At 50.3% G+C, this 57,671-nt stretch carries 53 protein-coding genes, 1 tRNA gene and 2 pseudogenes (1 of these 56 cut by a window edge); 24 read left to right on the top strand and 32 right to left on the bottom strand.

Annotated features, from left to right (window positions below; genetic code table 11):
* On the top strand, positions 1-256 hold the end of the coding sequence (uvrD, locus tag HMPREF2696_RS04700; RefSeq protein WP_004518981.1) for a DNA helicase II. The gene continues 1,952 nt to the left of window position 1, outside the view; the window shows 256 of its 2,208 coding nt (coding positions 1,953-2,208); the start codon falls outside the window, past its left edge; the stop codon is at positions 254-256.
* A gap of 255 nt (positions 257-511) precedes the next feature.
* Here the strand turns inward: uvrD and HMPREF2696_RS11765 are convergent, their stop codons facing one another.
* The 3 genes from HMPREF2696_RS11765 to HMPREF2696_RS04685 are packed head-to-tail and all read right to left on the bottom strand — an operon-like array spanning position 512 to position 1,236.
* Positions 512-769: a hypothetical protein gene (locus HMPREF2696_RS11765; protein WP_004518982.1), complete on the bottom strand. Its 258-nt coding sequence runs from the start codon at positions 767-769 to the stop codon at positions 512-514.
* A 12-nt stretch (positions 770-781) separates the two neighbouring features.
* The gene (locus HMPREF2696_RS11760) at positions 782-988 is read right to left on the bottom strand and encodes a hypothetical protein (RefSeq protein ID WP_004518983.1); all 207 of its coding nucleotides are present in this window, start codon (positions 986-988) and stop codon (positions 782-784) included.
* A complete protein-coding gene (locus HMPREF2696_RS04685; protein WP_049331660.1) occupies positions 985-1,236 on the bottom strand; it encodes a helix-turn-helix domain-containing protein in 252 nt (83 codons plus the stop codon). Before HMPREF2696_RS04685 ends, HMPREF2696_RS11760 begins: the two co-directional genes overlap by 4 nt.
* 67 nt (positions 1,237-1,303) lie before the next feature.
* On the opposite strand from HMPREF2696_RS04685, the gene dndC reads away from it, so the two are divergent.
* The 4 genes from dndC to HMPREF2696_RS04665 are packed head-to-tail and all read left to right on the top strand — an operon-like array spanning position 1,304 to position 6,306.
* Complete coding sequence (dndC, locus tag HMPREF2696_RS04680; RefSeq protein WP_070587970.1) at positions 1,304-2,416, top strand: DNA phosphorothioation system sulfurtransferase DndC; 1,113 nt, start codon at positions 1,304-1,306, stop codon at positions 2,414-2,416.
* Entirely contained in the window at positions 2,413-2,637 is a 225-nt protein-coding gene (locus HMPREF2696_RS04675; protein WP_070587968.1) for a DNA modification system-associated small protein, read from the top strand. Before dndC ends, HMPREF2696_RS04675 begins: the two co-directional genes overlap by 4 nt.
* A 1-nt stretch (position 2,638) precedes the next feature.
* Entirely contained in the window at positions 2,639-4,693 is a 2,055-nt protein-coding gene (locus HMPREF2696_RS04670; RefSeq protein ID WP_070587967.1) for an AAA family ATPase, read from the top strand.
* 11 nt (positions 4,694-4,704) lie between these two features.
* Positions 4,705-6,306 carry an FtsK/SpoIIIE domain-containing protein gene (locus HMPREF2696_RS04665; RefSeq protein ID WP_070587965.1) on the top strand — a complete coding sequence of 534 codons (1,602 nt, stop codon included), beginning with the start codon at positions 4,705-4,707 and terminating at the stop codon, positions 6,304-6,306.
* Between the two features lie 86 nt (positions 6,307-6,392).
* On the opposite strand, the gene HMPREF2696_RS04660 is transcribed toward HMPREF2696_RS04665, so the two are convergent.
* From HMPREF2696_RS04660 to polA, 4 genes are all read right to left on the bottom strand, one after another.
* Complete coding sequence (locus tag HMPREF2696_RS04660) at positions 6,393-9,680, bottom strand: DUF2339 domain-containing protein (protein ID WP_141746350.1); 3,288 nt, start codon at positions 9,678-9,680, stop codon at positions 6,393-6,395.
* Positions 9,681-9,916: 236 nt separating this feature from the next.
* Positions 9,917-10,411, bottom strand: a complete 495-nt coding sequence (locus HMPREF2696_RS04655) for a GlcG/HbpS family heme-binding protein (protein WP_004518991.1) — start codon at positions 10,409-10,411, stop codon at positions 9,917-9,919.
* Positions 10,412-10,806: 395 nt separating this feature from the next.
* Positions 10,807-11,487 carry a hypothetical protein gene (locus tag HMPREF2696_RS04650; RefSeq protein WP_049344993.1) on the bottom strand — a complete coding sequence of 227 codons (681 nt, stop codon included), beginning with the start codon at positions 11,485-11,487 and terminating at the stop codon, positions 10,807-10,809.
* A gap of 12 nt (positions 11,488-11,499) precedes the next feature.
* Complete coding sequence (gene polA, locus HMPREF2696_RS04645) at positions 11,500-14,316, bottom strand: DNA polymerase I (protein WP_070504202.1); 2,817 nt, start codon at positions 14,314-14,316, stop codon at positions 11,500-11,502.
* A gap of 181 nt (positions 14,317-14,497) precedes the next feature.
* Here polA and HMPREF2696_RS04640 point away from each other — a divergent pair, with 181 nt between their 5' ends.
* From HMPREF2696_RS04640 to HMPREF2696_RS04625, 4 genes are all read left to right on the top strand, one after another.
* The gene (locus tag HMPREF2696_RS04640; protein WP_004518995.1) at positions 14,498-14,998 is read left to right on the top strand and encodes a hypothetical protein; all 501 of its coding nucleotides are present in this window, start codon (positions 14,498-14,500) and stop codon (positions 14,996-14,998) included.
* A 53-nt stretch (positions 14,999-15,051) separates the two neighbouring features.
* Complete coding sequence (locus HMPREF2696_RS04635; protein ID WP_039861870.1) at positions 15,052-15,720, top strand: PspA/IM30 family protein; 669 nt, start codon at positions 15,052-15,054, stop codon at positions 15,718-15,720.
* 212 nt (positions 15,721-15,932) lie between these two features.
* Complete coding sequence (locus tag HMPREF2696_RS04630) at positions 15,933-16,598, top strand: YqiJ family protein (protein ID WP_004518999.1); 666 nt, start codon at positions 15,933-15,935, stop codon at positions 16,596-16,598.
* 206 nt (positions 16,599-16,804) lie between these two features.
* Positions 16,805-18,517, top strand: a complete 1,713-nt coding sequence (locus HMPREF2696_RS04625) for a flotillin family protein (protein ID WP_004519001.1) — start codon at positions 16,805-16,807, stop codon at positions 18,515-18,517.
* A gap of 372 nt (positions 18,518-18,889) precedes the next feature.
* Here the strand turns inward: HMPREF2696_RS04625 and HMPREF2696_RS04620 are convergent, their stop codons facing one another.
* From HMPREF2696_RS04620 to HMPREF2696_RS04575, 11 genes are all read right to left on the bottom strand, one after another.
* Positions 18,890-19,315, bottom strand: a complete 426-nt coding sequence (locus HMPREF2696_RS04620; RefSeq protein ID WP_004519002.1) for a F0F1 ATP synthase subunit epsilon — start codon at positions 19,313-19,315, stop codon at positions 18,890-18,892.
* A gap of 10 nt (positions 19,316-19,325) precedes the next feature.
* A complete protein-coding gene (gene atpD / locus HMPREF2696_RS04615; protein ID WP_003748111.1) occupies positions 19,326-20,723 on the bottom strand; it encodes a F0F1 ATP synthase subunit beta in 1,398 nt (465 codons plus the stop codon).
* Positions 20,724-20,761: 38 nt separating this feature from the next.
* Entirely contained in the window at positions 20,762-21,637 is an 876-nt protein-coding gene (gene atpG / locus HMPREF2696_RS04610) for a F0F1 ATP synthase subunit gamma (RefSeq protein ID WP_004519003.1), read from the bottom strand.
* A 24-nt stretch (positions 21,638-21,661) separates the two neighbouring features.
* Positions 21,662-23,209, bottom strand: a complete 1,548-nt coding sequence (atpA, locus tag HMPREF2696_RS04605; RefSeq protein ID WP_003676111.1) for a F0F1 ATP synthase subunit alpha — start codon at positions 23,207-23,209, stop codon at positions 21,662-21,664.
* A 10-nt stretch (positions 23,210-23,219) separates the two neighbouring features.
* Positions 23,220-23,753, bottom strand: coding sequence for a F0F1 ATP synthase subunit delta (locus tag HMPREF2696_RS04600; protein ID WP_004519004.1), 534 nt, complete (start codon positions 23,751-23,753; stop codon positions 23,220-23,222).
* 4 nt (positions 23,754-23,757) lie between these two features.
* The gene (locus HMPREF2696_RS04595; protein WP_003708446.1) at positions 23,758-24,228 is read right to left on the bottom strand and encodes a F0F1 ATP synthase subunit B; all 471 of its coding nucleotides are present in this window, start codon (positions 24,226-24,228) and stop codon (positions 23,758-23,760) included.
* Positions 24,229-24,301: 73 nt separating this feature from the next.
* Complete coding sequence (atpE, locus tag HMPREF2696_RS04590) at positions 24,302-24,538, bottom strand: F0F1 ATP synthase subunit C (protein ID WP_003748101.1); 237 nt, start codon at positions 24,536-24,538, stop codon at positions 24,302-24,304.
* Between the two features lie 63 nt (positions 24,539-24,601).
* Positions 24,602-25,468 carry a F0F1 ATP synthase subunit A gene (gene atpB / locus HMPREF2696_RS04585; protein ID WP_003748099.1) on the bottom strand — a complete coding sequence of 289 codons (867 nt, stop codon included), beginning with the start codon at positions 25,466-25,468 and terminating at the stop codon, positions 24,602-24,604.
* A complete protein-coding gene (locus HMPREF2696_RS11220; protein WP_083300558.1) occupies positions 25,458-25,811 on the bottom strand; it encodes an ATP synthase subunit I in 354 nt (117 codons plus the stop codon). The genes atpB and HMPREF2696_RS11220 overlap by 11 nt, the downstream gene beginning before the upstream one ends.
* A gap of 280 nt (positions 25,812-26,091) precedes the next feature.
* A complete protein-coding gene (locus tag HMPREF2696_RS04580; RefSeq protein ID WP_039861871.1) occupies positions 26,092-26,952 on the bottom strand; it encodes a ParB/RepB/Spo0J family partition protein in 861 nt (286 codons plus the stop codon).
* A gap of 101 nt (positions 26,953-27,053) precedes the next feature.
* Positions 27,054-28,838 carry a bifunctional chorismate-binding protein/class IV aminotransferase gene (locus tag HMPREF2696_RS04575; RefSeq protein WP_070587962.1) on the bottom strand — a complete coding sequence of 595 codons (1,785 nt, stop codon included), beginning with the start codon at positions 28,836-28,838 and terminating at the stop codon, positions 27,054-27,056.
* Between the two features lie 167 nt (positions 28,839-29,005).
* Here HMPREF2696_RS04575 and ppk2 point away from each other — a divergent pair, with 167 nt between their 5' ends.
* Entirely contained in the window at positions 29,006-29,935 is a 930-nt protein-coding gene (gene ppk2 / locus HMPREF2696_RS04570) for a polyphosphate kinase 2 (protein ID WP_004519010.1), read from the top strand.
* 53 nt (positions 29,936-29,988) lie between these two features.
* On the opposite strand, the gene HMPREF2696_RS04565 is transcribed toward ppk2, so the two are convergent.
* The 5 genes from HMPREF2696_RS04565 to tpiA form a co-directional block, all read right to left on the bottom strand.
* Positions 29,989-30,423, bottom strand: coding sequence for a PNPOx family protein (locus HMPREF2696_RS04565; protein WP_004519011.1), 435 nt, complete (start codon positions 30,421-30,423; stop codon positions 29,989-29,991).
* A 53-nt stretch (positions 30,424-30,476) separates the two neighbouring features.
* The gene (locus HMPREF2696_RS04560; RefSeq protein ID WP_070587961.1) at positions 30,477-31,034 is read right to left on the bottom strand and encodes a UbiX family flavin prenyltransferase; all 558 of its coding nucleotides are present in this window, start codon (positions 31,032-31,034) and stop codon (positions 30,477-30,479) included.
* 90 nt (positions 31,035-31,124) lie between these two features.
* Positions 31,125-31,210: transfer RNA gene (locus HMPREF2696_RS04555), tRNA-Leu, on the bottom strand.
* Positions 31,211-31,225: 15 nt separating this feature from the next.
* Positions 31,226-31,585, bottom strand: a complete 360-nt coding sequence (gene secG, locus HMPREF2696_RS04550) for a preprotein translocase subunit SecG (protein WP_036492092.1) — start codon at positions 31,583-31,585, stop codon at positions 31,226-31,228.
* A gap of 7 nt (positions 31,586-31,592) precedes the next feature.
* Complete coding sequence (gene tpiA, locus HMPREF2696_RS04545) at positions 31,593-32,366, bottom strand: triose-phosphate isomerase (RefSeq protein WP_003748082.1); 774 nt, start codon at positions 32,364-32,366, stop codon at positions 31,593-31,595.
* Between the two features lie 183 nt (positions 32,367-32,549).
* Here tpiA and HMPREF2696_RS04540 point away from each other — a divergent pair, with 183 nt between their 5' ends.
* Both HMPREF2696_RS04540 and HMPREF2696_RS04535 read left to right on the top strand, forming a co-directional pair.
* Positions 32,550-33,206, top strand: a complete 657-nt coding sequence (locus tag HMPREF2696_RS04540) for a protein-L-isoaspartate O-methyltransferase family protein (RefSeq protein ID WP_070587959.1) — start codon at positions 32,550-32,552, stop codon at positions 33,204-33,206.
* 50 nt (positions 33,207-33,256) lie between these two features.
* Positions 33,257-33,586 (top strand): rhodanese-like domain-containing protein, encoded by a 330-nt coding sequence (locus tag HMPREF2696_RS04535; protein ID WP_003679997.1) that lies wholly within the window; start codon positions 33,257-33,259, stop codon positions 33,584-33,586.
* 66 nt (positions 33,587-33,652) lie between these two features.
* On the opposite strand, the gene HMPREF2696_RS04530 is transcribed toward HMPREF2696_RS04535, so the two are convergent.
* The 5 genes from HMPREF2696_RS04530 to acpP form a co-directional block, all read right to left on the bottom strand.
* Positions 33,653-35,083, bottom strand: coding sequence for a basic amino acid/polyamine antiporter (locus HMPREF2696_RS04530; RefSeq protein ID WP_004519017.1), 1,431 nt, complete (start codon positions 35,081-35,083; stop codon positions 33,653-33,655).
* A gap of 98 nt (positions 35,084-35,181) precedes the next feature.
* On the bottom strand, positions 35,182-36,069 hold the full coding sequence (locus HMPREF2696_RS04525; RefSeq protein ID WP_039861922.1) for a homocysteine S-methyltransferase family protein: 888 nt from the start codon (positions 36,067-36,069) through the stop codon (positions 35,182-35,184).
* Between the two features lie 141 nt (positions 36,070-36,210).
* The gene (locus tag HMPREF2696_RS04520; RefSeq protein WP_039861873.1) at positions 36,211-36,903 is read right to left on the bottom strand and encodes a hypothetical protein; all 693 of its coding nucleotides are present in this window, start codon (positions 36,901-36,903) and stop codon (positions 36,211-36,213) included.
* A 178-nt stretch (positions 36,904-37,081) separates the two neighbouring features.
* Positions 37,082-38,329 (bottom strand): beta-ketoacyl-ACP synthase II, encoded by a 1,248-nt coding sequence (fabF, locus tag HMPREF2696_RS04515; protein ID WP_039861923.1) that lies wholly within the window; start codon positions 38,327-38,329, stop codon positions 37,082-37,084.
* A gap of 162 nt (positions 38,330-38,491) precedes the next feature.
* Positions 38,492-38,728, bottom strand: a complete 237-nt coding sequence (acpP, locus tag HMPREF2696_RS04510) for an acyl carrier protein (RefSeq protein WP_003679644.1) — start codon at positions 38,726-38,728, stop codon at positions 38,492-38,494.
* Positions 38,729-38,982: 254 nt separating this feature from the next.
* Between acpP and HMPREF2696_RS04505 the strand changes: the two are divergent.
* Positions 38,983-39,637: pseudogene (locus HMPREF2696_RS04505) on the top strand (IS1595 family transposase).
* Between the two features lie 274 nt (positions 39,638-39,911).
* Entirely contained in the window at positions 39,912-41,369 is a 1,458-nt protein-coding gene (locus tag HMPREF2696_RS04500; protein ID WP_039861874.1) for a DUF389 domain-containing protein, read from the top strand.
* Between the two features lie 44 nt (positions 41,370-41,413).
* Here HMPREF2696_RS04500 and HMPREF2696_RS04495 read toward each other — a convergent pair.
* A pseudogene (locus HMPREF2696_RS04495) lies at positions 41,414-41,605 on the bottom strand (aminotransferase class IV); the annotation flags it as partial.
* A gap of 22 nt (positions 41,606-41,627) precedes the next feature.
* Between HMPREF2696_RS04495 and HMPREF2696_RS04490 the strand changes: the two are divergent.
* Positions 41,628-41,801 carry a DNA topoisomerase gene (locus HMPREF2696_RS04490; RefSeq protein WP_198400575.1) on the top strand — a complete coding sequence of 58 codons (174 nt, stop codon included), beginning with the start codon at positions 41,628-41,630 and terminating at the stop codon, positions 41,799-41,801.
* 248 nt (positions 41,802-42,049) lie between these two features.
* Here HMPREF2696_RS04490 and HMPREF2696_RS04485 read toward each other — a convergent pair whose 3' ends face one another.
* Complete coding sequence (locus HMPREF2696_RS04485) at positions 42,050-44,065, bottom strand: prolyl oligopeptidase family serine peptidase (RefSeq protein ID WP_004519025.1); 2,016 nt, start codon at positions 44,063-44,065, stop codon at positions 42,050-42,052.
* Positions 44,066-44,167: 102 nt separating this feature from the next.
* A complete protein-coding gene (gene ppk1 / locus HMPREF2696_RS04480) occupies positions 44,168-46,225 on the bottom strand; it encodes a polyphosphate kinase 1 (RefSeq protein WP_070587957.1) in 2,058 nt (685 codons plus the stop codon).
* A gap of 208 nt (positions 46,226-46,433) precedes the next feature.
* Here ppk1 and fabI point away from each other — a divergent pair, with 208 nt between their 5' ends.
* Positions 46,434-47,222: an enoyl-ACP reductase FabI gene (gene fabI / locus HMPREF2696_RS04475; RefSeq protein ID WP_003748060.1), complete on the top strand. Its 789-nt coding sequence runs from the start codon at positions 46,434-46,436 to the stop codon at positions 47,220-47,222.
* 448 nt (positions 47,223-47,670) lie between these two features.
* Positions 47,671-48,114 (top strand): large conductance mechanosensitive channel protein MscL, encoded by a 444-nt coding sequence (mscL, locus tag HMPREF2696_RS04470; protein WP_036492108.1) that lies wholly within the window; start codon positions 47,671-47,673, stop codon positions 48,112-48,114.
* Between the two features lie 252 nt (positions 48,115-48,366).
* On the opposite strand, the gene HMPREF2696_RS04465 is transcribed toward mscL, so the two are convergent.
* Entirely contained in the window at positions 48,367-51,249 is a 2,883-nt protein-coding gene (locus HMPREF2696_RS04465; protein WP_070587955.1) for an Rne/Rng family ribonuclease, read from the bottom strand.
* 515 nt (positions 51,250-51,764) lie between these two features.
* Between HMPREF2696_RS04465 and HMPREF2696_RS04460 the strand changes: the two genes are divergently transcribed.
* The 7 genes from HMPREF2696_RS04460 to HMPREF2696_RS04430 all read left to right on the top strand — a co-directional run bounded on the left by HMPREF2696_RS04460 (position 51,765) and on the right by HMPREF2696_RS04430 (position 57,620).
* Positions 51,765-52,751: an RluA family pseudouridine synthase gene (locus tag HMPREF2696_RS04460; RefSeq protein WP_039861877.1), complete on the top strand. Its 987-nt coding sequence runs from the start codon at positions 51,765-51,767 to the stop codon at positions 52,749-52,751.
* A 10-nt stretch (positions 52,752-52,761) separates the two neighbouring features.
* Complete coding sequence (locus HMPREF2696_RS04455) at positions 52,762-53,412, top strand: HAD-IA family hydrolase (protein WP_004519035.1); 651 nt, start codon at positions 52,762-52,764, stop codon at positions 53,410-53,412.
* Positions 53,413-53,467: 55 nt separating this feature from the next.
* Positions 53,468-53,989, top strand: coding sequence for a DUF4189 domain-containing protein (locus tag HMPREF2696_RS04450; protein ID WP_004519036.1), 522 nt, complete (start codon positions 53,468-53,470; stop codon positions 53,987-53,989).
* A 61-nt stretch (positions 53,990-54,050) separates the two neighbouring features.
* Positions 54,051-54,689 (top strand): MBL fold metallo-hydrolase, encoded by a 639-nt coding sequence (locus HMPREF2696_RS04445; protein ID WP_004519037.1) that lies wholly within the window; start codon positions 54,051-54,053, stop codon positions 54,687-54,689.
* 459 nt (positions 54,690-55,148) lie between these two features.
* Positions 55,149-55,664: an outer membrane protein assembly factor BamE gene (locus HMPREF2696_RS04440; RefSeq protein WP_070587953.1), complete on the top strand. Its 516-nt coding sequence runs from the start codon at positions 55,149-55,151 to the stop codon at positions 55,662-55,664.
* An 8-nt stretch (positions 55,665-55,672) separates the two neighbouring features.
* Positions 55,673-56,101, top strand: a complete 429-nt coding sequence (locus HMPREF2696_RS04435; protein ID WP_049332858.1) for a hypothetical protein — start codon at positions 55,673-55,675, stop codon at positions 56,099-56,101.
* A 301-nt stretch (positions 56,102-56,402) separates the two neighbouring features.
* Entirely contained in the window at positions 56,403-57,620 is a 1,218-nt protein-coding gene (locus HMPREF2696_RS04430) for an MFS transporter (protein ID WP_004519041.1), read from the top strand.
* Positions 57,621-57,671 lie beyond the last annotated feature (51 nt).

Here is a 57,671-nt window from a genome sequence, read left to right as displayed (position 1 = left end):
CAAAAAACCCGTCTACGACAGCTACGGCAACACACGCCAAACCGCCACGTTCAAAGACAAAATCCTCGACGACTTCAAACAGCCGCAAACCTACGCAGGCTTCCGCATCGGCCAAAACGTCCGCCACGCCAAATTCGGCACCGGCGTCATCATCGATGCCGTGGACAAAGGCGAATCCGCCCGACTGACCATCAACTTCGGCAAACAGGGCGTAAAAGAGCTAGATACCAAGTTTGCGAAATTGGAAGAGATGTAGAAGGGAGATGGCAGAGGCCGTCTGAAAACGGGAGGAGCAATTTTGCCGAAACCTCCGCCGTCATTCCCTCGCAGGCGGGAATCCAGAAGTAGAAATGTAGGTTGAATACTCGTATCCAACAAAAACATTGACGCGTCTATCGTTTCCGAAAAAAACGCTGTTGGAAAATGTCGGATTCGAGAATCCGACCTACGGCTGCTGCTTTTGGGGTGATGAAAAAGCAGCCTGCACTTTAAATTTCACTCGTTTCCCTGCTCATAAGATTTCAAACAATTGTGCCAACAGCACATCCTGCAGCACCACCCGCGTTTCGGCCTGCCGAAGCAGCCGTGCGAGTAGTGCATCGATTTCTACGCCCGAAACAGTTTGACGCAGGCTGGATAAAGCCTTCATGCGGTTTTTTTGTTCGAATGCATCTTCCATACCAGGTTTGACACAAAAATACCAAAACGGCTCGGTCCTCATGTGGTAGAGCGGCATGCCGAAATTTTCTTGGTGGTATGCGTTTGCCACCCACCGCTGCCATTACTGTCTGAATATTGCCTGCCATTCTTCCAAAAGCGTATCCGAAAAATCAATTTTTTCTGTGTGCAGGCTGCCTGATTCATACAGCAGGCATAAACTGTATAGAAGGATGAATTTATGCGGGGCACGGTTGTTTGCTTGTGTAAAACTTGTATGCAGGCTGCGGAATTGTTCCGCATATTTTAATAATGCTGCCAAATCTTTCATACCGCTTCCTCCTGCAAACTTTGCAATACCTCCTCCGGTTGCCAATTCAATGCGCGGCAATAATCAATAAACTCAAAGATATCCAGCCGCCTGTCACCTGTTTCCACTTTTCCTACGAACGAATGCACCACATTCATCCGTTCCGCCAATGCACGCTGCGACAACCCCAAATCCAATCTTCTGCGGATAAGGAGTTGTCGCAAATAGGTGTGTTCGGCAGAGTGTACCGACAAACGAATATTTCTCATGCGCTCCGATTTTAGGTACAATCACGCATGCACCTGTTTTAGGTGCAAATAAGAAATATGTATAAAAATGACCGTAATACCCATACACCCTGCCAACCCGTTCGACGCTATACGCCAAAACATCACTGAAGAATATTTAAGCGAAACGCAGCACTACCCTTGGATTGTTACCTTTTCAGGCGGCAAGGACAGCACCCTTGTCGCCCATTTGGTGTTTGACATGCTGCTTTCGCTGCCGCCGATGCTGCGGACGCGGCAGGTGTTCTTCATTTCCAACGACACGCTGGTGGAAAGCCCGCTGGTAGTGAAACACATGCGCCAATCTTTGGCAGAAATTCTGCGTGCCGCTGAAATTTTCAGGCTGCCCGTCAGCGGCGAAATCACCGTGCCGAAATTGCAGGACACCTTTTGGACGCTACTCATCGGCAAAGGCTACCCCACGCCCAACCGCTCAATGCGCTGGTGCACCGACCGCCTGAAAATCCAGCCTACTAGCGGCTACATCCTGCAAAAAGTAAACGAAAACGGCAAAGCCATCATCGTACTGGGCGTGCGCAAAGACGAATCTGCCACCCGCAAAGCAAGTATCGAAAGCCACCAAAACTTGGAAAACAGCAATCTGACCCCGCACAGTGATTTGAAAAACGCGTTGGTGTACCGACCGATTGTCGATTTGAGTACCGACGACGTGTGGGAATTCCTTGCTGCCAACGACCCGCCCTGGGGAGGCGCACACAGCGATTTAATCAAGCTCTACCGCGAAGCCGCCGGCGGCGAATGTCCGATTGTGCTGTCGCAGGAAGAAGCCCCCGGTTGCGGCACCAATTCCAGCCGCTTCGGCTGCTGGACGTGCACGGTGGTCAATAAGGACAGAAGCCTGCAGGGCTTTGTGGACGCGGGGAAAACCGAATTCACACCGTTAATCGAATACCGCGACTGGCTGGTGGACATCCGCAACAAACCCGAATACCGCCAGGCCGAACGGCGCAACGGAAAACTCACGTTCAAAGGCGGCAAACACATCCCCGGCCCGTTCACCATAACGGCGCGGCAGGAAATGCTGGCGAAGCTGCTAAAAGTGCAGGCTGCTTTCGGCGAAGAACTGATTTCGCAGGACGAAATCGACCTAATCAAACAGATTTGGACGGAAGATATTTTGAAACAAGGAGACAGACGATGAACCCGGAAACCGAAGCACAAATTGCCGACCTACTGCTGTGGCGCGACCACGACGCGCGCCATTTGCTGGAAGTGGCCGCAAAAAAACACAATGTCAAAATGGAAGCGGCGGCGGAGCTTCTTGCTTGGGCGCGCCAGGTGCGGCGCAAGGGTGACAAATACGGCGGCATGAAGCAGAAGCTGGACAAAATCTTCGAACAACAGGATTTATGGGGGAAATAAGGTGTATATCAAGCGAATAAAACTGAAGAATTTCAAGTCCTACGCCGAAGCTGAATTTGAATTTCCCCCGCCTGAAAAAGGGCGAAACCTGATTTTGGTCGGGGCGGAAAACGGGCACGGCAAAACTACGCTGCTGGAAGCGATATATCTGTGCCTGTATGACAAAGACGCGATTGACAATTTCCAGCGTGCCGGTTTGGTCGACAGCAGATTCAAATACCGCGATTTCATCAGTCAGTCCTTATATAAGGAAGCCACTGCCGCCTTTGCGCGCTCTTATGAAATAGTGCTGGAAATGGATTTGATGGAAAGCTATGCCTTTGGCGAACAGGGTATCCGTATTGTTCGTAAATGGTATTTCGACCATTTGGGCCTCTATCAGGAAGAAAGCAACCAGCTGCTTTTGTATTACATAGGCAAAGACGGCCTGAAAAAACCTATAGACGGTGAAGAAATCCAAGAATATTTGGAAGATTACGGCCTGCCGTCAGAATATTCTGCTTTTTTCTTTTTTGATGGCGAACAATTGGTCAATATCGCCAAGCAGTTTGGTGCGGGCGGCTGGATGAGCGGCGCACTGAACAAACTTTTGGGCATCGACCTGCTTAAAGCCTTGCAGGCAGAGGTGAGAGAATACGGGCAGAAGCTATACAGCGAAAAGGCGGGTGGCAAGCAAAAAGAGCAGCTTTCTGAAACCGAACGCCATTTTCAGGCTGCCTCTGAAGAGTTGGCGCGTCATACCGAAACCCTGCAACAGTGGCAGCGGCAGAAGCAGGAAACCGAAGCTCGGCAGGACGACTTGCAGATGCGGTTGCGGGGCGCGGGCAGCACTCAGCATTCCAAAGAGCTGATTGCCCAAATCGAACAATGTGAAGCCGAAACCGCCCAACTGAACCAAAACATTCAGGCAGCCTTGTTAGCCTTGCCGCTTGCCCTACTGCCTGAAAGCGATATCACCGCCCTGAAAACGCAGCTTCACGGTGATTACCGCCGCCTGCTGCACGAGCAGGGCAAAGAGCAGAACGCGCACCGGTTGGAAGAATTCTGGCAAGCGTTTTCCAACAATCCCAACACGCTGGAACTACTGACGCCGAAAATCCTGAAAGACGAACTGCTCAAACGTGCTCTGAACGAATCATGGAACGTTCTGTTCGATAAACTGCCGCCAGATGCATCTGACCCCATGCAGCACAATTACTTGGACGATTCATGCTTTCAGGCTGCCTTCGAAAACATCGCCCGCATCACATCGCCTGACAACGACCTCGGCAGCCTAAACAAAGAGAAAAATCGCCAGGAAACCACACTGGCCGAACTGAAACGCTGCTACGAACAGCAGAAAGACAGGCTTGTCGATTCCGACCGCCTGCGCGAAGAATTGGAGCGTGTTCAGAAAGAGCTGGCCGAAGCCAACCAAAAACTCGGCGGCGTGCAAAACAGCATCGAGCGCAGCCAAACCGAAGTCAACCGCCTGAAAACCGAATGGGAAACCCTGCAACAGGCACTGATAGACAGCCTGCCCAAACAGCAAAAGGCCGAGCGTGCCGAGGCCGTGTGCCGCCTGATAGACGACTTGGCCGTGCAACTACGCCGCAGTAAACTGGATGCATTCCGCAAAACCGTAAACAGCCTGCACAAGAAAATCGCCCATGACAAACAAATCGACGACATCGAAATCGACGAAAATGGCAACCTGTCGCTGTACAGTCAAAACGGCATGGCTATCGACTTCCAGCCGCTTTCCCACGGTGAAAAGAAAATACTGGTTCTGACCCTGATTGCCGCATTGGCTGAAATTACCGATTACCAAGTTCCCTTCGTGGTCGATACCCCGCTCACATCTTTGGACACGCGCCATTGCGACAACCTAGTGCAATACTGGATGAATTTAAACCGCCAAGTGATTATTCTGGTGCAGAGTGCCGAAATCGATTCCGAAACCTATCAAAAGCTCAACGCACAAGGATGCATCGGCAAGAGCTACCTTATCCGTTCTCAAATCCTGCAAGGCGGTGGAAAATGCGCCACCGTTACTCCGCACGCCTATTTTGAATAAAGGGAAACGCTATGTACGAATTGGACGACGACAAAATCTGCAATGACAAATACTGGGTAACGCTGACTGAAAACACCCACATCAAATCCAGCGGTGAAGCGGCCAAAATCCTAAAACGGCTCGAAAGCGACGGCGTGCTGCCTAAAATGCAGAACCATGAATGGGCGCGGCTGTGCATCGCCTTCTGCTTTGCCAAAACCAAAAATATAAATATCAAAGATTGGGAAAAGAAACCCGGCATGGACGGTGGTTTGGAAATCGCATCGTTCAACACTTGCTTTAATCAAAACGGCAAAAAAGGCGAAGAAAAATTTTGGCTAGCCTACATCAGCCAGCGCATGTTTGATGAAGTGCCGGAACAGAAATTCACCAAAAAAGACCTGTTTACCTACATCCAACTGGCATGGCACAACGGCGCGAAACTGCTGGAGGAACGTTACCGGAAAGCCTTGGACTACTGTGACGGCAGCATCGTGGAAGCCAAAAAAATATTCTTTGACGAACTGGCCGGCTTGGCGGCGCAACACAGAGACGGTGGTTCGGACGGTGCTACACAGGCCGTTTCAGGCAGCCTGCACCCGGCCGCTTCCGCTATGGAAGAACAAACCTGCATCAAACTCAAAACCGCACTGGACAAAACAGTCGGCAAGGGCGGCACGATACAACCAGAATACGGCGGCGTACGCTACGACTGCCTGCGCGTGCAGTTCGACCGCTATGTGGATTTGGAAAAATACCACAGCCAGATTTGCTCCGAATTAGGCATCGGCGATGACGAAATGCGCTGCGGACGCATACGCGGCGAAGCCAATACATGGCACATCAATATCCTGCGCCCGCAAGACACTTGGCGGCAATACGGGCAAAGTGAGTTTCAGACGGCCTTACAGCAATACCGCGCATCGGCACAGCAATTCAGATTGCCAGTGTGTATCGGTTTGGACGAACGCGGCGAACCCGTGTTTCAAGATTTTGCCACCGCGCCGCATGTGATGGTAGGCGGGGAAACGGGGGCTGGGAAATCGGTACTGGTGCGCTCAATGCTGGCTTCCCTGTTCGAACTCGCTCCTCAGAATGAAACGGAAATCGTCGTGTGTTATTGCAAAGTTTCTGCGGATTTCGCCGCCTTCAAAGACCGTCCGAATTTATGGCAGGGGCGCATAGTCAGCGATGCGGAAGAAGCTGCTGAAATATTGTCGTCTTTTGCTGACGAGATGGATAAACGATACCGCCTGATGGACGAATACGCTGCAAAGGATATTGCAGAAGTCCCACAGCACGCCCGTCCAAAATATGTTGTTATCGTGATTGACGAACTGGCCGACCTTATCGATGTCAGCAGTGACGCAGAAGGGCATTTGGTACGGCTGGCACAAAAAGCGCGCTCCGCAGGAATGTATCTGTTATTGGCAACGCAACGCCCCGATGCGAAAACACTCAGCGGCCGCCTACGTGACAACCTGCCGACCAAAGTTGCGTTGAAAACAGGCAAACGCCAGTCTTCCGAGATTATCTTGGGCGAGCGCGGTGCTGAAAACCTGACGGCCAAAGGCGATCATTTGGTCAAATGGAACAATGAAGCAGCACGTTTTCTGCACGGGTATAATGTATAATTTGTTCAACCATCCTTTGCAAAGGTCTCAGGCCGTCTGAAACTTAAATGGGGTTTCAGACGGCCTTTTCCTTTGGGGATTAGTGATTAGGCTTTAGGTTCACCATCATTCTCTGCTTTGGGCGGAACGGGGGCAAACCAGCCGACCAGAAGCAGCAGCAGGCCGACGATGATGAAGGAGGCAATGCGCTCGATACCGCCGCTGTTGGAAAGCTCGATCAGGAAGAGTTTGACGACCACGATGCCCATCAGCGTCGCGCCTGTCATCCAGTAGGAACGCTGTGTGCGGCGGTTGCCGAGTACCATCAAGATGATGGCGGTTACTGCCCAAACGACGGAGAGGCTGGCTTGCAGGCCGAAGGATTGCAGCATGATGTCGAGACGCCAAGTGATGCCATCGTAGAAATGCCATACGCGCATCACGCCTGCGCTGATCAGCATAAATGCCAAGGCGGCGACTGCGGTTGCCGTGGTACGGCGAAGCTCGGGCGGTAAGGCTTCAGGCAGGGATTTCAGGGCAAACCAAAGCATACCGGCGCAGGCGAGTTCCAATGGGTTAAGCACGGGAATATACGGCAACGGCGAAGGTTGGAACGGCGTGGAGAAGTTGGTCCACAGCATCCAACAGGCAGCGGCAAGGGCGCACAACGGCATAGCAAAATGCTGATAAATGGCTTGATGCCGTCTGAAAAATTCGCGGTGGCGTTGCGTATGGAAAACAATCCACATCGCCAAAGGCACGACAAGCCACGAAAGCTGCGCCCAAACGCCGTAAAAACGCTCGCCGACATACAGCGCCGTCCAAAGCGTCCACAGCACGCCGAGTATCGTGATATTGAGTTTATGCAACCAAGCCAGATCATGGCGCGGATAGTTGTTCAGAATGATGAAGTTCAATACGGTAGCGGCCACAAGCGGCAAGGCTGCGGCGGCTGTCACCGCATGCTCGGTATGGTAGGAGAGGAAATGCAGGCCAAACAATGGCAAGAATGCCAAATTGGTTTGCAGAAGCTCTTCCCATTTCAAACGTTTGGCAAACAACAGCAGGCCGGCAAATATCGGCCACAACCACAACTGGGTAAACAGGGTTTCCTCGCCTGTCCATTGCATATAGAGGGCATAGCTGCCTGTTGCCAACGCAGTAAGCAGGATGATCCAGCCTGTAACCTGCGCAAAGTAAACCTCGTTTCCTTCCGGCTTTTCGGTTGCAACCGACACGCGCGGATATTGCAGCGCGTAGGCAGCCGCAAACAGCAAAGGCGTAGCGGCAATAAGGTACAGATGGCTCAGGAAACCTTGGGATTCATAAATAATACCGGCTTGCAGCAACAGGGCGAACAATACATTGCCCAAGGTAAATGTGATAAACACATTCGGCTCGTGTTTGCGCCGACAGAATGCCCACGCCGCCGCCAAAGCGGAAAGAGCGACAATGCTGCCGCGCTCGGCCAAGAAGAGCAAAGGCAAAATAGAGATGTACAGCAAGGCGGCAGACAACACGGCCGTCTGAACGGATTTTTCCCATTGCGCCGAACCTTCGCGACGCGAGAAATACCACAGCAAATAAATCGCCGCTCCGCCAAGCAACACCACAACCGTTGTAAACCACTGCCCTTCCAGAACGGTATCCGTGCCGAAGCCCTGATAATTGCCCAACTGAATCAGTGCCGCCAAGAGATAAACCATCAGCGCACCCAAACGGATATGCGGACGCTGTTGGCGCAGACCGAAGAAATAAACCAGTGCGGATTCGGCACTCCACAAAATGACCGTATTGCTCGGTTCAAAATAAAGCGGAACGGCAATCGTGAGGAACAATACCGCCAACGCAAAAAATGCCTGACGCAAAATATACAAACCCTGCTGACGTTTCAGCATCAGCGCCGCCAATCCGTACACAGCGGCAAAACCCAATGCGGAAAGTGCATCCGCAGACGGCCAATGCTCCACCATGCGGTATTGCAGGCCGAATGCTGCCGCCATCGTGCCAAACAATAAAGTATGGTCGAGGACATGCACGCGCAGGCCGTGTGTATAAATACTCTTGCCGATTTCTTCCAAAGTCGCATTGTCGGCAATCGGCGTAACGCAGTCTTCGCTGTTTTCCGTCAGCTTACGGCGTGCGAACAGATACGCGATAAAGGTATAGAGCAGCCAGTGGTAAATCAGAAAAGGCTCGGTAGTGGCGAAATGTTGCGGCGTATAACTTCGCATGCCCCACAACGCAGCAATGGCAAAAGTAGCGACAAAACCCGTCAGATTCAGCGGACGCCATGCTTTAAACCACGCAATCGCGCCCACACCGCCATTGAGCAGGGCAAGATAAGAGAATAGCACCAAATAATTGCCGCTGCCGTCTGAAGTCAGCAAAGGCGCGGCCATACCGCCGATTAAAGCAACCTGCGCCATAATCTGCGCATTCTGCCTTACCGCCAGCCACGCCATCAGCACAACCATCGCCACCATCAACCCGAACACGACCGACACAGGCAACAGCGGATGCAGTTTCAACGCCGCCAACGCCGTCAAATACATCACCGCCACGCCGAAACCCTGCAACACCAAGCCATATTCACGCTTACGGCTTTGCAGCTTCCAGCCGCCGACCACCGCCGCCAAACCCGCGCCAGCCACAGTCAGATAACGCAGCTCCACCGGCACATGAACCCGCTCGGAGGCATAGCGCAACAAAAACGCCAAGCCGAGGAACAGCACCACAATACCGGTTTTCAACAACGGATTGCCGCGCAAGAACCAAGCAACAATCGGATTGTCGGAAAACTTATATTCTCCGCCTTCCACCTTATCTTTATGGATAACGAATTGACGCGATGGAGCCTCTTCGTTTTCAGACGGCATCGAAGCAACAACAACCTCTTCTTTAGGCAGCTCTTCTTGTTCAGCAGCAACCGGAGCAACCGCCTCGACAACTTCTTCCACAACAGGCTCAGACGAAGCAGAAGCCTTGGTAGGTACAGGATCAATAGGTATAGAAAAAGAAGGAGCAAATGCCTCTTCAATTTTCTGCTTAACAGGCGCAGCTTCCGCCTCAGGCTCAACCCGAACATGAAGCGGCTCAGAGGCCGTCTGAACATCGGCAACAGCCCGAGCCTCAAGCCCCTGCCCTACCTTCGCCTCATCACGGACAGCCTCATGTTCCAACACCAACAAACGCTGTTTCAGCAGCTCGATTTCCTGCTCCAGCTTCTGCATCCTGTCGCCTGCCGTAGCAGATTCAGCCAAACGCTCTTCTTGACGCTGTTTCGAGATTGACCAAGCAACCAGCCAAAACAACGACCCAACAATGACGCCGGTGAACATCTCATCAGCAAAATAGCCGATAATAATAGGAATAAGCAGGCCGAAAAACTGCATGAAACACCTGTTTGATAACAATAAGAATATGCCGATTGTAACACCGACAACATTATTCATGAAAAAAAGAGATAAAAGGCCGAGAATAAAAGCATACGGCAAATAGAATATAGAGAATCGGAATAGAAAAAGACCGTCTGAAAATATTTAGGGATTTTCAGACGGCCTCTACCTATTTCAACAACCCAACGCAAATCATGAAAAGAAACGCATTGGGTCTTGTTTCAAACTACGGCTTAACTTCCCGACAATACTGCCGCACCTGCTTTCGCGACGCTTTCGTCTTCATCGACCGAGCCGCCGCTCACACCGACACTGCCGACGATAACACCGTTTTTATCCACCAACAGCACACCGCCGGGAAAAATCACCAAACCGTCGTTGGTCACCTCAATACCGTAAAGCTCGCCGCCCGGCTGCGAAGCCTTGCCCAAATCGCGGGTGGACATATTGAAATAGCGCGCCGTTTTCGCCTTTTTCTGCGCAATATCAATACTGCCGATAAACGCATCGTCCATACGCGCGAACGCCTTCAAATTACCGCCCGCGTCCATAACCGCGATATTCATCGGCACCTTGATTTCACGCGCCTTTTTCATCGAAGCCTGCACCACCGCCTGCGCCTGAGCCGTCGTCAAATCGCCTGGCAGCGTTTTGGTCAAACCCTCAGAAAACGCCGGCGCACCCAATGCCAAAGTACACAACAATGCAACTGATTTTATGCCGCGCATAACTGGTCTCCTTGTATTGAATCAATGAAAGGTACTGCACTTTTGATTGTATGCCTATCGGCGGGAAGAATAAAGGCCGTCTGAAAACCATAAGATAGGTTTTCAGACGGCCTCGGATGGGTTTTAGGTTTCAAACATCGCGTGCCTGCGTACCGCACACACCCTACACCCGATACCCAGTTTCGCGTGATGTTCAGGTAGGGTGAGCGGCTTAAGGCATGCACGTAGTTTCGGTTGGGAGAGGTCAGATTCTTGGATCCAACGACTTTTGAGATGGTTGCTGATTTTATCAGATCCAAGTATTCGACCTACAACTGGCTTTTGAAATAGCACCAACTTTTGCTGAATAGTTTTTGCTAAATATTAAGTTACTGACCTATAACTACTACAGTTTATTAGGGCTTCGCGATTCCATAAATTTTCCTTAGCCCATTTATAATATATTTTAAATAATATAAATATCCTATTATTGCATTTTTACCTTCCAAAGTCTGTAAATGCTTTGCCTCTAATTTAGCATAAACTTTTGCTGATTTTTTACTTGATATATAAGAGCTTCCAAATAAATAAATTTGAATGAAAAGTTTAAATACCCTACGAATATCGGATTTATTAAATTCCCTACTGTTTCTCCATGCCGAAACAACATACGCGTTACGACTGGAGTGAGACCAATCTGTTTCTTGAGGATAGATAAAAGCAGCAACGGAGCCATTAAACGCACAAGAAAAAACTAATGATGGCCCTTTTTCTACTAATACTTCCATACTGACTCCTGGTTTTAAAATAGTTGGTCTACATGGAAGGGGACGTTGCCCAAAATAAATAGTTATACTATCTCCATAAATTGTTTTATCTGTTTTTATTCTTCCATTTCCTTGTTCCTTTAATATATTATGAAATACTCTATCTTTAAGTTTTTCTTTAATTTCATATTCAAACTCTTCGATTACTTCTAAGATTATTGGTTTTGCATGAAAATTCCAATTCAAATTAGCATAATAAGTTTCTATTTTTTCCCTTTTTGACCTTCTAACATCACTAATACTTACAAAATCTTTATTTTTAAAAAACATATTTTCTCCGTCTCAATGCGCCTCTTCCCAATTCATCCCCACACCCACTTCCGCCACCAGTGGCACGTTCAACATCCCTTCATCCACTTTCGCCATAATCTGCGGCAGTTTTTCTTTGACCAAATCCAGTTCGGCTTCGGGTACTTCCAGCACCAGTTCGTCATGCACCTGCATGATCAGTTTGCTTTGCAAGAGGTCGTCCCACGGGGAGGCTTCGCACTCTGAAAGCCAGCAGGATACGTCTATCATGGCGCGTTTGATGAGGTCGGAGGCGGTACCTTGCATGGGGGCGTTGATGGCGGCGCGTTCGGCTCCGGCGCGGGCGTTGGCGTTTTTGTTGTGGATGTCGGGCAGGTAGAGGCGACGGCCGAACAGGGTTTCGACAAAGCCTTGTGCGGCGGCTTGTTCTTTGGTGCGCTGCATGTATTCGGCGACGCCGGGATAGCGGGCGAAGTAGCGGTCGATAAAGTTTTTGGCGGAGATGTTGTCGATGCTCAATGATTTGGCAAGGCCGTATTGGCCCATGCCGTAAATCAGGCCGAAGTTGATGGTTTTGGCGTAGCGGCGTTGTTCGGACGAGACGTTTTCGGGGGCAGTGCCGAATACTTCGGCGGCGGTGCGGCGGTGTACGTCTTCGCCGTTTTGGAACGCGGCGATGAGGGTTTTGTCGCCGGAGAGGTGCGCCATGATGCGCAGCTCGATTTGGGAATAGTCGGCGGAAACGATGACGCTGCCTTGCGGTGCGGTGAAGGCGCGGCGCACGCGGCGGCCTTCGGCGGTGCGGATGGGGATGTTTTGCAGGTTGGGGTTGTTGCTGGCGAGGCGGCCGGTAATGGCGACGGCTTGGGCGTAGGTGGTATGCACGCGGCCGTCTTTGGGGGAAATCATTTCGGGCAGTTTGTCGGTGTAGGTGGATTTGAGCTTCGCCAGGCTGCGGTTTTGCAGGATGATTTTGGGCAGGGGGTAGTCGGGCGCGAGCTGTTCGAGCACGGCTTCGTTGGTGGAAATGCCGCCTTTGGCGGTTTTTTTCAGGCCTTTGGTGGGGATGCCCATTTTGTCGAACAGGATTTCTTGCAGCTGTTTGGGCGAGTTGAGGTTGAACGGCTGGCCTGCGGCGGCGTAGGCTTCTTGTTCAAGCTTCATCAGCTCGGCGCCGAGTTCTGCACTTTGGCGGGCGAGTTCGGCACGGTCGATTTGCACGCCGTTGCGTTCCATTTCAAACAATACTTGCGCGACGGGCAGCTCCATTTTTTCATACATTTCAAGCTGTTTGTCGTCCATTTGCGCGCGCAGGTGCGCTTCGAGACGCAGGGCAAAATCGGCGTCTTGGGCGGCGTATTCAGTCGCCTGCACGATGGCGACATCGGCAAAACTGATTTGCTTTGCGCCTTTGCCGCACAACGATTCGTAGGTAATGGTTTCCAAGCCGAGCCAGCGTTCGGACAACTCGTCCAAGCCATGTCCGAGATGGCTCTCGATGATATAGGAAGCGAGCATGGAATCGCCGGCAATGCCGTTCAGGGCGATGTCATAGTTGGCGAAAACATGTTGGTCGTATTTGAGGTTTTGCCCGATTTTTTTCAGGGCGGGATTTTCCAAATGCGGTTTCAGACGGCCTAATACGTCTTGTAAATCGAGCTGTTCGGGTGCGGCAGTCAGGCTGTGTCCTACGGGGATGTAAACCGCTTCGCCTGCCTGGAACGCGATGCTGATGCCAACCAGCGCGGCGTTCATCGCGTCTAATGACGTGGTTTCCGTATCGATGCCGATTTTGTCCGCCTGAGCCAGTTTGTCCAACAAGGCGGCAAACTGCGCTTCGGTGGTAACGGCTTGATAATCCAGCTTTTCAGGGACTGGGGCGAGTTCGGGTTGTTTTTCAGGCTGTGTTTCCATCGCCAATGCGGCTTGTTCGCCGATATGCTCACTGCCGAACAAATCTGTGTTTTGCGCTTCGTGCATACGGCTTTCCGCCTCTTTCAGCCAAGTGCGGAAACCCCAGCGTTTGAAATCGACAACCAGCTGCGCCCATTTAGGCGTAGTACGGCGCAGGCTTTCAAGGCCGTCTGAAAGCTCGGTGTGCAAGTCCACATCGGTTTTAATCGTTACCAAATCATACGACAGCGGCAGTTGTTCCAAAGCGGCTTGCAGGTTTTCGCCGACCTTGCCTTTGACTTCGCCAGCGTGTTCCATCACGCCGGCCAGCGAGCCGTAGGCTTCCAGCCACTTCACCGCCGTTTTCGGGCCGCATTTTTCCACACCCGGCACGTTGTCCACCTTGTCGCCCATCAGCGCGAGATAATCGCGGATTTGGTCGGGACGCACGCCGAATTTTTCTTTCACGCCTTCAATGTCCAGCGTTTCGCCGCTCATCGTGTTCACCAGCGTCACGCGCTCGTTCACCAACTGCGCCATGTCCTTATCGCCGGTAGATACCACCACGTTCCACCCTGCTTCGCTAGCCATCTTAGCCAAAGTGCCGATAACGTCATCCGCTTCCACCTGCGGAATCACCAATACCGGCCAGCCCATCAGGCGCACCAAATCCGGCAAGGCTTCCGCCTGCGGGCGCAAATCGTCCGGCATCGGCGGGCGCGTCGCCTTATAGTCGGGGAACATCTCGTGGCGGAAATTCTTACCCTTAGCATCAAACACCACCGCGCAATAGTCGTGCACATAATCCGCACGCAGCCGGCGCAGCATATTCAACACGCCATACATCGCCCCAGTCGGCGCACCGTCGGGCGCAGACAAATTCTGCCCCATAGCATGATAGGCGCGGTAAAGATAAGAAGAGCCGTCAACGAGAAGGAGTGTGGGTTTGTTGGACATGGAGAACCTGCTGTGTGTATGAAAATAATGTACGGATTATAAAGGAAAAGGCCGTCTGAAAACCGAAAATCAAGTTTCAGACGGCCTGATGTTTACATAAATATACGGTTTCAGGTATTGCGCCTCAGAATCCCATCTTGTATATTTGTATTCAAATGAATACAAACCAAAGCAGACGAATATGAATGCAACGAACCGTATCCCAATTAGTGTGCGCATCACTCAGGAAGATGCTGATTTTATTGCCGAACTTAAAATCGAAGGAGCAAATACGCCGTCTGAAAAAATCCGCGAATTGCTCAAGCTGGCGCGCTTGGCGCATACGCAGACACGCGATTACAGCTCCGCACTGACGGCGCAGGAGCAATTTTTCCAAGCGGCAAAACACGAAATCTTGCACGCTGAAAAACAGGCCGGAGTGCATTCGCATATCGTGGCGAGGTTGTTTGAACAACTGCCTGACTTAGGCGCAACACTCGCCGCCGACCTGCCCGAAGAAGCTGACCTCGACGATTTGAAAAAATACGAGCGCGAACTGATGTGGCGCATCGTCCGCCTGACTGACAGCATCCTACAACTCGCCGTAACCGGCAAAGGCGCGGCATACGACGACAGCGTATTGCAACAGCTTGAAAACACATTGAAACTGGCAAAGATTGTACAACAGGCAAATGAAGTTTAAGACTGCCTCCATACCAAATGAAACAAACACATTTTAGTGAAAGGAAAATCCAAATGAGCGAAACCCTATCCCGCCGAGTAGGCCGTCTGGTAAGCGGCGGTTTTCATGCCCTGATTGATGCGGCGGAAAACCTCGCACCTGAAGCGGTCATGAACGAAAGCATCCGCGAAATCGAGCGCGCAGTAGATGAAGTGCGTGCTGAATTGGGCAAAGTGTTGGCTCAGAAACACCTTGCCGCCAAGAAAATGGCCGATGAAAGCAACCGCCACGAAGCCATCGATGCCAATCTACAAGCCGCCGTAGATGCCGGTCGCGATGATCTTGCCGAAGCAGGTATCGCCGAACAGATGGACATCGAAGCGCGTCTGCCCATCTTGGAAAACACCATTGCCGATTGTGCCGCACAAGAAAAAGAGCTCGAAGGCTTTATCGCCGCCCTGCAGGCGAAAAAACGCGAGATGCAGCAGCAGTTGCAAGACTGGCGTGCCGCACAGCAAAGCATGAGCACAGGCAAAACAGCCGGCGGCAACGGCAGCGACCTCAATCGCATTGCCCGTGATGCCGAAAAAAGCGGCAACGCTTTCGACCGCGTGATGGGTCGTCAAAACTCGGTACACAGCAGCACCGATGCGGCGCAGTTGGCAAAATTGAAGGAATTGGAAGACTTGAGCCGCAACAACCGTATTGCCGAACGATTGGCGGCATTGAAAGCGAAATCATAAGCCATATTGAGAAAATCGCGGTTTCAGACGGCCTCTATCTCTACGGGCCGTCTGAAAAAAGAAAACCATACACACCTTAATAACAAAAAGATGACGGATTGGGAAAAATCCTGTCAGTTACGACAAATTAATAAAAAACCCATATCCAATCTGCTTAACTTTAAAATAAAATATATGCTGTCTGAAAATTAAAAAGAATAAGGAAATGCAATATGTGGAATTTAATCAACGCCCCCGAAACTGAAATCTTCGGCATTGCCATTGCGCTGATGGTTTTGCTCGGTGTGTTGGAAGTCATTTCCATGCTGGCAGGCGGTATCAGCGACTGGTTGGACAACCTGTTGCCCGACAGCCTGACCGAAACTGCGCACGCCGAGGTCGGATTGGATGTGGCGGATGCAGGCATATTCGTGCGTTTCCTGAGCTGGCTGTATGTCGGACGTATCCCGGTGTTGATGTTGATGGTGGTGTTTCTTGCCGTATACGGACTGACGGGTTATCTGTTTCAGACGGCCTTTGCCACTGTATTCGGCAGTTATCTGAATGGCACGCTGGCAGCAGTCATTGTTTGGTTTATTTCCCTACCCTTGGTGCGCGTGACGGCTAGCGGTTTGTACAAAATTATGCCGAAAGATGAAACCACTGCCGTTTTGCAGGAAAGTTTAATCGGCCGCGTCGGCACGGTGGTATTGGGCGAAGCTCGGGTAGGCAATGCGGCGCAGGTGCGCGTGAAAGATGCTTACGGCCAACAGCATTATGTGATGGTAGAGCCTGACTCTGAAGATGTATTAAAACAAGGTGATGCAGTATTGCTGGTGTCGTTGAACGGAAATACATTTAAAGCGATTTTGAATCCGAGCGGCAACTTGGTTGATTAAGGCCGTCTGAAACCGCTGATTTATCGATACGGGAAAAATAGATACTTCACCGTCCTATTCTCACTATCTAGAAATTTGAGATAAAAATTAGAAAAAACACCCCCTATTATTTCACATATTTTTAACCCTTTCAGACGGCCTCTTTCTCTCAAAGCCTTCTGAATCCACCGCCCCAAAGGCATATTAACAAGAAGAAAGGAAAAACCATGAATTTGGTCTCCATCGGCACTATCGCCGGCGTCATACTCGTCGCGCTGTTTGTACTCGGCCTCATCCTGACCCGTCTGTATCGCCGTGCCAGCAAAGAAGTCTCATTTGTCCGCACCGGTTTTGGTGGCGAAAAAGTCATCATGAACGGCGGTGCGATGGTGCTGCCTGTATTGCACGAAATCATCCCCGTCAACATGAATACACTGCGCCTTGAAGTGCGCCGCGCAGCCCAACAAGCGCTGATTACCCGCGACCGGATGCGCGTTGACGTGATGGCGGAATTTTACGTCCGCGTTAAACCCAGCGCCGAGAGCATTGCGACCGCCGCACAAACACTGGGTATGAAAACCATGTCTCCCGATGAGTTGAAAGACCTCGTCGAAGGTAAATTTGTTGACGCCCTACGCGCCGTTGCCGCCGAAATGGCGATGGAAGAACTGCATGAAAAACGTGTTGATTTCGTTCAGAAAGTACAACAAGTCGTGAGTGAAGACTTGTTCAAAAACGGTCTCGAACTCGAAACCGTTTCCCTGACCGGCCTCGACCAAACCAGCTTCGAATTTTTCAACCCGCAAAACGCCTTTGACGCGGAAGGTTTGACCAAACTGACCGAAACCATCGAAGGCCGCCGCAAAAAACGTAACGAAATCGAACAAGACACCGATTTGGCAATCAAAACCAAAAACCTCGAAGCCGAGCAGCAACGCCTGAAAATCTCGCGCGAAGAAGAATACGCCAAACTCGAACAAGAGCGTGAGATTGCCGTCCGCCGTGCCGAACAAGAGGCCAGCATTGCCGAACAAGAATCTCAGAAAAAACGTGAAGCGGAAGAAGCCAAAATTGCGGCTGAACGCGAAGTGGATTTGAAACGCATTGCCGCCGAACGCGACATTAAAAACGAAGACATTAGAAAAGCCCAAGCCGTTGAGCAGGCCGAGGTTGAACGCCGCAAAGCCATCGAATTGGCCGAGCAAGACCGCGCCATCGCCGTTGCCGAAAAATCGCGTGCTGAATCCGAAGCCAAAGCCGAAGCCGACAAAGCCCGCGCCGCCGCCGTTCGCGAAGAAGAGAGCGTGATTACCGTACGCGAAACCGAACGCGCCGAGCGTGCCAAAGCGGTTGAATTGATTGCCGCAGAAGAAGCCGCGCAAAAAGATGCGATTTCGCTCACTGTTGCTGCCGAAGCCGAAAAACAAGCCGCACAAGACCGCGCAGAAGCCGTGCGTATTGCCGCCGAAGCCGAAGCCGAAAAACACCGCCTGCAAGCCAAAGGTGAGGCAGATGCCAAAATTCTGTTGGCGCAAGCGCAAGAGCAACAATACAAGGTTGATGCAGAAGGTACCCGCGCTGTAAACGAGGCTGCCAACGTCCTGAGCGTTGAACAGGTTGAAATGCAAGTCCGCCTTGCCCTCTTAAAACACCTGCCGGACATCATCCGCGAATCCGTCCGCCCGATGGAAAAAATCGAAGACATCAAAATCTTGCAAGTCAATGGTCTGGGTGGCTTTGCCGGTGGTGCAAACGGTGCGGAAGGTGTTTCAGACGGCCAAACCACACAAGCCAGCCTTGCCGATCAAATGGTCAACAGCGCCCTGCGCTACCGCAGCCAAGCTCCGTTGGTTGACGGTCTATTGAAAGAGTTGGGACTGAATGGTGGCGACATCAACGGTCTGACCCAAGGACTGGATAAAACCATCGACCAATCATAAATGAATACCGTAATAATGGTTTAAAGGCCGTCTGAAAAGTTTCAGACGGCCTTTTGTTTATACAAGGGCTTCCGCAAATTCTAATATTTTCAATACTGATCAATTCAGATCTGTTGCGGTTGCAATAAATTAGGAATTATCCACCCTGCTTTTTGTGGTTAAAAAAGATTGAGTAGGCTATTCTTAGCCAAATAACAAGACTAACTGCTTTGAAAATGATCCGCCAACAATTGAGTCATAAAAACCGGTTCTACCGTTCCGATTTCAAGTTTGCCATCTACTCATCTATCGACATTTCAATACCAAGCTGCTTATCTTCAGGCAAATAAAAAAGCACAACATTTCGTTGTGCTTTTTCTTGATGAACCCACATTACTTGTTTTTTTGCGAACGAAGGTAATCCAAAGTTTTCAGCTGGGCAATGGCTGCTGCCAATGCTTTGTGCGCTTCGGCCAGAGATTTATCATCTTTGGCTGCAGAAACACCTGCCTCGGCTGCTTTTTTAGCTGCTTCAGCACGCGCCTGATCCATTTCGGTACTGCGGACGGCAACGTCTGCCAATACGGTAATCTTATCAGGCTGTACTTCTAAAACGCCACCGGAAACGGCAACCAGCACTTCTTCAGCTTCACCCGGAACAGTCAAACGCAATGCGCCGGGGCGTACCAAACTCATAATCGGCTCGTGTCGTGGATAAATACCAAGCTCACCTTGAACGGTCGGAACCACCACAAAGCTGGCTTCGCCCGAATAGATGTTTTGCTCGCTACTGACCACTTCAACTTGCATGACGCTCATGCCGACCTCCTTAGTTTAAGGTTTTCGCTTTCTCAACTGCTTCTTCGATGCCGCCTACCATGTAGAACGCTTGTTCAGGCAGATGGTCGTATTCGCCGTTCAAGATGGCTTTAAAGCCGGCAATGGTATCGCGCAGGGCGACATATTTGCCTGGAGAACCTGTAAACACTTCTGCAACGTGGAACGGTTGAGACAGGAAGCGTTGAATTTTACGGGCACGCATCACAGTCAGTTTGTCTTCGTCAGACAATTCGTCCATACCCAGAATGGCAATAATGTCGCGCAATTCTTTGTATTTTTGCAGAGTAGACTGTACACCGCGCGCTACGTCGTAATGCTCTTGACCCAATACCATCGGATCCAATTGGCGCGAAGTAGAGTCAAGCGGGTCAACTGCCGGGTAAATACCCAAAGATGCAATGTCACGGCTCAATACGACGGTCGCGTCCAAGTGGGCGAAAGTTGTCGCTGGAGACGGGTCAGTCAAGTCATCCGCAGGTACATATACGGCTTGGATGGAAGTGATGGAACCTGTTTGGGTAGAGGTAATACGCTCTTGCAAACGACCCATTTCTTCAGCCAATGTCGGTTGGTAACCCACTGCAGAAGGCATACGGCCCAACAGTGCAGATACTTCGGTACCGGCCAGAGTGTAACGGTAGATGTTGTCGACGAAGAACAATACGTCGCGACCTTTACCGTTTTCGTCTTTTTCGTCACGGAAGTATTCGGCCATAGTCAAACCGGTCAAAGCAACGCGCAGACGGTTGCCTGGAGGTTCGTTCATTTGGCCATACACCATGGCTACTTTATCCAATACGTTGGAATCTTTCATCTCGTGGTAGAAGTCGTTACCTTCACGGGTACGTTCACCCACACCTGCGAACACGGACAGACCGCTGTGCGCTTTGGCGATGTTGTTGATCAATTCCATCATGTTCACGGTTTTGCCCACACCGGCACCACCGAACAGACCTACTTTACCGCCCTTAGCAAACGGACACAGCAAATCGATCACTTTAATACCGGTTTCCAACAATTCGGTAGTTGAAGACAACTCGTCGAATTTCGGAGCAGTTTGGTGAATAGCACGGCTCTTGTCGGTATCGATCGGACCTGCTTCATCAACAGGCGTACCCAATACGTCGACAATACGACCCAATGTACCTTTACCTACCGGTACAGTGATTGGCGCACCAGTATTGCTTACAGACATACCGCGTTTCAGGCCGTCTGAACTACCCATTGCAATAGTACGGACAACGCCGTCACCCAGAAGCTGTTGAACTTCCAGAGTCAGACCGTTCTCGTCCAATTTCAGGGCATCGTAAACATGCGGGATAGCGTCGCGTGGAAATTCCACGTCAACCACCGCACCAATAACTTGTACGATTTTGCCTTGGCTCATTATCGTATCCTAATTTCCTGTTCAGGCTTCAGACGGCATTAAACTGCCGCTGCACCTGCTACAATTTCTGACAATTCTGTGGTAATCGCGGCTTGACGCGATTTGTTGTACACCAAGCGCAATTCTTTAATGGCATTACCTGCGTTATCGGTTGCGGCTTTCATCGCTACCATACGCGCGGCTTGTTCAGATGCCATGTTGTCGCTCAATGCCTGATAAACCACAGACTCTAAATAGCGGCGAACCAAATATTCCAATACGGCGATAGGACTCGGCTCGTAGAGGTATTCCCAAGTAAATGAAGAATGACCTGTTCCGTCGTCAATAACGTTTTCACCGATAGGCAGCAAAACTTCCATACGCGGCTCTTGGCGCATTGTATTGACGAAACGTGAGTAAACCATATGGATACGGTCTAATTCATGCTTCTCATAACGTTGGAAGATTTCGGTCAGAGGGCCGAGCAGCAATTCCATTTTTGGGGTATCACCCAAATTGGTTGCGCTGGCAATAACATTCAAACCGATGCTTTGGCATGCAGCCAAACCTTTACTACCCAGGCACACGACTTCGACTTCGATGCCTTGTTCCTGATACTCTTGAACTTGCGCCAAAAACTTTTTCAGTACGTTTGCGTTCAAGCCACCGCACAAACCTTTGTCCGAGGTAATCAAAATGAAACCGGCACGACGCACTTCGCGGTGCGGCTCCAACAATTTGATACCATGATCGGCATTAGTTTGTGCAAGATGGCTCATCACTGTACGCACTTTTTCGGCGTACGGACGCGCTAAGCGCATCCGGTCTTGAGTCTTCCGCATTTTAGAGGTCGACACCATTTGCATCGCTTTAGTGATCTTTTGGGTATTTTGAACACTACGGATTTTGGTGAGAATCTCTTTTCCGACTGCCATTTCAGACTCCTTTCATCTCAATACTTATGCTTGGTAAGCGTAAGAAGATTTGAAAGATTTCATGGCTTCGGTCAATGCTTTTTCGCTTTCGTCAGACATTGCGCCTGATGCATTAATCGCTTCCAGAACCTCAGGATGTTGCGTACGTACGAAACTCAAGAATTCTGCTTCGAAAGCCAAGGCTTTGGATACCGGAACATCTGCGTAAGAACCGTTGTTGATCGCCCACAAAGTCAATGCCATTTCGGCAGTGTTCAATGTGCTGAATTGTTTTTGTTTCATCAATTCAGTAACTACTTCACCGTGTTGCAGCTGTTTGCGCGTTGCTTCGTCCAAATCGGAAGCAAATTGCGAGAACGCTGCCAATTCACGGTACTGTGCCAACGCCAAACGGATACCGCCACCCAGTTTTTTGATGACTTTGGTTTGTGCTGCACCACCTACGCGCGATACGGAAATACCGGCATTGATTGCAGGACGGATACCGGCGTTGAACAAGTCGGTCTCCAAGAAGATTTGGCCGTCTGTAATCGAGATTACGTTGGTTGGTACGAATGCTGATACGTCACCGGCTTGGGTTTCAATAATTGGCAACGCAGTCAGAGAACCGGTTTTGCCTTTTACTTCGCCATTGGTCAGTTTTTCAACTTCGTTTTCGCTGACACGGGCTGCACGTTCCAACAGACGGGAGTGCAGATAGAATACGTCGCCAGGATATGCTTCACGGCCAGGAGGACGGCGTAACAGCAGAGAAATTTGACGGTATGCAACGGCTTGTTTAGACAAGTCATCGTATACGATCAACGCATCTTCACCACGGTCACGGAAGAATTCACCCATGGTACAACCGGAGTAAGGAGCGATGTATTGCAGTGCAGCGGCTTCAGAAGCAGTTGCAGCAACCACGATGGTATGCTCCATCGCGCCATGCTCTTCCAATTTGCGTACTACGTTGGCAATAGAAGATGCTTTTTGACCGATAGCCACATAAATACAGATAACGCCTGTACCTTTTTGGTTAACGATGGCATCCAGTGCCACGGCAGTTTTACCGGTTTGACGGTCACCAATGATCAACTCACGTTGACCACGACCAACCGGAACCATAGAGTCAATGGCTTTCAGGCCGGTTTGCATTGGTTGGTCAACCGATTTACGCGCAATCACACCCGGTGCAATTTTCTCGATTGGAGCAGTCAATGTTGTGTTGATTGGACCTTTACCATCGATAGGACGACCCAATGCATCAACCACACGGCCAACCAGTTCGCGACCGATCGGCACTTCCAAAATACGGCCGGTACAGGTAACTGTATCGCCTTCTTTAATGTGTTCGTACTCACCCAACACTACGGCACCGACGGAGTCACGCTCCAAGTTCATGGCCAGACCGAAAGTGTTACCGGGGAATTCGAGCATCTCACCTTGCATCGCGTCTGACAAGCCATGAATGCGCACAATGCCGTCTGTAACAGAAACAACGGTACCACGGGTACGCACTTCTGCATTGACGGACAGATTTTCGATTTTAGCTTTAATCAAATCGCTAATTTCAGCAGGATTAAGCTGCATGAAAACTCTCCTAATTTGTCATAGTCGCATACAAAGCATTCAGTTTGCCTTGTACGGACAAATCCAAGACCTGATCACCCACTTCTACTTTGATGCCGCCGATTAATTCAGGGGCAACTTTAGCTACCACATCCAATTTGCTGTTGAAGCGTTTTGTCAGGATATCGGTAACATCGGCCAGCTGCTGAGAACTGAGCTCATACGCGCTGTAAATTACTGCCGATTTCGTATTGTTGTGTATCAAGGTCAAATCTTGATATTGGGCATAAATTTCCGGCAATACCAGCAAACGCTTTTGCTCGGCCAAAACGGTAATAAAATTTGCCAATTCGACATTTTTGATACCGACAAGACCTTTGAGCGTTTCTGCCTTTTCGGAAGCTCCCGTTTCCGGCTGCTCGATGAAAGCAATGACTTTCTCATCCTGAACAACCGCTGCGAGTTCTTTCAGTTCGCCCAACCAAGACTCGATTTGGTTTTTTTCCTGAGCCAGACTAAACAATGCTTTCGCATAAGGTCTGGCAATCGTTGCGAACTCTGCCATAAGATTACAGCTCCTGTTTTAAGGCACTGAGCAGATCTGCATGTTTGGAAGCATCGACTTCTTTACGCAGGATAGATTCCGCACCTTTAACAGCCAATGAAGCGACCTGTTCGCGCAACACTTCGCGTGCACGGTTAACTTCTTGCTCTACATCAGCTTTTGCTTGGGCTGCAATGCGTGCTGCTTCATGAGAAGCTTGCTCTTTGGCTTCTTCTACAATTTTCGCAGCACGTTTTTCGGCGTTGGCAACCATTTCGGTTACCTGATTACGCCCTTCGGCCATAAGTTCTGCAACTTTTTTCTCTGCCTGCTCAAAATCGCTCTTACCGCGCTCGGCGGCAGCCAAGCCCTCGGCGATTTTTGCGGCACGCTCATCCAATGCTTTGGCAATCGGAGGCCATACGAATTTCATCGTAAACCAAACCAAGCCAAAGAAAACTAGGATTTGCGCAAATAAGGTTGCATTAATATTCACGTTACTTAACCTTCGTATCTGGGTTAATCAAACAGACGGCAAGCCTGTATCTGAACGGATCGCTCCGTCTTGATTACGCACCACCAAACGGGTTAACGAAGGCGAACAACAGGGCAATAGCCACACCGATCAAGAAAGCCGCATCGATCAGACCAGCGATCAAGAACAGTTTGGTTTGCAGAGGACCGATCAGCTCAGGTTGGCGAGCAGAAGATTCCAAGTATTTAGAACCAACCATTGCGATACCGATAGAGGCACCCAATGCGCCCAAGGCAACGATCAAACCACATGCGATAGCAATCAAACCCATTTTTAAACTCCTTAAAATAGTAAAGGTTAAACTACAAAAACAAACTACGAAAAAACTACTTGATTAGTGTGCATCATGCGCCTGTCCGATATATACGAACGCCAACGCCATGAAAATAAATGCCTGCAAGGTGATGACCAAAATGTGGAAAATGGCCCAAGCCAAACCGGCAATCAGGTGGAACACAAATAAAATCGGATCCAAAGTTTCGACACTGCCGGTTGACGCCCATGCACCGCCCAACAGGGCAATTAACAGGAACACCAGCTCGCCGGCATACATATTACCAAACAACCGCATACCGTGGGATACGGTTTTGGACAAAAACTCTACCAAGTTCAGCAGGAAGTTGGCTGGAGCAAGCCACGGACCAAAAGGTGCGCAGAACAACTCGTGAATCCAACCGCCAAGGCCTTTGATTTTGACATTGTAGTAAATACAGATCAGCAATACGCCAATCGCCAGAGCCAAAGTCGTATTCAAGTCAGCTGTCGGCACGACACGCAACAGGGCATGATGATTACCGGTAATGCCTTGCCATGCCATCGGCAGCAAATCAACCGGCAGCATATCCATGGCATTCATCAAGAGAATCCAGACAAACAAGGTCAGACCCAACGGGGCAACGGCTTTACGCGATTGTTCGTTATGGATAATGCTTTTACACATGTCATCCACGAATTCAAACAGAATTTCAACAGCCGCTTGGAAACGACCGGGAACGCCGGCCGTCGCTTTTTTGGCACCGCGCCACAAAAGGAAGCTACCGATTACGCCCAACAGAACGGCAAAAAAGATTGCATCAAGGTTAATGAACGAAAAATCAGCAATGTTTTTCAGTCCTTGACCCTGAGTAACATCCGACATACTGGTCAAGCTTTGCAAGTGGTGCTTGATGTAGTCGGCAGCGGTCATAGTTTCACCTGCCATAGTGTTTTACTCTCAACAATACTAAAAAAACCAAATGACTGACGCCAAGAAACGCCAATAAAAATGGGTAAAATACCAGTGATCGATGCCATATCGCAAAAACGACCAACATAGATACCAGCGACAGCACTACTTTTAAAACCTCTCCGCCGACAAACATCGAGCTTTGCAACTCGGGATTTCGTCGGGAAAACTTTAAAAGTAAAACTGCAACCAGGGTAGGCAAAATGTACGAAAATCCTCCCGCAAAAGCAGAGAGGAAGCCGGGCAATCCGGAAAATAACGCACAAACAACTGAAATTATTAACAATACAATCACTTGCAATGGGACTATCTGATTCATTGTACTTCACACCCCAAAACGCAAGGTAAATTAATATAATCAAGAAGTTTATTAACGTCAAGCAATATGTTAATCTTTGTGAACCTTTCACAGATAAATGATTAACACATATAAAACAAATCTTTGCAGGAACGGAGTTTAACACAAATTACATGTTGCTACACAGATTTTACAGAAGATTTTGATTTGTATTGTAAACATTTATACGCTCTACGCTTTTTCAAAAATTGAGGCCGTCTGAAAAGCTTTTTTCAGACGGCCCGTTCTGTTTATAAAGCCGTTAGAACGCTTGATTGATGCCTAACTGCTTCAGCAAATATTCGAATGTTTCCGGCGTATCAAAATGCAGCACGATTTTGCCTTTTTTCTGATTACTGGTTTTGACTTCGGCATTAACGCCCAAATGCTCGGTCAATGCATCATTGATGCGGCGGATATCCGGGTTAATGGTTTTGGTTGCTTCCGGTTTGGCTTTTTGATGTGCCAACTGGCTGCGGCGCTCTACCTCGCGTACCGACCAACCGTTTTTGACGGCTTTTTGTGCCAACTCCAATTGGTCAACCACATGCAAGGTCAGCAACGCGCGGGCATGACCCATTTCCAGACGGCGTTGGTAAAGCATTTCCTGAACCGGCTCAGGCAGGCTCAACAGACGCAGGCTGTTGGAGATGGCACTACGGCTTTTACCGACGGCTTTTGCGATGGTTTCATGAGTCAGGCCGAATTCATCGGCAAGGCGTTTCAAACCTTGCGCTTCTTCAATCGGATTCAGGTTTTCACGTTGTAAGTTTTCAATCAAACCCATGGCCAACGCAGTTTCGTCGCTGATGGTTTTAATGACGACGGGAATTTCGGTCAAACCGGCCAACTGGGAAGCGCGCCAACGGCGTTCTCCGGCAATCAATTCATATTGAGACAAACCACGTTCGCGTACGATAACCGGCTGGATAATGCCTTGCGCTTTAATGGAATCGGCCAATTCCTGCAAAGCTTCGTCATCAATTTGCACACGCGCCTGATAACGGCCGGGCTGAATATCGGCGATGGCAACCGTTGTCAGGCGGTCGCTACTGCTGCTGTCCACTGCATTGGAAATCAGCGAATCCAAACCGCGTCCCAATCCACCTTTTGCTTTTGCCATATTGTTTTCCCTTTCAGACGACCTCATTGTTGAAATGACGTATTCTATCGGATATTGCCGCTTTACGACAATTTGAATCACGATGATTTGACTATTGCCATTTATTTACGGAGCGAAACCGCAAACACGCCCCTTAAAGCGTTACTCAAACGGATTTCTTCCGCATTTTCCAATATAGCGCGCGTGATGTGGGCTTCCTTGATTGTATCTGCACCTAAATATAGCTGAGACTGCTTCAATACCGCTTGGCGCATTACCCCGTTCAAAATATCCAAATCCAAAGACGGCGTGAGCCATTGTCCTTGATATTTGACGAACACATTGCTTCTTCCACCCTCTAACAAAAGGCCGTCTGAATTGAAAAACAGACTGTCAAATGCACCCTGCCCTTCTGCCGTTTTCCATGCTTGGTCAAAAATTTCACGGCGTGTGGTTTTGAAACGGCGTAGATAATCGCGTTGGTTTAATGTGTGTTCACTCAGGATGACGTATTGCTGCCCATCCAATTCAGAAACAGCCCCATGGCTCAATGAAAGGCCGTCTGAAAACAAAGCTGCTTTGACTCTAAATAACCCACTTGGCAACTCATCTATATAATGTTGAATTTGCTCTATTGCATTTTGAGGCCAAGACAGGTTGAGCGCTTGTGCCGATCTGTTCAGACGGCCTAAGTGCAAATCGAGCAAACGGCATTGTTTGTATTCCACGCGCATGGTTTCAAAAATACCGAAATCAGGCCGCAAGTCATTCAGAAAACGCGCCTTCCAACCGCACTCGCGATATTCGGCTTCAGGGTCGCTATCAATCACAATCCCCGAACCCACGCCATAAACACCTTGATAAAGGCCGTCTGAAACCGGTTTCAGAGATAAGGTACGAATCACAACATTAAATACGCCTTCAAATCCCAAACCCGTATCGCACGGATGCAAAAAGCCAATGCTGCCTGTGTACAAACCACGCGGTTCGGACTCAAGAGACTCAATAATGTGCATACTCATGCGTTTGGGCGCACCAGTAATACTGCCGCACGGGAAGGCTGCGCGGAGAATATCGGCAACCGAAACATCAGGCAGCGCCTGCGCTTCGATGGCACTGGTCATCTGCCAAACACTGCCGAAACGGGAAACTTTAAACGGTTCAGGCACGCGTACTTTGCCCGTTTGCGCGATTTTGCCGAGGTCGTTGCGCAACAAATCGACAATCATCACATTTTCGGCGCGGTTTTTCGGGTCGTTTTGCAATTCAACGGCGCGGCATTCATCTTGTCCGTCATGAAGAATCGGCGCAGTGCCTTTCATCGGCTCGGTTGTGATCAGGCCGTCTGAATCGATTTTGAGGAAAAGTTCGGGAGAAAAACACAAAGTCCACGCTTCCTGCCCTGCCCCGTCGGGCAGACAAGACAAAACGGCATACGGCACAGGCTGGCGCAAGCGGCGGTAAAGCTGAATCGGATTGCCGTAAGCTTGCAGGTGTAGGCGCTCGGTGTAATTGATTTGATAGGTATCTCCACGGCGGATGGCCTCGTGGATTTGGTTGATATGCTCGAGATAATCGGCTTCGGATACGGAGAATCGGGGAGTGGAGATACCTGCCGCCAGGCCGTCTGAATGATTGGCCAACCAGCTTTCGGCATCGATTTCAGAACAATCGGCAAACCAGTGCAAACGTAGACTGCCACTGCGGCCAGATGGAATATCCATCAGCGGCAACCCAAATTCGTAGTCTACAAACAACACTGCATGCAAACCCTTTTTCCAGCCGGCTTGCAAAATACTTGTTAACGAATCCAGTTCGTTATGATAAAACCGATGGCTTTCTACATGATTTTGATAGAGTTTTGCTCGGCCGCTCACGGCATCGTCGAACAGGGCGAAATAAGGCATGATGTATGATACAAATAGGCTGATTATACGCTGGTTTTACAAAAATTATCAAACAAGTCGGAAAAAATCGCTTATGTGTAATTTTATGTAGGCTAACACAGCATAAAGAGGTAAAATCAAGTCATACCACACCATATCATTTAAAACTTAATCGATAAGGAGACTTTATGGCAGACCACCAATTAGAACCGTTCGAGAATGTTGAACTGGGCGAGAAACAAGACCAGCTGCAAGTATTCGAAAAGGCTGTTTTGGAACACGAAGGACGCGGCACTGACGAAGATTCGAGCAGCGCACCGCTTCCTGCCAACTACCCGTACAAACAACGTATGCGCCGCTCTGTTTACGAAAAAGAAAAACAGAAGCTGCAAATCGAATTGTTGAAAGTACAAAGCTGGGTTAAAGATTCCGGTCAGCGTATCGTCAGCCTGTTTGAAGGCCGCGACGCAGCCGGTAAAGGCGGTACCATCAAACGCTTTATGGAACACCTGAATCCGCGTGGCGCGCGCGTGGTTGCTTTGGAAAAACCAACCACTACCGAACGCGGCCAATGGTATTTCCAACGCTACATCCAAAACCTGCCGACCGCAGGCGAAATGGTATTCTTCGACCGCTCATGGTACAACCGTGCAGGCGTAGAACGCGTAATGGGCTTCTGCGAACCTAACGAATACCTGCTCTTCATGCGTCAAACTCCTGAATTGGAACGTATGCTTGTTGCCAGCGGTATCCATCTGTTCAAATTCTGGTTCTCCGTATCCCGTGAAGAACAACTCCGCCGCTTCATCTCCCGTCGTGACGACCCACTGAAACACTGGAAACTGTCCCCTGTGGATATCCAGTCGCTCGACCGCTGGGACGACTACACCGAAGCCAAAAACGCCATGTTCTTCCACACCCATACCGGCGACGCGCCTTGGGTCATCATCCGCTCCGACGACAAAAAACGTGCACGTTTGAACTGTATCCGCTACTTCCTGCACCAGCTGGACTATCCGGGCAAAGACGTGAAAGCCATCGGCAAAGTGGACGAGAAAATCGTTTTGGTTCCTGATACACGTTACAAAGACAAAACTGTCGAGCTCGGACACGATTAATTTGTAACCTTACCAAAGGCCGTCTGAAATTTCATCTTTCAGACGGCCTTTTCTTAATCCTCGCGATTCCAGTACGTTTTTTGTGCGAATACCAATTTATTGTCAGTGAATTTTACATTATCCAAATTCAACGCCCAGACATCACTTTTCATCACTCGAGCAGCAGGATGCGCTTTGTAAAATAAAGACTGCGCCGCTTTCAAATCCGCTTCATTCTCAATCAAAGCGGCAGTCGCCGCAAACTGAATGCCGCTGATTTTTGTGATACTGTCAGGCTGACCGGCAATGGTACCGGCTACTTTGGCAGAACGGCTCATCATTCCGCCATGTTTCGTTTTCAAAGAAGTCAACACAATCAATCGGGCATTCGCCTCATCAAACACATAAAAACAACAAGCCGCCCAAACTTCGCCGTCTGCCGCAGCGGCAATACTGACGACATGATGATTGCTCAAAAATTTAACGATATTGGTAGGAATCGCTTGCATGATTTTATCCTCTTTCTCAGTGTATTCAATTTATTTTCAGGCCGTCTGAAACATCAGCCCTGCCAGCGCGGCGCATCGGTTTGAAAAATACCGAACAAGTCCAAAGCATGAGAGACACTGTGTGTAATCATATCTTCGATGGATTCTGGCTTCTGATACAGAGCCGGAACGGGAGGAAACACAATGCCGCCCATCTCTGTTACACGGCGCATATTGTCGATGTGTGCCAAGTTTAACGGCGCTTCACGCACCATCAACACCAGCCTGCGCCGCTCTTTCAATGTTACATCCGCCGCACGGCTGAGCAAATTATCGGCAAATCCATGAGCAACTGAAGCCAAGGTTTTCATTGAACACGGCGCAATCAACATTCCATCCGTCAAAAACGAACCGCTGGCAATACTTGCCCCGACATTACGGACAGAATGCACGACATCCGCCAAAGCATAAACGTCTTCTTTAGTGTAATCCGTTTCCAAAGCGCGGGTCATCTCCGCCCCTTGCGAAACCACCAAATGCGTTTCTACCTGATGCGCACGCAAAAGCTGCAAAGCCCTCACGCCATACTGAAAACCGCTGGCACCGCTGATGCCGACAACCAAACGCTTCATTGTATTTCCCTGTCTCGGCCTAAAAATAAATGAAAGGCAGATTCTCAAGACGAAAAAATAACCGCTAAAAAGCGGTTAGATTTTCTAATGTGGTGCCGACAGCGAGATTTGAACTCGCACAGCCTACGGCCACTACCCCCTCAAGATAGCGTGTCTACCAATTCCACCATGTCGGCATAAATTAAATTGTCTTACTGCTGCTGAGGATTCGGTGCAACAGGAGTTGTATTGTTTTGTGCAGGCGTTGCAGGCTTAGGAGCCTGTTGGGTCTGCTTCACATCGCTGAAGTCTAAACCGTGCTTATTGGAGTGGGTGTGAATATACACCATTGCCATGCAGGTCGCAAAGAAAAATGTTGCAGCAACGGCAGTCGAGCGGCTGAGGAAGTTGGCATTACCGGCAGAACCGAATACGCCTTGCGCGCTACCGCTGCCGGAACCGAATGTTGCGCCGGCATCCGCACCTTTACCGTGTTGCAACAATACTAACACGATTACGAATAGAGCGGAAATAATATTAATAATCCAGATAAGGGTTTTAAAGGCTTCCATATGTTTTCTACGAGGCTTGTGCTGCGTTGATGATGGCGGTAAAGGAGTCATAGGATAATGACGCGCCACCAACCAATGCGCCGTCTACATGAGGTACTGCGAAGATGTCGGCCGCGTTATCCGCTTTCACACTTCCGCCGTAAAGAACGCGGATTTTAACATCGCTTCCGCACAAAGACAAGATTTCTTTGTAGATAAATGCGTGCATGTCGGCGATTTGTTCGACGGTGGCGACTTTGCCTGTACCGATCGCCCAAACCGGCTCGTAGGCAACGGCGATGTTTTGGGTGTTCAGACCTTGCAGGATGGAAAGCTGGTGGGCAATAACTTCGTGTTCTTTACCGGCTTCGCGCTCTTCCAGGCTTTCGCCGACGCACAACAATGGAATCAGGCCGACGTTGAGGACGTTTTCCATTTTGCGTCGTTGGATTTCGTTTTTCTCGCCGAAATAAAGGCTGCGCTCGGAGTGGCCGATGAGGACGATGTCTGTACCGATGTCGGCAAGCATTTCGGCGGACACTTCGCCGGTGTACGCGCCGTTATTCGGGAAACGGCTCACGTCTTGCGCACAGGTCAAGATACGGTTGTTCAAAACAATCTGCATGGCGTTGTGCAGTTGCAACAGATAAACGGTCGGAGCGGCCAAGCCGATTAACACGCGTTCTGCAGTTGGCATGACACGGAAGCGGTGCATAAGCGCATTGTTGTTTTGGAGTCGGCCGTTCATTTTCCAGTTGCCGATAACCCATTTTTGGTCCCACATTCCGATTTGGTGATACATCTTTATTGCTCCGTGTGTTGGTTGTTGCTTGCTGTAGCGTCGTGTAATGTGAAAGTTTAGTGGATATATGTGAGCTTGGCAATTATTAACGGGCCTCCGGGGCCGTCTGAAAGATGGCACACTCTCCGACAAGGATTTATAATGTATGCTTCGATAAAATTAAGAATTGAACGGAGCACAAATATGGACTTTGAAAAAGCGCGTTTCAATATGGTTGAACAGCAGATTCGTCCGTGGGATGTCTTGGACTTCGACATTTTGGATGCTTTGGAGGAGATCGAGCGCGAACATTTTGTCGGCGAGGCTTTTCAAGGTTTGGCCTATGCGGATATGGAGCTGCCGCTGGCTAACGGCCATAAGATGTTGGAACCCAAAGTCGTTGCCCGCCTGGCTCAAGGTTTGAAACTGAAAAAAGACGAAACCGTCTTAGAAATCGGTACAGGCTCAGGCTATGCAACCGCTCTGCTGTCCAAACTGGCCGGCAAAGTCGTAACTGACGACATCGATGCCGAGCAGCAGCAACGCGCCAAAAAAGTTTTGGACGAATTAGGCTTTGCCAACGTCGATTATGTGCAAAACAACGGCCTGACCGAAGCATCGCAAGGCGCGCCTTTTGATGCGATTTATGTAGGCGGCGCAGTAGACAGCGTACCTGAAATTCTGAAAGAGCAACTGAAAGACGGCGGCCGTATGGTGGTCATCGTCGGCCGCAAACCGGTACAACACGCGCTTTTGCTGACGCGCAACGGCAATGAGTTTTCCGAAAAAGTATTGTTCGACACCGTCGTAGCACACTTGGAAGACAAATCGGCCAATCCGTTTGGCGATTTCGATTTTTAAACAACAGGCCGTCTGAAAATTCAGACGGCCTCATGCTTTTACCCAACCCTATGACCGACATCATCCAACTCTCTCCCACCGAATTGAAACAATGGCAGGACGAAGGCCGCGCATTTCATCTGCTCGACGTCCGCACCGATGAAGAACGCGCCATCTGCACCCTGCCCGCCGCCATTCATATCCCGATGAACCTCATCCCCCTGCGCCAAAACGAGCTGCCCGACGATGATTTACCCATTGTTGTCTATTGCCACCACGGCATCCGCAGCCTGCACACGGCAATGTATTTGGAAGACGCCGGATTTGAAAACCTCTACAACCTGCAAGGCGGTATTGATGCTTGGGCAATGCAGGTAGACAGCAAAATGATGCGATATTGAATCGGTTTTATCAATAAAAGGCCGTCTGAAACTGGATTTCAGACGGCCTTTTTCAAACCTTTCTGCTTACACTTGTAAGCTAGCGACAAACTGCTGTACGGCCGGCACAGCCAAAATCAACAGCAATACCAATACGGCTTTTTCCATACGGTTGAACTGACAATTTCCGTAGTGTTTCTTTTGCGAATAGAAAAACAGTAATACGCCGGGCAAATAGAGCAAGACTGAAAGCAGCAAATATTCCGTGCCTGCCGCATAGACAATCCAAGCCGCATAAAGCGTTGCTGCCGCGCCGATAAGACGGTATTTCGCCGCGGCCTTTTGTGTCAGCGATAATTTGAGCAGATATGCACCAATTAACAAATATGGTATCAAAATCATGGAAGTCGATACCATCAGCAAGGCAGAATAATCCTCGCCTTTTAACCACACCAGCAATAGGCAAAACTGCACGGTCAAGGTGGTAAACATCAATGAACCCTGCGGCACTTCGTTTTTATTCAACGGGATAAACGATTTTGGAAATGCGCCGTTTCTCGCACCCATGTGCGGAATCTCGGTCGCATACAGCGTCCAGCTTAAATAAGACGACAGCACAGACACAATCAGGCAGGAAGAAATCAACACTTTACCCCAAGAGCCGACCATGTGCGCCAACACGCCCGCCATAGACGGATTAGCCATTGCTGCAATATCCGCACGAGGCAAAATGCCTTGAGCCAAGACGGTAATTGCCACATACATGGCCAGCGTCAAGCTGACGCCGATAATGGTTGCTCGACCGACATCAGCACGACTTCGCGCATGCTTGGACAAAACCGCCGCACCCTCAATACCGGTAAACACCCACAGCGTAATCAGCATTGTGTTTTTCACCTGCGTCATCAGGCTGACATCAGGATTTTCAGGCGTAGCAAGGCTCGCCCCTGTCCAATCGGACATAAACACTTCGGTTTGAAAGAAATAGGCTGCCATACCAATAAATAAAATCAGCGGAAATACTTTGACTGCCGTCGCAATCAGGTTCACTCCTGCCGCTTCTTTAATACCGCGCACCACCAACCAGTAAATCAGCCACACAATTACTGATTCTCCAACAAAAGCAGCAAATGTGTTGCCTTTGCCGAAAATCACGTTGTCCGGCGTATCGACAAATCCGCCTACTGCTTCAAACGCAACCACCAAATAGCCGACAATACCGACCGTGGTGCAAAGCCAATAGCCCCACGCCGAGAAAAAACCCATCAAATCGCCGAAGCCGTCGCGGGCGTACGTATAAATACCGCCATCCAATTCGGGCTTAAGTTTGGACAAGGCCGAAAATGACAGGCCGAGGAAGATAATGCCCACACCGGTAATCAGCCAACCCAACAGCAAAGCCTGCGAACCTGCAACGGCAGCCATATTCTGCGGCAGGCTGAAAATACCCGAACCAATCATGGAACTGATAACCAAGGCCGTCAGCGCGGCCAAGCCGATTTGAGATTTTTGCGACATGTTTATTCCTGATTTTTATCATTATGTGTTTGTGAAGCGACGGCATTACCGGCTTTTTTAGCCTGTTCTAACCGTATCAAAATATTATGCAGCTGCTTTCAGACGGCCTTAAATCCTTGCGCCAACGCACGGATATGTTCAGGTGCGATACCGCAGCACCCGCCGATGATTTCAGCACCCAAATCCGCCCATTGTCTCGCCCATGCCAAATAATTTTTCGGCGTGGCATCGGAGCGAATCGGATCCAAACCGTCGTTGGCCTCGTTCATCTGACCTTGTACCGGTTCAAATGCATTGGCGTACACACCCAGTTTCAGACGGCCTTGGGCTTCATGTGCCACTTTCAAAGCTTCTGCCATTACTTCAGGCTGACTGCAATTGAACAACATTGCCGCCGCACCTATTTCTACCGCGAAATCCGCCGCCTCGTGCACGGTTTCTCCCGAACGCAACACCGGTACATCATGCGGCATCGTATCTTCCAAAGTAAACGATACCCAAAACGGCTTACCGTCATCAGGCAGACTGCTGCGCCAGAAACGCGCTTCTTCCAAGCTGGATACGGTTTCTGCCAACCAAATATCAGCAAACGGCATCAAACCCGATATTAAAGGGCGCGCCAAAGCAGGTGCGACTTGTTTGTCAAACAAGTCAGGGCGGTAAGAACCGAATAACGGCGGCAGGCTTGCGGCTACTTTTGCAGTAGTCCCGCTTTGTTCCACCGCTTCACGCGCTAAACGGCCGGAAAGCCTTGCCCATTCGGCAGCTTGAGCATCAAAGCGCTCCTGCCCGATATGAAACGGAACAAGCGCATAACTGTTGGTCGTAATCACCTGTGCGCCTGCGCGAAGAAAGTCCAAATGCGTTTCGCGTACAATCTCCGGTGTTTCCATCAAAGCCAAAGCAGACCATTCCGGCTGACGAAACGGTGCGCCACGCCGATGCAGTTCACGCCCCATTCCGCCGTCTAAAATCGTTACCGTCATGATCGACCTCCAATGATGAATTTTTAAAATCGCCATTCTACGCTTTTTTAACTCCTTACCTTTAATCTATGAAAAACTAAACTTATGCAGTTTCGTTATATAAAAGGCCGTCTGAAGCAGGATTTCAGACGGCCTTTACGATTATTTCACAAACCGTGCATCTGCCATAAACGGCCGTGTAGCGGCTGGTTTGGCGGAATAGAAGCGGGAGAACGTGCTGTCGATTTTGGTCTGTATCGGCTTACCGTCCAATGTTGCCGATGCTTCCAATTTCACACCACCGCCACTGGTTTCGCCTAATTTCATATTTGGCAACGTCAGTTTGGCAATATTGAGTTTCACATTTCCCACTTTGGTATCGGGGGACATCAGCTGCTTACCGACCGGACGGATTTTTTCACCCTCATCATGAGGCGCGGCACCACCGTTATCGTCAACCACGCCGATATTAATCAATCTGGCAGACGCCAAATCCATCTTGCCGTTTTTTACCGGAATACCGACAAACAGTTTTACGCCGCGATGAATGAACGTATTGTCCCGCCACTGAGTTTGGCCCTCTTTCGGCGGTTTGGTTTCTGCCGCCACCGAATAAGTGCGGCCCATAATCATCAATTTATAACCTGGAATTTTTTTCGAACCGAATCCATCAGTGATATCTTCGACCAGTTGCGGCGCAGTCAGGGTTTCGTTTGCCAAAATACGGGCTGAAGTTTCTGCCAGATGGGCAGGCTTGCCGTCTATGGTCAATGCCTGTTCATGGCCGAAATCAGACGCAAATGCAGGCACGGCGGCCAGTGCAGCGGCCAATGCTAGAATACGGATGGTTTTCATTGCAGACTCCTTAAAAATGTAATTGGGTTGATTGCCCGTCAAAATCCGGGCAATATTGATTGGAGTCGATATTTTTATATAAATGATACAGATTATCAAGAATATTTGTATTTTAAAATAAAAAAGGCCGTCTGAAACCTAGTTTCAGACGGCCTTTTAATCTACTTAAAACCTTCTATCAGTCTTTGAAGCGTTTGAATACCAATGTGCCGTTGGTACCGCCAAAGCCAAAGGAATTGGAGATGGCAACGTCGATTTTCGCATCGCGTGCTTCGTTGGCGCAGTAGTCCAAATCGCAACCGGCTTCAACGTCTTGTTCAAAGATGTTGATGGTCGGTGGAGATTTTTGCTCGTGTACCGCTAACACGCTGTACAACGCTTCCACACCGCCGGCCGCGCCGAGCAAGTGGCCGGTCATGGATTTGGTGGAGTTAACGATGACTTTGCGCGCATGATCGCCCAAAGCGCGTTTGATGGCTTTGGTTTCGTTGGCATCTCCCAAAGGAGTCGATGTACCGTGTGCGTTAACGTAATCAACGTCTTCAGGATTCAGGCCGGCATCTTTCAGGGCGCGGGTAACGGCCAATGCAGGGCCTTCTTCGTTAGGCGCAGTAATGTGGTAAGCATCGGAGCTCATACCGAAGCCGACGATTTCGGCGTAAATTTTCGCACCGCGTTTTTTCGCGTGTTCCAATTCTTCCAACACCAGCACGCCAGCGCCTTCGCCGATAACGAAACCGTCACGGCCTTTGTCCCACGGACGGGAAGCGGTAGCAGGGTCGTCGTTGCGGGTGGAAAGTGCCTTCATGGCGGCAAAACCGCCGACGCCCAAAGTGCTGATCGCGCCTTCTGCGCCACCGGCAATCATCACGTCTGCGTCGCCGTATTTAATCAATCGTGCAGAGTCGCCGATGGAGTGTGCGCCGGTTGTACAGGCAGAAACCATGCCGTAACTCGGGCCGCGGTAGCCTTTGAGGATGGTCACGTGACCGGAAATCAGGTTAATCAGCGAACCCGGAATAAAGAAAGGATTGATTTTGCGCGCGCCGCCTTCGATAACGGCTTTGCCGGTCGCTTCGATGCTGGGCAGGCCGCCGATACCGGAGCCGATGTTGACACCGACGCGGTCTTTGTCGAGGGTTTCCAAATCGTCCAAGCCTGAATCATTGATGGCTTGCAGGGCGGCGGCAATACCGTAGTGGATGAACACGTCCATACGGCGCGCTTCTTTCGCGCTGATGTATTGGCCGATGTCGAAATCGCGAACTTCGCCGGCGATTTGGCTGTTGATGTCGGATGCGTCAAAGCGGGTAATCCGTCCGATGCCGCTTTTGCCTGCGAGCAGATTGCTCCATGCGGTGGCGACGTCGTTGCCGACCGGTGATACTTGGCCAAGACCTGTGATGACTACTCTTCTCTGACTCATGATAATCTCGCTGTTGGTTGTCGGGATTTTCGCGGCAGCCTTGCTCTTTTTCTTCGTGAAAACGGGCAAAACTCATGCCGTCTGAAATTTCAGGGGTTTAATAATAAGGTAAAAGCCTCTATTGCGATGGCGCAGCAGAGGCTGGATGTTTGGTGCGACCGATTAGCCTTGGTGGGCGTTGATGTAGTCGATAGCCAATTGTACGGTAGTGATTTTTTCAGCGTCTTCGTCAGGGATTTCGCAGCCGAAAGCTTCTTCCAAAGCCATCACCAGTTCTACGGTGTCCAGAGAGTCAGCACCCAAATCGTCTTGGAAAGAAGATTCGTTTTTCACTTCGGCTTCGTTTACGCCCAGTTGTTCAGCAACAATTTTTTTAACTTGTTGTTCGATGTTTGACATGTCAGTCGTTCCTTTTCGCCTTGCGGCAGGTTGTTTAAGGGAAATAATTCGTCGGTATTGTACCGAATTCGGATAGAGTTTTCCATCTAATCCTGCATTTTAGCACAGATTATTCTGGAAAAACCTGTTGTTGCGCATATTAGCATATGCTGATTTTAACCTACAAGCAGGAATTTGTTTTTGTTACGTATTAACATTAACATTATTAAAAACAAGGGGCTGTACTAGATTAGCAGATATGTTACCCTCGAAATATGAAGATAACTCACTGCAAATTAAAGAAAAAAAGTACAGAAAGAACTGCTTCGTTTTTTTGTACTCGAAGTTACCGCCCGTTCTGCCGCCGATATTTTGGGTATCCATCCCAATTCGGCAGCACTGTTCTACCGTAAAATCCGCATGGTTATCAACTATCATTTGGCCTTGGCTGCCGATGAGGTTTTTGAGGGCTCTGTCGAACTGGACGAAAGCTATTTCGGCGGACGGCGTAAAGGCAGACGTGGTCGCGGTGCGGCAGGAAAAGTGGTTGTCTTCGGCATTCTGAAACGCAACGGACGGGTCTATACCGTTGTGGTGGATAATGCCAAGTCTGAAACGTTACTCCCTGTCATCAAAAAGAAAATCATGCCGGACAGTATTGTTTATACCGATAGTCTGAGTAGCTACGACAAGTTGGACGTGAGCGGTTTCATCCATTACCGCATCAACCATTCCAAGGAATTTGCCGACCGTCAGAACCACATTAACGGCATTGAGAATTTTTGGAATCAGGCAAAACGTGTCTTGCGAAAATACAACGGAATCGATCGCAAATCTTTCCCGTTGTTCTTGAAAGAATGCGAATTTCGATTTAACTTCGGCACACCGTCCCGGCAGCTAAAAATCCTGCAAAAATGGTGTGAAATTTAGGGCTAATCTACTAGTACAGCCCCTTAAAAAATTTTGATGGCGGTTGCTGCTGAAAAAGTAGAAATTGGATTTGAGAGAAGGTTTTTGCATATGCTGGTTTCGTGAAGGCCTACGCAGGATCAGCGTTGTCAGCGTTTTCATGTGTATGCTAACCTTCTGCAAGGTATCTGCTTAATCATATTTGAAATCAGTATTAAAGCATAATTATCAGTATCCGAAATTCCAGTTAATTAAATATTCAGAGACAATCGTTAAGATTGATTTAAGGATGAAAATGCAAGACCAAGAAAACATTAAAAACCAAGAAGAACAAGAAAATCAGCCAAAAGAAGACAATGGTGCCATGACCAAGTTGCAAGATGTGTTCAATCTTGCGCATGACCAGGCCCATCCCGATAAAATTGATGCCGTCATCCGCGCCAATACTCGGGTGTCCGGAACCAATATGTGGGTATTGATGTTTGCCATTGCCGTGGCGAGTATCGGTCTAAATGTAAACAGCACGGCGGTAGTGATCGGCGCGATGTTGATTTCGCCGTTGATGGGGCCGATTGTAGGTATGGGTTACGGTTTGGCGGTAGGGGATACTGCGCTGATCCGTCAAGCCGTGCGCAATATTATTATATTCGTCGTCATCAGCTTGATTACCGCTACGTTGTATTTCCTGTTAACCCCGCTTAAAGAGGCGCAAAGCGAGCTTTTGGCGCGTACTCAGCCGACCCTTTGGGATGTGTTGATTGCCTTCTTCGGCGGTAGTGCGGGTATTGTGGCGCTGACTCGAAAAGAAGGAGGCAATGCCATACCGGGTGTGGCGATTGCTACCGCATTGATGCCGCCCCTGTGTACTGCGGGCTACGGACTGGCACATGGCAACTGGCACTACTTTCTCGGTGCTTCATATCTTTTTGCCATCAACTGCGTGTTCATCGCTTTTTCGACCTTGTTGTTTTCCAAGCTGCTCAAGCTGCCGCGCAGGGGGCTGGTAACGGAATCCAAACGCCGGTTGCAAAGCATCATTATTACTGCTGTCGTGTTGGCTGTGATGATTCCGAGCGGCTATATGGCATCAGGACTGGTGCGTCAGGAGATCTTCAACACCAGAGCCAATGCCGCCATTGCCACTGCGCAGCAACAGGAAGGTTTTTTCGTGCTGCGTAAGATGTTGAACCACAGAGAAAATAAAGTCGGTCTGATTGTCAATGGAACGGGCAATGCCGAGAAAATTTCCGCCTTGCTGGTGAAAAGCCTTAACGCGTCGGGGGTGAAAGAGCCGAAGGTCAACGTGGTCTATGCGGGAGGGAACGATGCCAAAATCGAAGAATTGCTGGCAAGCCGAAACAACCCGGTTCAGCAGCAAAATGAGCTGAAAGAGCAGCAGGCCTATATCGATACCATACTGGCAGGCAAAGCCTCCGATATCGACGATGCAGCGGTACTCAAGGAATTAAAAGCCCAATATCCGGAAGCGGAAAAAATCGTTGTCGGACGCGGCTTGGCTTGGGATAAAGCGCAAACAACGCCTGTTTCCGAACAGTCTGAAAGCCAAAAAAACGCAGAACCGAAGACAGATACATATGACGATATCGTCGTTGTCTCTCTCGAATTGGAGCAGCCACTACCTGCCAAAGATTACGAGCGGATACAGGCGTGGTTACGCCAGCGTTATGAGGGTAAGGTAGTGAACATATTGCAAACGCACAAGTCTCAGACAGATAAACCGTCTAACGAATAATCGCCTTCAGGCTTTATCCATTTCCGAGAAATCATTGATTGTTCCTAGTACACCAAATCCGCCTCAAACACGCCTCTCAAGGCGTTGGAGAGGCGGATTTTTTCTGCGCGTTCGAGCATATCGCGGGTGATGTGCGTTTCGATGACTGCGTCCGCGCCCAAGTAGGTTTGCAGCTGCTGCAACACGGCTTGGCGCATGATGCCGTTGAGGATATCCAAATCCAGAGACGGGGTGAGACGGGTGTTTTTGTGCATGTTCATGTTTCAGTATTCTCCTGAAAATACTGTAAACAACGCTACTAGTTTCTACAGCATCGAGTTGATAACGTTCGCCCACACCGGCAAGGTTTTCTGCGCCAAGGACGAGTTTGAGTTTCTCAAAGTCGATTTGGTCTTCGCAAAAGACTTCGGGAAAGATTTGCTTGAGTTTTAATATGTTGTTTTGTTTGAAATTATTTTCTAAATCGTGTATAATTTTTCGGTTCGGCTGCCATAATTGCGTCTTCCATCAATGATCACTTACAAAGTGTCCATTTTATCGGGATATGTTGAAAGTTAAAAGAAAAGAAGGCCGTCTGAAAAACTTTAATATTCGTTTTTCAGACGGCCTTCTTTTCACTTACCGAAACAAGAGTATTTTGTTTCTCAACTTTACGAAACAGTCAGTCCTGCTGCTTGCTTCTACCCCAAAAACTCTTTCAAAAACAGCAATACGCAGGTAAGTTCGTCGGCGGATTCGCGTTGCGTACCGTTGCCGGTATGGCCGCCGCCGTCAGGCGAGTAGAGCCAAGATTGCGGCGAGGTTTCGCGCAGTTTGGCGTAGAACTTGAGCGCGTGGGCGGGATGGACGCGGTCGTCGCTGAGGCTGGTGGTAATGAGCGCTGGCGGATAATTGATGCCGTCTGAAAGATTGTGATACGGCGACAATTCGCCCAGCCAGCGTTTGCAGACTTCGTATTTTTGCGGATTGCCGTATTCGTCCGTCCAGCTTGAACCGGCGGAGAGCAGCGGATAACGGATCATGTCGGTCAGCGGCACTTCGCACACCAGCGCGCCAATGCTTTGAGGTTCGCGCACGAAGGCGGCGGCGGTAATCAGGCCGCCGTTGCTGCCTCCCTGCAAGCCGATGTGTTTGGGCGAACTGATACCGCGTTCGGACAAATCGCGCACGACGGCAAGCAAATCATCAACGCTTTTATGTTTGCTGATTCCCTGCGCCGCCTGATGCCAACGCGGGCCGAATTCGCCGCCGCCGCGGATGTTCGCCAACACAAAGGCATTGCCCTCTTCCAGCCAATATTTGCCGACGCTACCCAAATAATGCGGCAATTCGGGAATACCGAAACCGCCGTAGGCATAGACTAAGGTCGGCGTGTCGGGCGTGGCGTTTTTGCCGACGTGGAAATAAGGAATGCGCTCGCCGTCGGCTGAAGTCGTCCAAAACTGCTGCACGTTGATGCCGTCTGAATCGAACTGCTGCGGCTGACGGCGCATGACGGTCAGTTCCATCACGTTCAAATCCAATGCAAACAGCGTCAGCGGTGTGGTGAAATCGCTGGCGGCAAGGTAAACCACGTCGCCGCCCCACGGTTGGTCGGTCATTTCCAACGCGCCCGAAGGCAGGCGCGGCAGTTCGACTTCCTGCCATTTGCCGTCGGTAAAACGCCATGCTTTCAGACGGCCTTGTACGTTTTCCAGTAGGCTCGCCACCACAAAACGCTTGGTCGTTTCCACGCTTTCTAATGCCTGCGTTTCATCGGGCGCAAACAAAAGCTGCGCCGCGCCTAATTCGCCGCGGTTTAATTTTACTGCCACCAATGCGCCGCTCGGATAGCTTTGGTTCGCGCGGTTCCAGTCTTTGCGCAGCGTCAGCAAAAGATGTCCAGCCAGATAGCCGACTACGTCGCAATCGTTGGGCAGGTTTAACGGTTTCGCCTCGCCTTCGGCTGAGACCTGCAAATAGGTTTTGGTGTAAAAACCGTCCGACGCTTCAATCAAATCAATCGGCGAACCCTGCGGATCGAGGTAACGCCACGCGTTTACCATCATGCCGTCTTTGGCAATTTGATACACCGGCAGGCTTTCCTCGAAACTCTTGCCGCGTTCCACTAGCCATACTTCGCGCGGATAGCCCGATTCGGTCAACTGGCGTTCGTCCCAAGCCGGACACACCCACACGCTGTTTTCATCGCGCCACGACACATGGTTTTTGCCTGCCGGAAAGTGAAAACCGCCTTCTACCAACTCCCCTGCTTCCAAATCCACTTCCAGCGTGTACGCCGTATCGCCGCCCGATTTGCTCAGTGTTAACAACGCGCGGTTGGGCTTTTCCACCAAGTGCGACACGCCGCCCAAATATACATCGTCGCCGAGCAATTCATCGAAATCCGCCACTGAAAACAGGATTTTCCACTCGGGATAGCCGGAACGGTAAGTCGCCGCGGTACATACGCGGTACACGCCCTTCGGATATTCCGCATCCTGATGAAAATGGTACATCCGCGCACGGTGTTCCTGACAAAACGGAATCTGCCGCGTGTCCTGCAACTGCGCCAAAATGCCGTCAGACAATTCGCGCGCCTTGTCGTTTTCTAAAAAACGCTTGCGCGTTTCGGCATGCGCCGCGGCGGCAAAATTTTGCGTTTCGGGAGATTCGAGGTTTTCAAAATGGAGATAGGAATCGGGATAAGATTTCATAGGAAAAGGCCGTCTGAAAGATTGGGAAACGGAATTATAACGGCAAAATCAAAAAAGGCCGTCTGAAACCTGCATTTCAGACGGCCTGAGACATTATTCAACTTAACGTCCGTATATTTTCCACAAACCTTCCTGCAAACCAAACGCAGGCTCGCCGTCTTGCGGCTGGGTGCGGACGTAGCTGCCGTCAGGCTGCATCAGCCAAGCCTGGGTATTGTCTTCCAAGGCCATTTCCAAACCTTCGCGGATCACGCGTTCTTTGAGTTCGGGCGTGGTAATCGGCGTGGCGACTTCAATGCGGCGGAAGAAGTTGCGACCCATCCAGTCGGCGCTGGAGATAAAGGTATCGTCTGCGCCGTTGTTATGGAAGCAATACACGCGCGAATGTTCGAGTTGGCGGCCGATGATGGAGCGGACGCGGATGTTTTCGGATAAGCCTTTTACACCCGGGCGCAAAGTACACATACCGCGCACAATCAGGTCGATTTGCACGCCTGCCGCGCTGGCTTGATACAACGCATCAATCACGCCCGGCTCGATGAGGGAATTCATCTTGGCGGTAATCCGCGCCGGTTTGCCGGCTTTGGCGTGTTCGGTTTCCTGCTTGATGCGGTCGATGACCATTTTGTGCAGGGTAAACGGGCTTTGATAGAGCTTGTTCAGACGGCCCGGCTTGCCCAAGCCTGTGATTTCCATAAACAAAGTGTTCACATCGGCAGTAATCTGATCGTCGGCGGTGATGATGCCGAAGTCGGTGTAGATGCGCGATGTGCCTTGGTGGTAGTTGCCGGTACCGAGGTGGGCATAACGCTTGAGCACGCCGTCTTCGCGACGGATAACCAAAGCCATTTTGGCATGAACTTTGTAGCCGAATACGCCGTACACGACGTGCGCGCCTGCCTCTTCCAGCTGTTTCGCCCAGTTGACGTTGTTGGCTTCGTCAAAACGCGCCATCAGTTCGACGACGACGGTAACCTGCTTGCCCGCCAGTGCGGCCTTCATCAATGCGCGCACAAGCTCGGAATTGCTGCCGGTGCGGTAGATGGTCATTTTAACGGCCAACACATCCGGATCGGCCGCTGCCTCGCGTATCATTTGGACAACCGGATCGAAAGACTGATACGGGTGGTGCAACAAAATCGGCGACTGTTTGACCAGTTTGAATACGGAGCCGTTTTTGCGCAAGGCTTTCAGACGGCCTGCATTGCGCGGCGGGAACTTCAAATCCGGCCTGTCCACCAAATCGGGAACGGCATTGAGGCGCACCAAATTAACCGGCCCTTTGACCTGATACAGCTCGGCAGAAGTCAGCTTGAACTGGGCAAGCAAGAAGTCGTGAATATGCGCCGGACAAGTGTCCGCCACTTCCAAGCGCACGCCGTCGCCGTATTCGCGGTCGTGCAATTCGTTTTGAATCGCGGCACGCAGGTTTTTCAAATCTTCTTCATCAACCGTCAAATCGCTGTCGCGCGTGAGGCGGAACTGATGGCAGTCTTTAACCTTCATGCCGGGAAAGAGTTTGCCGACATGGGCGTGCAAAATCGAAGACAAGAACACAAAGCCTGCATCGCCGCCGCAAATTTCAGACGGCATGGGAACGACGCGCGGCAAAATGCGCGGCGCCTGCACAATCGCCATTCCTGACGGACGGCCGAACGCATCCGTACCTTCGAGTTCGACGGCAAAGTTGAGCGATTTGTTTAACGGGCGCGGGAACGGATGCGAAGGATCAAGGCCGATGGGCGTGAGAATGGGCAACAGCTCGTTGTCAAAATAATTTTCAATCCATTTTTTCTGCGCGGCCGTCCATTTGTGGCGGCGATAGAAATGAATACCGGCGCGGCTGAGTGCAGGCTGCAATACTTTGTTAAACAGATCGTACTGCTCGCGAATCAAGGCCTGTGCCTCTTTTGCCACCGCTTCGATGGTTTCGGCCGCAGTTTTGCCGTTGTCGAGCGGCTGATGCGGGCGCAATTTATTTTCGCGTTTCAACCACGCCATGCGCACTTCAAAAAATTCGTCCAAATTGGAAGACACGATGCACAGAAAACGCAAACGTTCCAACAAAGGAACTTTCGTATCCTGCGCCTGAGCCAGTACACGGCGGTTAAACGCCAACAGGCTGAGTTCTCGGCAGAGAATGCGGTTTTGCTCGGGCATGGTTCACTCCTGAAACATCGGTCATTAACACCATCAAGTATAACGTTTTGCCGACGTTCCGTCAGGTTTCAGACGGCCTTGACAGAAAACCTTATCCCTATTTGAGGCAAGACAAAGGGTTATCCGTTGTTTTCTATACCGAAACAGCGGTTTTTGCTATAATGCGCCTTTTAATGCAACCTCAATACCACTGCTAAAGGATAAGAAAATGGGCTTTTTGCAAGGCAAAAAAATTCTGATTACCGGCATGATCTCCGAGCGTTCCATCGCTTACGGCATCGCCAAAGCCTGCCGCGAACAAGGCGCGGAATTGGCATTTACTTATGTTGTCGACAAACTGGAAGAGCGCGTCCGTAAAATGGCGGCCGAACTCGGCTCCGAACTCGTGTTCCGCTGCGACGTTGCCAGCGACGACGAAATCAACCAAGTTTTCGTTGACTTGGGCAAACACTGGGACGGCTTGGACGGCTTGGTTCACTCCATCGGCTTCGCCCCTAAAGAAGCTTTGAGCGGCGACTTCCTCGACAGCATCAGCCGCGAAGCATTCAACACCGCTCACGAAATCTCCGCATACAGCCTGCCTGCGCTGGCAAAAGCCGCCCGTCCGATGATGCAGGGCCGCAACGCCGCAATCGTTGCACTGAGCTACTTGGGCGCCGTTCGTGCCATTCCTAACTACAACGTTATGGGCATGGCCAAAGCCAGCCTCGAAGCCGGCATCCGCTTCACTGCCGCCTGCCTGGGCAAAGAAGGCATCCGCTGCAACGGCATCTCCGCAGGCCCGATCAAAACCCTGGCCGCTTCCGGCATCGCCGATTTAAGCAAACTCTTGGGCCACGTCGCTTCCCACAACCCATTGGGTCGCAACGTTACCACTGAAGAAGTCGGTAACACAGCCGCCTTCCTGCTGTCCGACCTCGCTTCCGGCATCACCGGCGAGATTACGTACGTTGACGGCGGTTACAGCATCAACGCACTGAACGACGAAGAGAACTAAACGGTTTACACGCAAAACGCACTTTCATGATGAAAGTGCGTTTTTTATGACTATTACATTATGGCTTGAATAACTGCATAACCAAAAAGGCCGTCTGAAAGTCAAATACGGATACGAAACATTACCTTTACAGACTTTCAATGATTATGTTTTCAACATTATTATATTATCATTCTACCTCAATTTGAAATTCCGATAGAGCATTGATTCTAAAGATAACATTCATGTTATCTGATACTTAGCCACGGATAAAAAGTGGTGCAAAAAAGTAACAAAAAAAATTCAGACGGCCTGTTTTTCATACAAAAGGCATAGAAGCCGGACATTTTTAGCATGAAATACAAAATTTAACATTATTGAAATTTTCTTAACTAATAAAGCGTTAATATGCCTGCCGTTTTATTGAACTACATCTGATTTTGACTCAAACACATACAGGAGATTAATTATGTCAATCGCTTCAGAATTTAAAGAATTTATTATGCGTGGCAACGTTGTCGACCTCGCAGTCGGTATGGTTGTCGGTACAGCATTCAGCGGCATCGTCAAATCATTGGTTGACGATGTAATCATGCCTCCTATCGGTCTGCTGATCGGCGGCGTTGATTTCTCCAACCTGTTCATCACCCTGAAAGACGGCGCACAAGCCGCTCCTGCAGAAGGTTACGCCAATCTAGCAGCCGCTCAAGCAGCCGGTGCCGTTACCCTGAACATCGGTCTGTTCATCAATACTGTGATCAGCTTCCTGATCGTTGCCGCTGCCATCTTCTGTGTGGTTAAAGCCATCAACTCTGTGAAAAAAACCGAAGCTCCTGCTGAAGAAGCACCGGCAGAGCCTAGCGAAGAAGTTCTGTTGTTGCGCGAAATCCGTGACTCTCTGAACAAAAAATAATCACAATACCCAAACATACACACACAAACCAAGGCCGTCTGAAACCATTTCAGACGGCTTTTCTCATACCAATTTTCATTAAGCCCTTCCTATTGAAAAAAACATGCCTTCCCTTTCTCAGCAATCTATCCTGCTTTTTCAACCATGAAGCAACGCTCATGGTAAACACAAAGAAAATAAGAGCAGCATAACTCCTTGCCAATAAAAAAGCCCGATGCGTTCAACATCGGGCTTTTAACTGGAAAACCAATCTTAATCTTTGCGTGTTTCCACCAAAATCATTTCGACTGCTACGTCTTCCACTTCTACTTTAGGCACATCCGAACGGCGTGTTTTAGCAACCGGTTCAGGTTGTGGCTGCGCGGCAAAAGCGGCAACTGCTTGCGGATCGGTTTCAACGAAGATTAAATCGCCCAAGCTCTCAGGCACAACGATTGCGACAGGCGCTGCTTCAGCTACGGCTTCAGTTTGTGTGGCAACAGTTTCGGCTGGTGCTTCAACTGGTGCAACAGTAGCCGTTGCATTCGGAGACAATACCGCAGCAATGGCTTCTTTGACGTTGCTGACTGCAGAAGCAAGCAGGGCTTGTTCGGCATCAGCGCCTTCAGTTTGCGCTACAGCAGGCTCGTCTTCGCTTTCAATCGCAAATACGAATGGCTCTGCGCTGGTCACTTCAGGCTCGGATACCACAATCACCAGCGGCTCGGCATGATCATCTTCCTGCGGCAAAGGCACATTTTCAGTTTCGGCGGTTTCGTTCAAACCCAAAACATGCGCCACGGCAAAGAGGACTTTGTCGGCGGTGTCGGTAATGTTCAGGTATTGCTCGATTTTTGCCGAAGACGGAATATTGCGTTTTTTGCTGTTTGAACGGCGGTCGTTGCGGTTGTTGCGCTGACGGTTGTTACGGTCGCGTCCTTGACGGCCGTTGTTTTTCACGCCTTCTTCACTGCGGGCGTTGTTGTCCGCTTCAACTTGCGCCTGTTCGCCATCGGCTTGAACGTTTGCGTCTTCAACATGGCTTTCCGCATATTGGTTACGGTTGCGCTCGTTACGGCCGTTGTTGCGGCGGCGTTTATTGCCGTTTTGTTCCGCTTGGTTTTCAGACGGCATCTCAGCCAGTGCGGCCACTTCTTGAACGTTTACGTCTTCAACCGTTTCCTCGACACGGTTACGCTCGTTATTGCGCTCATCGCGGCGGTTGTTGCGGTTGCGGCTGCGGCGGCTTTCTTTACGCTCGTCGTTGCGGCTTTCGCTTGATTTGTTTTCTTCAAACTTACTGTCGGCGGCTTCGGCATTCACTTCGCGCACTTCGACTTTGCTGCCGTCGTGTTTGTTGTTGCGGCGCGGATTTTGACGGCGGCTGCTCGAACGGCGGTTGCCGTTTTGGCCACGGTTGTTTGCCGTGCGTTTTTCAGCAGGCTCTTGAGCGACTGCGGCAGGCGCAGGTTCGCCGCCGAAAATGCGTTTCAACCAAGCTTTGAAGCTGTCCCACCAAGAGGCTTTTTTCTCAGGGGCGACAGTTGGCGCAGGCTGGGTATGGCGCACGCCTTTGACGGCAGGCTCAGGACGGGCTGCTTTGGCTTTTTCGCTACCGAAAGGTTTGGCAGATTCGTCTTCTTCCGGCTCGGCAACGCGTTTGTAGCTCGGTTCGCCGTCTTCTTCTACGTCATCAATGCGGATGCGGTTGATTTCGTAGTGCGGATTTTCCAAATGGATATTTGGAATCAGGACGACGTTTACATCCAAACGCTCTTCCATCGCAAACAGCTCGGCGCGTTTTTCGTTCAACAGGAAGGTGGCGACATCGACAGGCACCTGTGCGCGTACTTCACCGGTGTTGTCTTTCATTGCTTCTTCTTGAATGATGCGCAAAACGTGCAGGGCGGTGGATTCGATGCCGCGGATGACGCCGGTACCGGCGCAGCGCGGACACGCAACATGACTGCTTTCGCCCAAAGCCGGTTTCAAACGTTGGCGGCTCAATTCCAAAAGGCCGAAACGGGAGAGTTTGCCCATTTGCACGCGGGCGCGGTCTTTTTTGAGCGCGTCGCGCAGGACGTTTTCAACATCGCGCTGGTGTTTCGGGTTTTCCATGTCGATGAAGTCGATGACGACCAAACCGCCCAAGTCGCGCAGGCGCATTTGACGGGCGACCTCTTCGGCGGCTTCCATATTGGTTTTGAACGCGGTGTCTTCAATATCCGAGCCGCGTGTGGCACGCGCAGAGTTGACGTCGATGGAAACCAGGGCTTCGGTATGGTCGATCACAATCGCGCCGCCGGAAGGCAGGCTGACGCTGCGTGAGAACGCACTTTCGATTTGGTGTTCGATTTGGAAACGGGAGAACAGCGGCGTGTGGTCTTGATAGAGTTTCAGACGGCCTACATTGCTCGGCATGACGTAGCTCATGAATTCGGCAACTTGGTCGTAAACTTCTTGATTGTCCACCAAAATCTCGCCGATATCGGGACGGAAATAGTCGCGAATCGCACGAATCAGCAGCGAGCTTTCCATAAAGAGCAGGTAAGGGTCATGGTGTGCTTTGCCTGCTTCTTCAATGGCTTGCCAGAGCTGTTTGAGGTAGTTCAAGTCCCATTCCAACTCTTCCGCGCTGCGGCCGATGCCGGCGGTGCGGGCGATGATGCTCATACCGTTCGGAATGTCGAGTTCGGCCATGGCGGCTTTCAACTCTTGGCGCTCTTCGCCTTCAATACGGCGGGATACGCCGCCGCCGCGCGGGTTGTTCGGCATCAATACCAAATAGCGGCCGGCCAGGCTGATGAAGGTGGTCAGTGCCGCGCCTTTGTTGCCGCGCTCATCTTTTTCGACTTGGACGATAACTTCCATGCCCTCTTTGAGCACGTCCTGAATACGCGCCCTGCCGCCTTCGTAGTCGCGGAAATATGAACGCGATACTTCCTTAAACGGCAAAAAGCCGTGGCGGTCGGTTCCGTAATCGACGAAACACGCTTCCAGCGACGGCTCGATGCGGGTAATGATACCTTTGTAGATATTGCCTTTACGCTGTTCTTTGCCCAGCGTTTCGATGTCCAAGTCCAAAAGGTTTTGGCCATCGACAATGGCAACGCGCAGCTCTTCGGCCTGCGTTGCGTTGAATAACATTCTTTTCATAGTCACCTCGTGAACAGCGGCCGTTTGATTTGTGAATATCTTTTTCAGACGGCCTGTCTGTCCGGTTGGCACTCTTCAAAGGCAAGATGGGAAAATCCCCGTGTAACCAGTATTTGATTTGAAATCCGCAAGGTTGCATGCTTGAACTCAAGCCATGTGCGGACGGATTCGGATAAAGAAGGAAATAAAGAACAATGCGGCGGAAAGGTTGATGGTTCCGCTGCCGTCCGAATGCTGATGCTTCGGACAAAATTAAGGCAGCCTACATCTTCTTATTATCGTAGCGCCGGTAATTTCGGACGGTGCTGCGCGGACTGCGTCTTACGCCCGGCCGGACGGCAGGTTCAATTCAAACTTAATTACGGGATTGCGTTTGCCGGCTTTGAACAAACACAAGGAAATGCTTTGCGGAGTGCGTTTTTAATATAAAATCTCGTTTTAACAATAAATCCGTTTCAGACGGCCTGCGACGGCAGGTTCGAGTCCCGAAACGGACGTTTGGGATTATAGAGAAAATGCACGCAATACGCAAAGATTCAGTCAGCCTGATTGCCGTTGCCGAACACGAGGAAGGCCAACGCCTTGATAACTATCTGATAAAAATCCTCAAAGGCGTCCCGAAAAGCCATATCCACCGCATTATCCGCGCCGGCGAAGTGCGGCTGAACAAAAAACGCTGCAAACCCGACAACCGCATTCAGGCAGGCGATACTATTCGCATTCCGCCGATACGCATCGCAGAAAAACAAAGGCCGGCTGAAAACCAGGCCGCGCCAGCACGCGAGTTTGACATCGTTTACGAAGACGATGCGCTTTTGGTCATCAACAAACCGTCCGGCGTTGCCGTCCACGGCGGCAGCGGCGTGAGCTTCGGCGTCATCGAACAAATCCGCCGCGCCCGTCCCGAAGCGCGTTATCTCGAACTCGTCCACCGCCTCGACAAAGACACCAGCGGCCTTTTGATGATAGCCAAAAAACGCAGCGCCTTGGTGAAACTGCACGAAGCCATCCGCAACGACCATCCGAAAAAAATCTATCTCGCGCTGGGTGTCGGCAGGCTGCCGAACGACCGCTTCCACGTCAAGCTTCCCCTGTTCAAATACACCGGCGCACAAGGTGAAAAAATGGTGCGCGTCAGCGAAGACGGCCAATCCGCCCACACCATCTTCCGCGTGTTAAACCGTTTTTCAGACGGCCTTTTGCACCAAGTCGGCCTGTCCGACCTGACCTTTGTCGAAGCCACCCTGAAAACCGGCCGCACCCACCAAATCCGCGTCCACCTACAATCGCAAGACTGCCCCATTGCCGGCGACGAACGCTACGGCGACTATCAGGCCAACAAACGCCTGCAGAAACTCGGTTTGAAAAGAATGTTCCTGCACGCTTCCGAGCTGCACCTCGCCCATCCGCTGACCGGCGAAAAACTAATCCTGAAAGCCCACCTGCCGCAAGAATTAGCGCAATTTGTTTTAATGCTGGAAAATCAGGAAAAGGCCGTCTGAAAGGAAACCCATGAAACCCAAACTCATTATTTTCGACTGGGACGGCACGCTTGCCGACACCACCAACCCCATCATCCACACCTTTCAACAAAGCTTTGCCGATTGTGGCCTGCCCGTTCCCGAAGCCGACCAAATCCGTCCGCTCATCGGATACAGCCTGTCCGGCATCATCCGCCGCCTTGCCCACAACGTCAGCGAACACGTTCAGGAAACCCTGATTGAGACCTATGCCGCGCACTACCTCAATCCCAACAACCGCAACATGACCCTGTTCACCGAAGCCCTGCCCTGCCTGCAACGCTTGAAACAACAAGGCTATTGGCTTGCAGTAGCGACCGGCAAAGGCCGGAGCGGCTTGGACAAAGCCATTGCACAAACCGACACCCAAGCCTTTTGGCTGGAAACCGCCTGCGCCAGCGAATATCCGTCCAAACCCGCGCCCGACATGGTACTCGCCCTCTGCGACCGACTGGGTGTTGAACCGGAAGAGGCCATCGTCGTCGGCGACACCACCCACGACCTAGAAATGGCCGCCAACGCCAAAATCCGTGCCATCGCAGTCACCACCGGCGCACATACCGCCCAACAGCTTTCCGCCCTGCCCCATGCCGCCATGCTCAACAGCTTGGCCGAATTGCCTGATGTATTGGAAACCTTATAAATGATGGCGTGCATCAAACGACAAAGATTTAGATAACTAACCGATTGGACTTGAAATGAAAAAATTGCTTTTTGTGTTATTAGGGCTGGCAGGCCTTAATGTCTGCGTTGCCAACCCTACTTATGATGCAACCAGAGGTGCGTTGCAAAATGACCCTGGTCTATGCCAATACGGCTACAACTCCAATTGTGGTTCGCCTGGTCAACGTCAACAAAGACGGACTACGGAAATTATCAATATCAAGGTTCCATCAAAATACGGAGCCTGGGCATTTAATCCTAAAACTGGTATTACAGGTGGCGCACTTGATATGAATTCTCGTGAGGAAGCAGAAAGAGAAGCCATTAAAACCTGCGAACAAGGGGGTAGAAATAAACCATGTAAGATAGGTGTTTGGGTACGTAATAGTTGTATCGCCGTTGCACAAGGTAAATTGGGTAAGAAAGTAGAAACTTTCTATGGAATGGAACCTATCCCCGGCCACGCTGAACCATCTGCCTTGAGAAAATGTCAAGCATCTGGAAGCTCTCAATGTACTATTGTTGTTAACGAAGGTTGCTCACTACCTAAATTCTAAATAGACCAAAGGCCGTCTGAAACGTAGACAAACATTAAATAAGCATTTCCTAGGAACACCCATGGCACTCCAATTTGAAATCAACGCCGTTACCCCCTTCCGTCAAAACTGCACGCTGATTTGGGATGACGAAACAAAAGAAGCCGTTTTGACCGATGTCGGCGGCGACGTACCCTATTTATTGCAACAAGTCCAAAACAAAGGCCTCAAGCTGACCGCCATTTGGCTGACCCACGGCCATCTTGACCACGCAGGCGGCGTGGTTGAGCTTTTGAAAACCTGCGACGTACCCGTTCTCGGCCCGCACAAAGACGACGAATTCCTGCTCCAAGCCCTTCCGCAAACGACGGCGCAATACGGCTTCCCCGTTTCTCCGTCATTCACGCCGACACGCTGGCTGGAAGAAGGGGAAACGCTCAAAGTCGGCAACCATAGCTTCCAAGTCCTCCACATTCCCGGCCACACTCCCGGCCAAGTCGTTTTTTACAACGCCGAAAATGGTCTTTTAGTCGCAGGCGATGTTTTATTTTATGAGACCGTTGGTCGCACAGATTTTCCGCGCGGCAATCATGATGACCTCATAAACAATATCTGCGCTAAACTATTAACCCTGCCTGAAACCACGCAAGTGATAGCCGGACACGGCCGCATGACCAGTATCGGGCATGAGAAAAGGTACAATCCGTTTCTGGTTCGTTAATATGAATGTTGTATAAAGCCAACATTCTGGCATACACAGATTATGCGTATAAAGGAAAACTGGCATACAATTTGCAGGGATAACACCCGAAAGATTAAGTACCTAATCTCCGGCAAATGCCAAAATGAACTAAAGCACAAAGATAACAAGGTGTTACGCAATACAACCTGATTTATCGAAAACTGGACATCTCTAAACCCCAAGCCTTACTCGCAGTGAAATTGTTACAAAGTGACAATAAATGTCAGTCAGGCCGTCTGAACGGTTCTGCCGATTCAGGCGGATACAACGGAGATGAGGCGCAATGCCCTGCCGGAATGTGCCGATGTTCTGTTTGTCAAACCGTCGGGTACATCTTTAAGAAGCACAACATTATTTGGGTAAACCGGCAAACTCGCTGCCGGCACTAACAGGCCGTCTGAAAAGTTCGGCTGGTAAAATCAATAAAAGGATTATCAAATGAAAAAAATCGCAAAAGTGGGCTTCGTCCTGCTGGCTACCGGCCTGCTGGCCGCCTGTGCTACTAAGAGCAAAATCACTCCTGAAGGCACTACCGACGAGCCACGCTTCCCTAAACCTTACTCCCTGACCTTCAACAAAGACCGCGGTACATTCCCGACTTTTGACGAGCTGGATCAAATGCGTCCTGGCCTGACCAAAGACGACATCTACAAAATCCTCGGCCGTCCTCACTACGACGAAGGCATGGTTGGCGTGCGTGAATGGGACTACCTGTTCCACTTCTACACCCCAGGCGTAGGCGTTGACCCTGAAAACACTTCCGGCGTTGAAGGCATCACTACTTGCCAATACAAAGTGATCTTCGACAAAGACAAATTTGCACGCAGCTTCTTCTGGAATCCAGTATTCCCTAAAGATGCCGTATGTCCTCCTCCAGCACCTACACCTAAACAAGAGCCTCAAGTGATCATCCGCGAGATCATTAAAGAAGCTCCTCAACGCATCCGTCAATAAGGACAAATTTGAAACGGATCCTATTAGGTATAGCCTTGGCAGCAGGCCTGAACTCTTTGGCCGCTGCTGATGCTGTCAGCGACTATATCCAACGCAAAAAAGTTGTGGTCAATACAGCTAAGGCAGAGCTTTGCTTTGCCGATGACGGTCAGTGCCATCCGGTACTGATTGGCAAGACCACTCCGAAAGGCAAATTCAATATGACGCCGATGATGACCAGCAAACCGGGTTACGGTGGCGAAGTTATCGGCTTTAAAGAAGAAAATGACTTTCTGTTTGCATTACACAGGGTATGGACGCTCAAGCCGCAGGAAAGACGCATGGAACGCATCGCTTCTCCTCATGTGGCCGACCGCATCATAACCAATGGTTGTATCAACGTACAAAATAATGTGTACGAAAAACTGCGTCAGTATTTCATTCTGGAAATCATCTGATGTAAGTCAGTCAAACAAAGGCCGTCTGAAACTTTTCAGACGGCCTTTCTTCTCAAACGAAAATTCAACGGCAATTTGCTTGCTCCGTCAGTACCAAACGAAGAATATTTGACCGCTTCATCCTCAATTCATCCTCAAAGCCATATCATTTTTTACCATATCCAAAGAACCAACGGTTATTTATGCCGTTTCTCGCCCAATGCTAGAATCGCGCGTTTATATATCGGCTCGCCGAGAAATCAAATAAATAATATAGTGGCAGGAATAGCTTTTATTCCCTGCCCCCTTACACACAAACATCATGACCGATTCTTCTGCCAAATTACCTAATTTGTGGCTGCTGATTGCCGCTGCCGCCTCCATCCTGCTGATTACCATCGGCATGAGGATGACTTTAGGGCTTTTTGTCCTGCCCGTCGTCAACTCAACCGAATTGAGCATGACCCAGTTCAGCCTGATTATTGCCGTTTTCCAATTGATGTGGGGCATATCGCAACCCTTGTCCGGCGCGTTGGCCGACCGTTTCGGCGCGTTTAAGGTTTTAGCCGGCGGTACGGTTCTATTGATTGCTGCCTGTCTGATGGTGCCGCAAATGCCGACTTATTGGGGGCTGATGCTGGGTATCGGTTTATTGTTGGCATTCGGTACGGGTTCGGGCGGATTTTCCATCATTATGGGACAGGTCGCCGCCAAAACGCCGCCTCATCGGCGCGGCTTGGCTTCCGGCCTGGTCAATGCAGGCGGGTCCGCAGGGCAATTTTTGTTCGCGCCGCTGGTTCAAGGTTTGATTGCCCTCCCCCACGTCGGCTGGACGGGGACATTTTACGTTTGGGCAGTCATTGCCATCTTGATTTTGCCGATTTCTTGGTGGCTGGCCGGCGGCAAACATGCTTCTCATACCGTCCATACCGACGACGGCGGCCAAACCCTGAAGCAGGCCGTCTGTAAGGCTTTCGCCAACCGCAGCTATATCTTGCTGCATTTGGGTTTCTTTACCTGCGGTTTCCACATCGCCTTTTTGGTTACCCACCTGCCAACCGAAATTTCACTTTGCGGCCTCCCTGCTACGGTCGCTTCGACCTCCATTGCCATTATTGGTTTGGCAAACATCGCTGGCTGTATTTTTTCAGGCTGGTGTACCGGCAGATTTTTGGGCAAATACGTCCTCTTCGGTTTATATGCTTCGCGTGTCGCCATGATATTGATTTATCTGGCCGCCCCTAAAACCGATTTGAACTTCTATCTTTTCGCCGCCGGACTCGGTTTCACTTGGCTGGCAACCGTCGCCCCCACCGCCGCCATTACCGGCAAACTTTTCGGTACGCGCTACTTGGCCACCCTCTTCGGGTTGACCATGTTGAGCCACCAAATCGGCGGCTTTTTGGGTTCGTACATCGGCGGCATCGTCATCACGCGCTTCAACGATTACGGCTGGATGTGGTACGCCGACGCAGTCTTGGCAGGCACGGCCGCCCTGTTGAATTTACTGATTCATGAACGGAAAGCGGCTGCCGCCTGACGCGGAAACCTTGACATTCTAAGGCCGTCTGAAACGTTTCAGACGGCCTTT

Origin of the sequence: Neisseria sp. HMSC058F07, assembly GCF_001810035.1 — a bacterium.
Lineage (GTDB): Bacteria > Pseudomonadota > Gammaproteobacteria > Burkholderiales > Neisseriaceae > Neisseria > Neisseria perflava.
Note: the sequence above shows the minus strand (reverse complement) of the source record. Positions and strands in the feature narration are given on the sequence as shown.

Excerpts from the sequence above, each read along its gene's own strand:
- HMPREF2696_RS11760 (WP_004518983.1), bottom strand. The coding sequence starts at position 988 with ATGAAAGATTTGGCAGCATTATTAAAATATGCGGAACAATTCCGCAGC.
- HMPREF2696_RS04685 (WP_049331660.1), bottom strand. The coding sequence starts at position 1,236 with ATGAGAAATATTCGTTTGTCGGTACACTCTGCCGAACACACCTATTTG.
- dndC (WP_070587970.1), top strand. The coding sequence starts at position 1,304 with ATGACCGTAATACCCATACACCCTGCCAACCCGTTCGACGCTATACGC.
- HMPREF2696_RS04675 (WP_070587968.1), top strand. The coding sequence starts at position 2,413 with ATGAACCCGGAAACCGAAGCACAAATTGCCGACCTACTGCTGTGGCGC.
- HMPREF2696_RS04665 (WP_070587965.1), top strand. The coding sequence starts at position 4,705 with ATGTACGAATTGGACGACGACAAAATCTGCAATGACAAATACTGGGTA.
- HMPREF2696_RS04660 (WP_141746350.1), bottom strand. The coding sequence starts at position 9,680 with ATGCAGTTTTTCGGCCTGCTTATTCCTATTATTATCGGCTATTTTGCT.
- HMPREF2696_RS04655 (WP_004518991.1), bottom strand. The coding sequence starts at position 10,411 with ATGCGCGGCATAAAATCAGTTGCATTGTTGTGTACTTTGGCATTGGGT.
- HMPREF2696_RS04650 (WP_049344993.1), bottom strand. The coding sequence starts at position 11,487 with ATGTTTTTTAAAAATAAAGATTTTGTAAGTATTAGTGATGTTAGAAGG.
- polA (WP_070504202.1), bottom strand. The coding sequence starts at position 14,316 with ATGTCCAACAAACCCACACTCCTTCTCGTTGACGGCTCTTCTTATCTT.
- HMPREF2696_RS04640 (WP_004518995.1), top strand. The coding sequence starts at position 14,498 with ATGAATGCAACGAACCGTATCCCAATTAGTGTGCGCATCACTCAGGAA.
- HMPREF2696_RS04635 (WP_039861870.1), top strand. The coding sequence starts at position 15,052 with ATGAGCGAAACCCTATCCCGCCGAGTAGGCCGTCTGGTAAGCGGCGGT.
- HMPREF2696_RS04630 (WP_004518999.1), top strand. The coding sequence starts at position 15,933 with ATGTGGAATTTAATCAACGCCCCCGAAACTGAAATCTTCGGCATTGCC.
- HMPREF2696_RS04625 (WP_004519001.1), top strand. The coding sequence starts at position 16,805 with ATGAATTTGGTCTCCATCGGCACTATCGCCGGCGTCATACTCGTCGCG.
- HMPREF2696_RS04620 (WP_004519002.1), bottom strand. The coding sequence starts at position 19,315 with ATGAGCGTCATGCAAGTTGAAGTGGTCAGTAGCGAGCAAAACATCTAT.
- atpD (WP_003748111.1), bottom strand. The coding sequence starts at position 20,723 with ATGAGCCAAGGCAAAATCGTACAAGTTATTGGTGCGGTGGTTGACGTG.
- atpG (WP_004519003.1), bottom strand. The coding sequence starts at position 21,637 with ATGGCAGTCGGAAAAGAGATTCTCACCAAAATCCGTAGTGTTCAAAAT.
- atpA (WP_003676111.1), bottom strand. The coding sequence starts at position 23,209 with ATGCAGCTTAATCCTGCTGAAATTAGCGATTTGATTAAAGCTAAAATC.
- HMPREF2696_RS04600 (WP_004519004.1), bottom strand. The coding sequence starts at position 23,753 with ATGGCAGAGTTCGCAACGATTGCCAGACCTTATGCGAAAGCATTGTTT.
- atpE (WP_003748101.1), bottom strand. The coding sequence starts at position 24,538 with ATGGGTTTGATTGCTATCGCATGTGGTTTGATCGTTGCCTTGGGCGCA.
- atpB (WP_003748099.1), bottom strand. The coding sequence starts at position 25,468 with ATGGCAGGTGAAACTATGACCGCTGCCGACTACATCAAGCACCACTTG.
- HMPREF2696_RS11220 (WP_083300558.1), bottom strand. The coding sequence starts at position 25,811 with ATGAATCAGATAGTCCCATTGCAAGTGATTGTATTGTTAATAATTTCA.
- HMPREF2696_RS04580 (WP_039861871.1), bottom strand. The coding sequence starts at position 26,952 with ATGGCAAAAGCAAAAGGTGGATTGGGACGCGGTTTGGATTCGCTGATT.
- HMPREF2696_RS04575 (WP_070587962.1), bottom strand. The coding sequence starts at position 28,838 with ATGCCTTATTTCGCCCTGTTCGACGATGCCGTGAGCGGCCGAGCAAAA.
- ppk2 (WP_004519010.1), top strand. The coding sequence starts at position 29,006 with ATGGCAGACCACCAATTAGAACCGTTCGAGAATGTTGAACTGGGCGAG.
- HMPREF2696_RS04565 (WP_004519011.1), bottom strand. The coding sequence starts at position 30,423 with ATGCAAGCGATTCCTACCAATATCGTTAAATTTTTGAGCAATCATCAT.
- HMPREF2696_RS04560 (WP_070587961.1), bottom strand. The coding sequence starts at position 31,034 with ATGAAGCGTTTGGTTGTCGGCATCAGCGGTGCCAGCGGTTTTCAGTAT.
- secG (WP_036492092.1), bottom strand. The coding sequence starts at position 31,585 with ATGGAAGCCTTTAAAACCCTTATCTGGATTATTAATATTATTTCCGCT.
- tpiA (WP_003748082.1), bottom strand. The coding sequence starts at position 32,366 with ATGTATCACCAAATCGGAATGTGGGACCAAAAATGGGTTATCGGCAAC.
- HMPREF2696_RS04540 (WP_070587959.1), top strand. The coding sequence starts at position 32,550 with ATGGACTTTGAAAAAGCGCGTTTCAATATGGTTGAACAGCAGATTCGT.
- HMPREF2696_RS04535 (WP_003679997.1), top strand. The coding sequence starts at position 33,257 with ATGACCGACATCATCCAACTCTCTCCCACCGAATTGAAACAATGGCAG.
- HMPREF2696_RS04530 (WP_004519017.1), bottom strand. The coding sequence starts at position 35,083 with ATGTCGCAAAAATCTCAAATCGGCTTGGCCGCGCTGACGGCCTTGGTT.
- HMPREF2696_RS04525 (WP_039861922.1), bottom strand. The coding sequence starts at position 36,069 with ATGACGGTAACGATTTTAGACGGCGGAATGGGGCGTGAACTGCATCGG.
- HMPREF2696_RS04520 (WP_039861873.1), bottom strand. The coding sequence starts at position 36,903 with ATGAAAACCATCCGTATTCTAGCATTGGCCGCTGCACTGGCCGCCGTG.
- fabF (WP_039861923.1), bottom strand. The coding sequence starts at position 38,329 with ATGAGTCAGAGAAGAGTAGTCATCACAGGTCTTGGCCAAGTATCACCG.
- acpP (WP_003679644.1), bottom strand. The coding sequence starts at position 38,728 with ATGTCAAACATCGAACAACAAGTTAAAAAAATTGTTGCTGAACAACTG.
- HMPREF2696_RS04500 (WP_039861874.1), top strand. The coding sequence starts at position 39,912 with ATGCAAGACCAAGAAAACATTAAAAACCAAGAAGAACAAGAAAATCAG.
- HMPREF2696_RS04490 (WP_198400575.1), top strand. The coding sequence starts at position 41,628 with ATGTTTCAGTATTCTCCTGAAAATACTGTAAACAACGCTACTAGTTTC.
- HMPREF2696_RS04485 (WP_004519025.1), bottom strand. The coding sequence starts at position 44,065 with ATGAAATCTTATCCCGATTCCTATCTCCATTTTGAAAACCTCGAATCT.
- ppk1 (WP_070587957.1), bottom strand. The coding sequence starts at position 46,225 with ATGCCCGAGCAAAACCGCATTCTCTGCCGAGAACTCAGCCTGTTGGCG.
- fabI (WP_003748060.1), top strand. The coding sequence starts at position 46,434 with ATGGGCTTTTTGCAAGGCAAAAAAATTCTGATTACCGGCATGATCTCC.
- mscL (WP_036492108.1), top strand. The coding sequence starts at position 47,671 with ATGTCAATCGCTTCAGAATTTAAAGAATTTATTATGCGTGGCAACGTT.
- HMPREF2696_RS04465 (WP_070587955.1), bottom strand. The coding sequence starts at position 51,249 with ATGAAAAGAATGTTATTCAACGCAACGCAGGCCGAAGAGCTGCGCGTT.
- HMPREF2696_RS04460 (WP_039861877.1), top strand. The coding sequence starts at position 51,765 with ATGCACGCAATACGCAAAGATTCAGTCAGCCTGATTGCCGTTGCCGAA.
- HMPREF2696_RS04455 (WP_004519035.1), top strand. The coding sequence starts at position 52,762 with ATGAAACCCAAACTCATTATTTTCGACTGGGACGGCACGCTTGCCGAC.
- HMPREF2696_RS04450 (WP_004519036.1), top strand. The coding sequence starts at position 53,468 with ATGAAAAAATTGCTTTTTGTGTTATTAGGGCTGGCAGGCCTTAATGTC.
- HMPREF2696_RS04445 (WP_004519037.1), top strand. The coding sequence starts at position 54,051 with ATGGCACTCCAATTTGAAATCAACGCCGTTACCCCCTTCCGTCAAAAC.
- HMPREF2696_RS04440 (WP_070587953.1), top strand. The coding sequence starts at position 55,149 with ATGAAAAAAATCGCAAAAGTGGGCTTCGTCCTGCTGGCTACCGGCCTG.
- HMPREF2696_RS04430 (WP_004519041.1), top strand. The coding sequence starts at position 56,403 with ATGACCGATTCTTCTGCCAAATTACCTAATTTGTGGCTGCTGATTGCC.